Raw genomic sequence first — 57,671 nt, 5'->3', positions numbered from 1 at the left:
ACTCGTCGAGGATGACCAGCCCCTCGCCGACGAGCTCGTCCAGTTGCGGGAGGAAGGCGCGGATCCGGTCCTCGGTGTCGACGATCACGACGGCCACCGGGAGGTCCTCGCTCAGCGACAGCAGGCGGGTGGTGTGGATCAGGGACGAAGCCCCGAAGCCTTCGATGCCGCGGAAGACGGACGCGCCGGCCAGGCCGGCCTGATGGGCGCGGTGGACGATCTCGGTGAAGAGCGGCTTGTGGTGCCAGGTGTCGTTCTCCCCGATGAAGACGGTGACGCGCAGGGCGGGGCCGGTGAGTCTCACTGCTGCCTCCACTCGACGATGCGGCGGGTCAAGGTGGCCGTGATCCAGACGGCGGCCAGCGCGGCGGCGAGGGTGAGCGCCAGATACGCCAGCCCGGCGCCGGCCCTGCCCCTGGCCAGCAGGCGCTGGAGGTCCACGGCGTAGGTGGAGAACGTCGTGAAGCCGCCGAGGACACCGGTGCCGAAGAACGGGCGCACGAGCCTGTGGGCTGCCCACACGTCGGTGATCACGACCATGAAGATACCCATGATCGCGCAGCCGACGACGTTGACGGCCAGCGTCGTCCAGGGGAAACCGTCGGGTGCCGTGGGCCACAGGAGAGCGGCTCCATAGCGCGCGGCCGCTCCCACGCCCCCGCCGATCGCCACGGCCGCCACCACGGGGCCCTGCCGCGCCGGGAGACCCTTGCGGCGGACGGGCCCGCGGAGGTCGACGTCAGGATCGACGGGTTCGTTCACCATCGAGGGGCGGGGCTTCGGCACGTACGTCTCCTACTCGCCAGGCATGGGCGGGATTGCCCACATGCGGGTCGCAAGTAGGGACCGTTGGCGGCGTCGTCGCCGCGGTTGGGGGCCGGCGGGCCCCACCGCCGTAACGGTGAGCACGAGGTCACCGTCGCAGGCCAGCTTACCTTCCGGCCTGTGCGGGGAGACCCGTGCCGTCCGGCCGGCCGACCCCCGCTACCGCGGGAACAACTCGTAGGGGGGCGTGTAATACGCATCGTCCTCGGTGAACTTCATCTCCCCGACGTCGGAGTAGATTCAACGGGCACTGAACGGAGGCGTTGAGCGCGGGCGGGTCAGGCGATGGCGCTCATGCGGGCGAAGACGACGACGTTGCCGAGGTATTCGTGGTGGGTTCGGTCGTAGCCGCCGCCGCAGGTCAGGACGCGGAGTTCGGGGTGTGCCGAGGCGCCGTAGACCTTTTCGTCGGGGAAGTGGGTGCCGCTGAAGACCTCGACGGCATACACCGTGAAGACCGCCGTGCGACCGTCCTTGCGGACCACGCGGATGGTGTCGCCCTTCTTCAGCGCACCGAGCGAGTAGAAGACCGCCGGGCCGGTCTTGGTGTCCACGTGTCCGGTGATCAGGGCGGTTCCCGTGTCACCGGGTGTCACGCCGTCCTGGTACCAGCCGGCCAGATTGCGGTCGTCGGGAGGCGGGACGTCGAGGCGCCGGTCGCGGTCCAGTCCGAGCCTCATCAACGGTGCGTCCACGCCGGTGCGCGGGATTCGCACGCGTACCGGTTCCGACTCCGGAAGCGGCGCGGGACCTTGGCGGTTCCCGGCTTCGGTGTCCGGTTGCCGGGTCAGGGTTTCGGCACGCGAGGGCTGGGGCGGTGGGGTGGAGCGATGGCTGTGCCATCCCCACACCAGGCAGGCGATGCCGGCGGCGGCCAGGAAGAGGGCCACGATGCGGGCGGTGCCAGGGGGGAGGGACGCAGGCGCGAGGCGTTTCACGAGGTGTCTTTCACGAGAGGTTTTTCGAGGGAAGTTTTTCGAGAGCTGTGTTTCGAGAGATGTGTTTCGGCAGATAACCGGCGCGGTGGGGGGCTACGGGGCGGAGCCCTGCCCCCGGCTGCCGGTGGCAGGTGCCCACGGCCAGGCGGTGGGGGCAGAGCTCCTGTGACCGGAGAAGCCGGTTCAGCCGAGCTCTTCGTCGTCCCGGCGGCGCAGCAGCCAGATCCCGGCCGCACCCGCGACCAGCGCTGCGGACGTGGTCAGGGCCAGGTCCGACGGACCCGACGCGACACTCATGGCCCCGGAGCCGGCCTTCACCTTGCCGTGCGGCATGACCTTGGGGCGGGGCTTGGCGGGCATGGACTTCTTGGGCATGGACTTCTTGGGCTTCCCGCAGGTCCGGTTCGCCATGGAGGATGCGTCGTCGGACTTCATCCTGAGCATGCCCAGGTGGTCGCGCTGCGACCGGTCCGGGTGTCCGCCCTGGTTGGTGAGGTCCCTGAGCTCCCTGTCGTAGGAGTCGTACATGGACTTGGCCTTCTTGGCCGTGCTCATCGCACCGGAGCACGAGCCCTTGGCCGTCTCGGCATGTACGGCCGGGCTGCTCAGGGCGAGCGCACCGCCGACGACCACGACACCGCAGAGAGCGGATATGGAACGCATGAGTTCCTCCAAGAGGGATGAGACTGCGGGAGGGCGTCTCCCACCTTCAGGACATGCGTTCTCCCTTCCGTCCGCCAGTTGGCCGAAGCGCGAACCGGGCCCGCGCCGAAGGCCCCGCCGAGGACCCTGCGCGGCGGCGCGTACGGTGCCCCGGACCGGGGATGAGCAGGGGATTTCCGGTGGTTGAGAGGAGCGCGGAGAGCCCGCGCGGGATCGTCCCTACCGGTGGGTTGCCGCCCGGCCGCGTGTCACCCGCATGGCCCCGCGAGACCCAAGGCCGGCCGGTCAGATCGCCATCGCCTCCTGGATCCAGCGGTTCACCCGGTACGGCAGCCACCACAGGAGGGGACCGGTGCGGCTGACCAGGCGTTCGGCCAGGAAGTCGGCGGCGATGGCTTCCGGGACCGCGGACGACGGCGCGCCGTAGGACAGCCGGGCGATCGCCTCGTGGTAGGCGGGCTCGTCGGCGGTGAAACGGCGCAGGTCGCCCCACCGGCGGTCGCGGATCTGCACGAAACCGGGGCCCTGCCGCCACAGGCACTTGCAGAGGTAGTGCTCGTCGCGCCATTGCGTCAGTGCGGCGTCGGCACCGTCCGGCCCGGTCAGGGCCGTGGGCGGCTGGAGGTGGCTGAGGTCACGCCAGGCGTCGTCGTCGGGGCCGGCGGGCAGCCGTAGGCGCCAGTGGACGAGTACGGCGTGCGCCGTGAGGTCGCGGATCAGGCACAGCCGGCGGACGGCGTGCGCGGCGGCGTCGGGGGATTCCACCGCCGTCAGGTCGACCTCGTCGGTGAACTGCACGCGGCGGGCGCCGAGTTCCCACAACTGTGCGGCCTGTGCCTCGGCGGGACCGGTCAGATCGAGCCGGCCCAGGCTCATTCCCGGCAGGGCGCAGGCCTGCTCGTCGTAGTCGCGCCAGGCGTGCAGCGTCAGCGGTCGGTGGGCGGGGGTGAGGACGGGGGGCATGCGGTCTCCTGGGAAGCGCGAAGTGCTCGGCGGGGAGCGGAGGGCGGCGGCTCAGGCTCAGGACTCAGGCTCAGGCGCGAACGATGGCAGGGGACTTCGCGCCGGGCTCCGGCCGTGCGGTGGCCGCCCCCTGGCTGTGCCGCATGAAGTCGAGCCGGAGCAGGTCCTCGTTGACCGCGGCGGGCGCGAGGTGGACGTACTGGCCGCCGTCGGTGAAGACCAGTCCGAGCGTCACCCAGTGCTGGAGCAGGGCGTGCACGGTGGCGGCGTCGACGGTGTGCTCGGGCAGGCGTGCGGCGAGCTTGCGGGCCAGCGCGGCGGGTGCGTGCGGCTGGTCGAGGAGGCGGAAGGCCTCGGTCTCGACCGGGTCGGTGAGTTCCCGCGTGCCCCAGTCGAAGGCGTGCCGGCGGCTGACGAGCACGATCCGGTCACCGAGGTCGGCATGGGTGAGCCTGCTGTCCGCGTGGCGTTTCTTCCAGGCGGCCAGTGCGTCGTTGAGGGCGGTGACGGTGGGCTCGCCGATGCCGCGTTCCGGGGCCTCGAAGACGTAGGCGAGATCGAGGAGTTCGCTCTCGGGCAGGTCGTACGTGAAGCGGTAGTGCTCCTCGGGGCGCAGCCCGGTGAAGCCGAGTTCGGGCCGGTTGAAGTACGGACTGAAGCGCTCGATGGCGATCCGCGCGGACAGGTCCACCGGCGGGTTGAGGTGTTCCAGCGCCGGGATCTGGGCGATGACCGGCTCGTAGTCGGCGGCGGTCTCGCCGGGGAAGCCGTGCAGGTAGTTCCAGGAGACGGAGAGGCCGGTCTCGGCCCCGTCGCGGAGCATGCGGACGTTCTGGCAGCCGCTGACGCCCTTGTCCATCAGGTCGAGCACCCGGCTGTTCAGGCTCTCGATGCCCGGCTGCACGTAGATCATGCCCGCGTCGGCGAGGGTGCGCAGCTGCGGGCGGCGCATATTGGCCTTGATCTCGATGTGCATCCGCAGGTCGTAGCCGCTGTCGATGATGCGCGGCAGGACGGTGCCGAGGTAGCCCATGTCGAGGATGTTGTCGACGACGTACATGTCGAGGACGCGGTGCCGGCGCGCCAGGTCCATGATCTCGGTGTAGAAGGTGTCCGGGCTCTTGCTGCGGAACTGCATGAACGAGCCGTTGAGACCGCAGAAGGTGCAGTGGTGCTTCTCGCCCCACCAGCAGCCGCGTGCCCCTTCGACGACGAGTTTGGGCTCCACCCAGTTACGGGCGACCGAGGAGGCCAGGCGCTCGAAGTAGCCGCTGTAGTCGGGCGGCAGGATGTCCACGGGCGGCAACGGGCTGGTGCTCATCGGGTTGGCGGTGCTCGTGCCGTCGGCGCTCCGGTGGCACAGCCCGGGAACGGCCGCCGGGTCCGTGCCCTCGTCGAGTGCGGTCAGCAGCTGCGGGAAGGCGGCCTCGCCCTCGCCGCGGACCACGAAGTCGAGGAAGGGGAAGTTGCGGTGGGCGGCGGCGCCCTGCTCGGCGTCGCAGTTGGCACCGCCCATGACGGTCCGGATGTGCGGCGCGAGCCGTTTGACGTACTTGGCGGCGGCGAGCGCGGCGGTGTTCTGCTGGAAGGTGGAGGTGAAGCCGACGACATCGGGCCCGGCGGCCACGATCCGCTCGGCGATCTCCTGCACGAACTCCGGGACCACGCGGTGCAGTTCGTGCGACATGCGCAGCCGTTCGGCCTTCAGCTTGCCGCGCATCGCGGCGCTGAATTCCGCCGTGCGCCACTCGGGATCGTCGTAGAGCGCGGACGAGAACACCCAGTCGCCGCACCCCATGAAGTACGAGGAGAGCGCGTAGAACTGGTAGTCGTCGCCGGTGAAGCCGGTGCGCCGGGTGATCCAGTCGGTGAACTCCAGGTTGGCGTGCAGGACGTCGGCCCGGCCCGTGGTGCGTTCGTCGACGCTGCGCCGGAGGATGCCGAGCGCCAGGGACGGCAGGTCGATCGGGGACCAGGGCATGTTGACCAGCAGGACGCGCATGTCGGCTCCTCGTGGGCGGTGGCGGGGACGTGAGGGGGCCGGCGGGTGCGAGCGGGCCGGCGGGGCGAGATGGCCGGCCGGCCCGGTGGTGTACCGGGCCGGCCGGTGGGGTCACTCCTCCTCGGTGTCTTCCGCGGTGCGGAACGGAACGGTCACCGTGATGCCGATGCCCGGCTTGCGGTTCTCCTCGTCACCCGCGAGCGGGTCGTTGTGGATGATGTCCTTCTGCATGGCTGAATCTCCTTGTCAGTGAACGGAGTTCGGGTCGTGCGATCCGGGAGCACCGGACGGGCCGGTGTTTCCGGATACCCCGCTCTCGGGGAAGCGGGGAGCTTGGCGGGCCGCCGGGACCGGACGCAGGTGCCGGTCGAGGAAGCCCAGGGCGCGCCGCAGGACGGCCATGTGGTCGGCGCCGGTGTAACCGTCGTGTCCGGTCTCCAGCCACATCGACTCGTGCGCGATGCCGGCCGTCCGCAGGGCGGTGAGATAGCTGCGTACCTGGCCGGGCGGGCACTTGGCGTCGAGGGTCGCGGCGACCACCAGCAACGGGGCCCGGACATCGGCGGCGTAGTGCAGCGGCGAACTGCGCCGGTAGCGGTCGGGCACGGTCTCGGGGGTGCCGCCGAACAGCCGCTCGTCCAGGGCGCGTAACGCCGGGGTGCCGGCCCGGTACGCCGCCGCGCAGTCGGCGACCGGTTTGACGGCGACGCCCGCCTGCCACAGGCCGGGCCGGGTGCCGAGCGCCAGCAGGGTCAGATAGCCGCCCCAGGAACTGCCCCACACGCCGAGGGCGTCCTCGCGCGCCAGACCGCGGCGCAGCAGGTCGGCACGTACCGCGACCAGGTCGGCGACCTGGGTGAGCCCGACGCCCTCGGCGTACGCGGTGTGCCAGCGGGGGCCGTAGCCGGTGGAGCCGCGGTAGTTGACCCGGGCGACCGCGAAGCCGGAGGCGACCAGTGAGTGCACCTGGGGGTCGTAGGCGTCGCGGTCGTGGTCGGCGGGACCGCCGTGGACGAGGAAGACCAGCGGAGGCGGCGGACCGGGTGCCGGTTCCGGTTGGCTCAGCAGGGTGTGCACCGGGCCGTCCGGGCCGGGCGTCCACAGGTCGCGGTGCCGGCCGGGTACCGGCGCGGGCAGACCGCCGAGCGTGGGCAGCCGGGTGCCGGCGGTGGAGCGCAGCCGCGGGGGAGTGGTGGTGTCGGTCCAGAGGTAGTGCACGTCGTCGCCCGGGTGCGGGGCGGCGTCCAGCAGGGTGCCGGGTGGCGTGGGCACCGTGGTGAGGGTGCACCGGTCGAGGTCGGCGGTGGCGAGGGTGGAGCGGCCGTGCCGGTCCTGCCGGACGAGGGCCCGGCGTCCCGCGGGGTACCAGCGCGCTGTGATCTCGGTGTCGAAGCAGCACCATCGGTGGCTCCGCAGCCCGGTGCCGGGACGCCAAATGGCAAGCAGATAGCCCTCGTTGGCCTCCTGCACGAGCAGCAGTTCGCCGTCCGCCGCCGCCCCCGGGGCGAAGCCGAGCGCCCACAGCCGCCCGTGCCTGCCGGACAGCCGGGCGACCTCCGCCACCTGGCCACCGGAACAGCCCAGGAGGGTGACCGCCCGATCGGAACCGGCCGGCCCCGACACCGCCAGCAGCCGGCCCGTCGGCGAGATGCCGGTGAGCAGCGCGGGGCCGTCGACGGTCAGTACCGGACGGCCAGGGCCGCCCGCGGGGCCGAGGTGCACGGTCGTCCGGCGGCCGTCGCCCAGGCCGATCGCCGCCGTCCCGGTGTCGCTGACGGCGAGGCCGTGCGGCCGGCCCGGCCGGAGGCCGGCCAGGCCCGGGACGGCCGGCCCGCCGTCGAAGTCCTGGAAGTACCACCGGCCCCGGCCGCTCCGGTCCTCCGCGAACCACCACACCCGGGCGTCCGCGTCGACCGCGCAGTGCAGCGTCCCGTCGCGGCTGTCGGTGACCCGGCGGGTGGTGCCGGTACGGGCGTCCCAGGTGAAGATCTCGCACCGGCCGTCGGCGTCCGCAGCGAGCGCCATCCGCGCCGGGTCGCGCGGGCAGACCTCGGGGAGCGCCGGCCGGTAGACCTGGAAGCCCGTCCCGGGGGCCTGGAGCGGGCGGGCATGCGCCGCGGACGCGTTCATGCCCGCTCCGTAGGGGCGGCGGGGGATTCCTGCGGGCCGAGGCGCGACGCCGCGGCATCGCGACGGGACGCCGGGGCGCAGTGTGCATACAGCGCGAGCCCGGCCAGCACCACGGCGCAGCCGGTGGAAGTGGCGACGGCCCCGGCCTGTTCGGTGACCAGCCCGGCGACCGCCGGCGCCACGGCCGCGGCCGCGCCCGACGCGGTGGCCAGCACGGTCCCGGTACGGGCCTGCAGTTCGGGCGGGACCACGTGCAGGACGCGGGCCTGCAGTGCCACGGTGGCGAGCGGGGTCAGCGCACACAGCAGGCCGAAGAGCAGGCCGAACTGCCAGGCGTCGCGGGCCACCGCCAGGGCCGCGGCGGGCGGCACCAGCAGCCAGGACACTGTCCCCAGCACCTGCGTCGCGGAGCGCCGGGCGGCCAGGCGGGGCGCGGCGAGCGCACCGGCGAGACCCGCCGCGCCGGCCAGCGCGAGGACCAGACCCAGCGGAGCCGCGCCCCGGCCGTGGTCCTGCAGGGCGAAGAGCGCCGTGTAATACAGCGCGGCGAGCACGGCGTTGACGGTCGCGATCCATAACAGCGCCAGTCGGAGGAAGGGCTCCCGGCGCACCACGCCGAGTCCCGCTCCGGCTTCGGCGGCCGGCGCCCACCAGGGTCGGGACGGTCCGCCGGCCGCCGGGCGTCCGGTGTGCTGCGGTGACAGCCCGGCCCGCATGGCCGCGATGCAGGCCGCGGCGACGACGTACGACACCGCGTCCACGAGGAACGGCAGCCAGCGCCCGGCGTGGAAGAGCAGTCCGCCCAGCGCGGGCCCCAGGACGAGGGCGGCCCGTTCCCCCGCCTGTAATCGCGCCAGGACGCGGCGGTGGTCCGCGGGGGCGCACACCAGGGCGACGGTGCCGAGGGACGCCGTCTCGTAGCAGGCGGTCGCCGCCCGTTCGACGAGCACGAGGGCGAGGAGCACGGCCAGGGGGGCCGAGCCGGACCATGCCGCCGCGGTGACGACGGTCATCGAGGCAGCAGATACCACCGCGGAGGCCACCATCACGCGCTTGCGCGCCCCACGATCGGCGGGAACGGCGGCGATGGGGCCGAGCAGCAGGGTCGCTGCCGCGGAGAGCCCCGCGACGGTGCCGACCTCGGCGGGCGAGTGGCCCAGGCTCAGCAGCAGCAACGGCAGGACGAGCCCGGACGCCTGGCTGCCCAGCGCGTCGGCGGTGCCGGCCCACCAGAAGAGCCGGATGTCGCGACCGGCATACGGCGCAGCGCCGGTGCGGGCGCCCGGCCCGGAGCCTTGGGGTAAGTCGTACGGGGAGTCGCCTGTTGAGGGCCCCGCTGGTCTTCGTTCCATGCGAAGCCACCCCACATCTGTGTGCCGATCGTGAAGATCGACACACGTTTAGGTCAACTTGCGAAGGAAATGTGCTCGAAGCGTGCCGGAGCTTAGCCACACCGTGACGCAGGCCACAAGGCCCCGAAGGGGGAGTCTTGGCGGGGCCGATCCGCCGCGTCGCGAGGAGGTGGTCCGTCCGCAGCGGACCACAGGAGAAGGGCGCAGAAAACAGCTGCCACCAAGAAAGGCGCCACCAGGAAAGGCCCCGCCAGGAAAGGCGCCAACAAGAAAGGCGCCAACAAGAAAGGCAAGGGGCGCAACCGCTCCTTGCCATGACCAACATATAGCGCACGGGGGGCCTTGCGGCAAGGCCCCCGGCATGCCGCACAATCCTCGTCTCATAGCCATGACCTGCGGAAACAGACGGGGATTTCATGATCGACGTGATCGTTGCCGGTGCCGGACCGACCGGCTTGATGCTGGCCGCCGAGTTGCGGCTGCACGGTGTGCAGGTGGTCGTGCTGGAGAAGGAAGCGGAGCCGACCGGCTTCGTCCGCGCGCTCGGCATGCACGCGCGCACCATCGAGGTGCTGGACCAGCGGGGTCTGCTGGACCGGTTCCTCGCACACGGTCGGAAGCACGAGGTCGGCGGCTTCTTCGCCGGCCTCGGCACGACGTGGCCCGCCCACCTCGACACCACGCACGCGTACGTCCTCGGCATCCCGCAGACCACCACCGACCGCCTGCTGGAAGAGCGGGCCGCGGAGCTCGGCGCCGAGCTCCGGCGCGGCTGCGAACTGGTCGGGCTGAACCAGGACGAGGACGGGGTGACGGTCGAGCTGGCCGACCGGACGCAGCTGCGCGCCCGCTACCTCGTCGGCTGTGACGGCGGCCGCAGTGCGGTGCGCAGGCTGCTCGGCGTCGACTTCCCCGGCGAGCCCACCACGACCGAGACGCTGATCGGCGAGATGGAAGTGGGCGTGCCACCGGAGACGGTGGCCGCCGTGGTGGCCGAGGTCCGCAAGACCCAGAAGCGGTTCGGCCTGATGCCCTTCGGGGAGGGGGTGTACCGCGTCGTCGTGCCAGCCGAGGGGGTGACCGAGGACCGCACGGTCCCGCCGACCCTGGAGGAGTTCAAGAAGCAGCTGCAAACGGTGGCCGGCACCGACTTCGGCGTGCACTCACCGAGCCGGCTCTCCCGCTTCGGCGACGCCACCCGGCTGGCCGAGCGCTACCGGGTCGGCCGGGTGCTGCTGGCCGGCGACGCGGCGCACATCCATCCGCCGACCGGTGGGCAGGGGCTCAACCTCGGCATCCAGGACGCGTTCAACCTCGGGTGGAAACTGGCCGCCGAGGTGCAGGGTTGGGCACCAAAGGGGCTGTTGGACAGCTACCACACCGAACGGCACCCGGTGGCCGCCGAGGTCCTGGACAACACCCGTGCACAGATTCAGCTGATGTCCACCGAGCCGGGGCCGCAGGCGGTGCGCCGGCTGCTGTCGCAACTGATCGAGTTCGAGAACGTGAACCGGTACCTGATCGAGAAGATCATCGCGATCGGGGTCCGCTACGACTTCGGCGACGGTCACGAACTGCTCGGCCGGCGGCTGCGGGACGTGAAGCTGGAGCAGGGGCGCCTCTACGAGCTGATGCACGGCGGCCGCGGACTGCTGCTCGACGGGACCGGCAGGCTTTCGGTGGCGGGCTGGGCGGACCGGGTCGACCACGTCGTCGGCACCGGCGAGGAACTGGACGTGCCCGCGGTGCTGTTGCGGCCGGACGGCCATGTGGCGTGGGTCGGTGACGACCAGGAGGAGCTGGTCGGGCACCTGCCCAAGTGGTTCGGTGCTGCCGTCGGTTGAGCGCGGCGGTCCCGCGCCGAAAGGGCGGACGGTGGGCAGCCCCTCCCGGCCGACTCCGTCGGGGTCGGCCGGGAGGGGCGCAGGCATGATCCGCGCAGTGGGAGGTGCCGCGTCGATCAGAGGTGCTTCGCCTTGGCGGCGCAGGCGCCGGAGGCGCAGGCGGTGAGCCAGGAGTCGAAGTCGGCGTCGTAGCGGGTGCCGATGGTGTCGTGGTAGACGGCGTAGCCGCCCTTGTAGTCGCCGGTGCGGAAGTGGCCCAGCATGGTGGCGACGTCGTCGGGGTGCTTCTCGATCATGTAGCGCGCCGCGAGGTAGCCCCAGGGGTAGGTCCGGGTCACGTCGCTGTTGTCGTAGGTGCTCTCGAAGAGCGTGCTCAGCTTGTAGGTGTGCTTCCCGGCCTCACTGACCGCCTCGTCGTCGGTGATCTTGCGGTAGCCGTACGAGACGTACTCGGCGAAGCCCTCGACCCACCAGATGTCCGGAACCGACGTCTGCTGCCCGAAGTCGCCCTTCATGTCGTCGCGGGCGTCTATGTAGTGCGTGTACTCGTGGTTGAGGTTCCAGATCCGGGCCGGGAAACCGTTGTCGTCGCTCCGCTGGTACATGATGGACATGGGCTTGTTGTCCGGCTTGGTCGGGTCCCCGATCATGGTGATCCCGCCGTTGTTGGTGTCGACGCCGAAGATGGCCCCGGCGTAGGTCTGATAGTCGCCGCGACTGCCGAACACCACGAGCTGAACGGTCGATTCGTACTGGTTCGGGATCGGGCCGTCGTTCTTCACCAGGTCGTGGACGTACGCGTCCTGGCTCAGGACACTGGCGCAGGTGGCATCGAGCTCCTCGGCGGTCAGTGCCTGGGTCTTGATGGTGTGGGTGGCATCGCACTCGTGGGTGACCGGCAGCGCCGCCTTGGTCAGCTGGTCGGACAGCTCGCAGACACCGAAGTACGAGCAGTTGTCCTTGTCGTAGGAGTCCGCCTGGGAGGCGACGGTGACCCACAGCGGCGCCGTCTTGCCGGTGATCTTCGAGGCGTCCAGCAGCCCCTTCATGAGCGGCCGGACCTTGTCCCTGAGTGCCTGGTGCTCGACGTAGCGCGCGACGTTCATCCCGGCGTTGGAGTCGAGGTAGGAACGGTCGGTGCCCAGCAGGTCCACATGGGCGAGCGCGAACTTGTCGAGGGTGTCGATGATGCTCGGATCGGCCGTGACCGCCTTGACGTAGGCGGGGTTCCAGTTGCCGCGCCACAGCGGAGTGTAGACGTTGTTGACGGCGGCCAGCATGCTGGGGATTTTGTCGTAGGAGCTGTTGTAGCCGCTGAGCAGCCGCTTGTAGGTGTTCAGGTAGCGGCCTTGCTCGTTGGCGCTGTCGGTGAGGATGATGACCTCGCTCAGGACGTCGCCGTTGCCCGAAGTGACGTCCTTGGAACGGGGGTTGGCGAGGAACGCGTCCAGGCTGCCCTCGCTGGCCGCTGCCAGGTTCGGGCCGTATTCGCCGACGTCGTCCGGATGGTTGGACTGCACGTAGTAGCCGGCGCGCAGGAACATCACGAGCTGCAACACATTGTTCGAGTTGTCGCCGGGATAGGCCGTCGCCCCGCTCTTGAAGGCGTTGGCCACGGTGACCATCTGGTCCTCGGCGAAGACCTTGCGGGCGTCCTCGCCGGTGATGCTGAACAGCGTGTTGACGCACTCCGTGGTCGAGGCCTGGACGAACGTGACCAGTTCCGACCCGGTGCGGCTGCCGAAGTCGCCCGGGCTGCAGGAGGCCTTGGGGCCCGGCTTCCGGGTGTGGTGCCGTCCCGCGTCGGCCGAAGAGATGGGCGGCTTCTTCGCGCTGAGCGGGGGGAGTTGGGGGACGCGGAGGGGGTGGCGCTGCAGCGCGGGACGTTCGTTCGCCCCGATGGTCGGACCGTTCGGCGGTACGGGGTGGGGGGCGGCGCTCCGGGAGGCGGGCCCGGCCTGGTCCGGGGCGGCCGACGCGGGCGGTGCCGCCAGTGCCGGTGCGGTCAGGAGACCGGCCAGGGTGGCGCAGGCGGCCAGGGCGCCGGTCACGTATCTGGGCAGGGGGAAGCGGTAGCGCATCCGTGCTCCTTCGTGGGGGGTCAGATGCGCCTCGAACGGGGCTGAGGCGCGGCTCGCACCTTCTCAGCGGCACACCGGCCGCGACAATACGGTGTGACATAGCACATGGCACACCCTTGCCATAACGTTCGGACCCAGGGGCCCCAAGAACCCCAGCGGCTCAGGGGAGTTGGGACCGTCCGGCTACGGTCTGGTCGTCACGTTCCAGGTGCGCGAGGCCCAGGCGCGGAAGTGCGGTGACTGGGCGATGAGCGCGCGGTACGCCGCGGCCGCGGAGGTGAAGAGGGTGTCCGCGACCTCGTCGGCGGGGCTCCCGCGCCGCCAGGCCAGCACATAACGGCACCACAGGGGCGTGCCGGCCAGCGGTTTGACGAGGACGCCGGGGATCGGCCGGAACGTCGCCTGCACGATGGACGTGCCCAGTCCTTCGGCGATCATGTTCTGCAACTGCTGCTGGTCGCCGAGGAATTCATGCACCGCCGCCGGGGTGAAGCCGGCCGCGTCGCAGGCCGCGTAGAAGACTCCCGGCCAGCCCGCACCGTCGTCCGGGGTGAGGAACCACGGGTCGTCGGCCAGGTCGGCGAGTGTCACCTCCTGGCAGTGCCGGAGCCGGTGCCCGGACGGCAGGGCGACGAAGCTCGGCTCGGTGACGATCCCGCGGTGCGCCACGGCGGCGGAGTGCCGCAGCTCGCGTCCGGGGTAGTCCGCGGCGATCGCGGCGTCCACCTCGCCGCGCTCCAGGAGTTCGACGATCTCCGAGGACGGATAGACGCTGCTCACCGTGAGCGCGAGATCGGACAGCCGGCTGCGCAGCCGGACGAGCATCCCGGCGAGGACCGGCGAGTTGGTCGCCGCGAGGCGGAGCGGCCGGCCGGCGCGGGTGCTCCCGGTCGGCAGGCGTCCGATCGCGGCCGCACGGGCCAGGACGTCGCGGGCCTGCGCCAGGACCTCGGTGCCGTACCGCGTCAGCTCCACGCCCGAGGGGTGGCGCTCGAACAGCGGACTGCCGAAGTACCGCTCTATCCGCCGGAGTTGGGTGCTCATCGCGGGCTGCGAGTACCCCAGTTCCGCGGCCGCCCGGCCCACGCTCCCGGCATCGGCGATCGCGCACAACACCCTCAGGTGCCGAAGCTCCAACTCCATGCCCGCACTCCTCCCGTCCGTGTGGAAGCCACCTCATCGCGCTCCGGGCGCCGGCGCCAGAGCCGAGAACGACCTGCCGGCCGTCGGACGGGCGGAACGGCCGAGCGCCCCTGCGGGAGGGGCGCTCGGGCTCGATTTCGGGGAGGGCTACTGGCCCACCACTCCCGACTTGGCGATGGTGATGTCGGCGCTCGTGGCACCGCTGCGCGAGCCCAGGGCCTCGATCTTCCTCACGACGTCCATGCCCTCGACGACCTCGCCGAAGACGACGTGCTTGTTGTCGAGCCAGTCCGTGACGATGGTGGTGATGAAGAACTGCGAACCGTTGGTGTTCGGGCCCGCGTTCGCCATCGACAGCTGGCCGGGCTTGGTGTGCTTGAGCTGGAAGTTCTCGTCGGCGAACTTCTCGCCGTAGATGCTCTTGCCGCCGGTCCCGTTGCCGGCCGTGAAGTCACCGCCCTGGAGCATGAAGGCCGGGATGACCCGGTGGAAGCTGGACCCCTCGTAGCCGAAGCCGTGCTGGCCGGTGGCGAGCTCGCGGAAGTTCCGTGCGGTCTTGGGGACCACGTCGTCGAACAGGGTGAAGACGATCCGGCCGGCCGGCTCGCCGTCGATGGTGATGTCGAAGTACACGTCGTTGTTGCTCATGGTGGCATCTTCACATCCCGTCGCTCCCGGTCGCGCGCGGGGCCCACCCTCCGCGGCGGGCGACCCCTGGGAACGCCCTGCTGCGGCGAAGCGCTCCTCGCCGGGGCATTCCGGTAAATCCGGCCGCCCGACCACTACTCCGGCGCCCGCCCCCTGGCAATGCATGAAATTCGGCCATGAATAGGCCGTCGAAAGTCAGACATCGGGTGCAGCCTCTCTCTGGCCGGACGGGCACTGCAGAATCTGCCCCGTGAAGAACTGTGCTCGCGTACACTTCCGGCCCGCCGGGGAAGCCCGATCCGGCGGCCGGTCTGCGGCCTCGTTCGAACGGGCGGGCGATTCGCTCGTCCCATGTGCAACGGAGGTCTCCGGGGTTGGCGGGCGTTAAAGTAAATGAGGGTAAAAGTTACCCTCGGTTAGTCTTGGTGGGGGTTGCTAGCGCGTGACCGGGGGTGAGACTGTGGCCAAGTTGAACTGGCGCAAAAAGCTTCTGCAGCACGGATCGCGGAGAATGCCGAACGGTACTTGTCGGTAATACGTACGCTTCTCTCGTTCCTCCTTTCGGGTGCCGCAGGCTCGTCGGTAATGGGCTGCGACGTGCTGAGGGGAGTCTCGTGCGCGTCGGTTGTCAGCAGCTCTTATGTGGGGGGTCTGTGATAGCGAGCCGGGCCATGGTGCATACGCCGCCGGGCGTCCTCGCGGGGACGTGGAGCGGGGAAAAGGCCCCGCAGATGTCCGCATCGAATCGGATGTGTGCATCGAGGCGGAGGGGGTACACGGCGTGGCCTGGACGGTATCTCGTCGGTGGTCCGTGCCCGGACGCATATGCGGCCGTCGCGGATGGCCAATGGCACCGCCCGACCCGCACATCCGCATAAACCCGTCGGCCACCGGGCCGGGGCGCTGACGGGCGCGTACGGTGCGCCATTCGGCCGGTGGCGCCGGTGACATCGTGAATACCGCTACCGCCGTTCCGGCTGCGGTCATTTCGCCATGGGCGGCACGGCGCGGAGCGCATGCATAACCACAACTCGGCAGCAGCGACAGGATCTGGAGTTGGTGACAGTGAGTCCCTCGACTTCCTCATGCCGTGCGGAAAGGTGCTTATCCGGCGGCATACCCGGCTGCCGGCCGATAGGGGCGCCGCCCGCGCGCGGCAAACGCACCCTTTCCCGCCCCGCCCCCCGTTTCCGTGCGGCCTTCAGGGAGAAGCGGTGACCGGTGAGCAGGTGAGACAGGCACCCTTCGCCTTCGACGCGCTCGTCGACCGGTGGAGAGCGCGGCGGGCGGCCGGTCCGGTCCGGTACGACGAGGACCAGAAGCTGTGGCAGGTGGCGGATCACCGCGGGGTGACCGCCGTGCTCGCCGACCCGGCGACGTACTCCTCCGATTTCTCGGGCCTGGTCCCGACCCAGGAGGACTTCGAGACCTTCCGCCGGGGCAACTTCGTCGGGATGGACCCGCCGGCGCACCGCACCCTGCGCACCCTGGTCAGCCAGGCGTTCACCCCGCGCGTGGTGGCCGGGCTGGAGCCGAGGATCGAGGCCATCACCGGGGAACTGCTGGACGCCGTGGCGGACCGCGACCGGTTCGACCTGGCGGACGCGCTGGCCTACCCGCTGCCGATCATCGTGATCGCCGAGCTGCTGGGCGTACCGGTCAGCGACCGCGGGATGTTCCAGGACTGGGCGACCACCCTCTTCGCCGGGGACGGCATCGGCGAAGCGCTGGACATGGCCGACGTGGAGCAGGCGCTGGACGCCATCGCGCCGACCGTCCGCGAGATGAACGGCTACTTCCTGGAACACATCCGGCAGCAACGGAAGGACCCGGGCGACGGGTTGATCGGCCGGCTGCTGGCGGCCGAGGTGAACGGCACCCGGCTGGCGGACCAGGAGATCGTCGGGTTCGTGGCCCTGCTGCTGGTGGCCGGGCACATCACCACGACCGCCCTGCTGGGGAACGCCGTGGTGAGCTTCGACCGGTACCCCGAGGCCGCCGCACTGCTGCGGGCCGAGCCCGGTCGGCTGCCGGACGCCATCGAGGAGGTGCTGCGCTGGCTCCCGCCCTTCCCCGAACTGGGCCGCCGCACCACCCGTGAGGTCGAGCTCGCCGGCCATGCCATCCCCGCGAACTCCGTGGTGATGGCGAACCTGGCCACCGCCAACCGCGATCCCGACCGGTTCGCCGATCCCGACGTCTTCGACGTGACCCGCAGCCCCAACCCCCACCTGACGTTCGGGCACGGCATCCACTTCTGTTTCGGTGCCCCCCTGGCCAGGCTGGAGGCCCGGATCGCGCTGCGGCAGCTGATGGATCGTTTCTCCGCTCTGGCGATCCCTTGTCGCGACGAGGTCGAGCTGCAGAATCCGGCCGTCATCGTCAGCGTGCGCCGACTGCCGGTGGAGGTGCAGCGGCGATAGCCCGCCCGCGGGCCCGCGCGACACCCCCTCCTCCGTCCCCGATTACGGGAGTTCCCTTCTCATGCCCTACGCCACGCCTGCTCCGGTCACCACCAGGCAGCCGACGCAGATACGACGCCTCTTACAAGAGCGTCTGGAGACCCTCGCCCGCGCCCACCAGGTGCCGGGAGCCCAACTCGCGGTGCATACGGGCGGGTTGACGTACGCGGTGCACGCCGGTGTCGCGGACGTCACCACCGAGGAGCCGATGGGCAACGGCACCGCCGTGCCGCTGGGGTCCGTCACCAAGGTCTACACCGCGGCCGTGGTCATGCTGCTCGTCGCCGACGGCGACCTGTCGCTGACCGATCCCGTCGGCACGTACGTACCGGAGCTGGCGCGGTTGCCGCGGATGACCGTGCGGCAGCTGCTCAGCCACACCGCCGGGCTCCCGACCGGACCCGACTCCGACGACGCGGCGGCGCTGACCCCGGCCCGCTATCTGTCCGGCCACGCCACCGACACGGTGTGCCCGCCCGGCAGCGGCTTCTCCTACTCCAACGCCGGATACGTCGCCGCCGGGCGGCTGATCGAAGAGGTGACCGGCATGTCCTGGCAGGAGGCCGTGCGGGCCTTCCTGCTCGAACCCCTGGGCACCGCCCCGGCCTTCCTCTCCGGCCCCGCACCGGTCAGACCGGTGGCGCGCGGCCATTCCGCGAACGCCCTCACCGGTCGCGTACGCCCGGTGCAGCAGACCCTGGCACCGGTGGAGGCACCGGCCGGCGCGCTGCTGGCCAGTGCGTTCGATCTGGTCGCACTGGGGCGGGCGTTGACCGGTGACGGCCCCCGTACGGTGCTCACGGAAGAGGACGCCGAAGAGATGCGCCGGCCCGCCCCCGGCGCCCACCCCGGGGTGCTCGCGGATGCCTGGGGCCTGGGTCTGGCGCTGTTCCAGGACGGCGGGCCGCAGTGGTGCGGTCACGACGGCAACGCCCAGGGCACCTCCTGCTTCCTGCGGGCCGAACCGGACAGCGGCGATGTCGTCGCCTTCACCAGCAACGCCAACAGCGGCACCGCCCTGTGGCACGAACTGGCCGACGACCTCGACCGGATCGCCGGCGTGAGCGTCCCGCCCGCCCCCGGTCCGCGCGACGGCACCCCCGTCCGCGCACTTCCCCAGTGCGCCGGGACGTACCGCAACGGCACCGTCGACTACCGCGTCACGGCCGGCGAACGGGGCTCCCTGACCCTGTCCGTCAACGGCGACAGCCCCGCCCCGCTGGTCTGCCACCCGGACCTGAGCTGCGACCTGGTGGACCCCGCCACCGGCCGCCGGCTGCCCGGCGGACGCTTCCTGCGCGATCCGGACACCGGCGCGATCGACCGGCTCCAGATCTCCGGCCGGATGGCCCGCCGCACCGACCTCGGCTGACCGCTCCCAGCCCGGCGGCTCCGCGCGCCTCCCCCTTCGTGCGCCGGACCGCCCGTCGCACCCCCCACTCGTCCGGGACCGCTCACCCGGGCCGCTCGGCGCACCGCTGCACCCTTTCCGTCCCCGCCTCGAAGGACTGACCTCCATGACGGACCAGCCCCAGCACTCCGTACCCGTGTCCGCGCCGGCGCAGGACCGGACCGTTTTGCAGGTCCCCGGGGCCGACCCGGTCCGTCCGGTGCCGCGCTCCCCGCTCGGCGAGCTGTTCGCGGCGTGGGTGGCCCGCACCCCCGAGGCGCCCGCCGTGACGGACGGCCGGCGGAGCTGGTCCTACCGGGAGGCCGACGCCTGGGCCAACCGCCTCGCGCACGAGCTGATCGCGCAGGGGGTGGGCCCGGAGCGCACGGTGGCGCTGGTGCTGCCGCGCTCGGTCGAACTGATCGTGGCGGAACTCGCGGTGGCCAAGGCCGGCGGGGCTTTCCTGCCGGTCGACCCGGCGTACCCCACCGAACGCCGGGAACTGCTGCTGTCCGACGCCGCACCGGCGGTGGTCCTCGACGACCCGGCCCGGATCCGGCGTGCGAACGGCCCGGACCACGCCCCGCAGGACACCGACCGGCCCGCCCCGCTGCGCCCCGGTCACCCGGCCTACGTCATCTACACCTCCGGCTCGACCGGCGTGCCCAAGGGTGTGGTGGTGTCCCACACCGGGCTGGGTGCCTTCACCGCCGCGGCGCAGGAACGATACGCCGTCGAACCGGGCGACCGGGTGCTGCAGTTCTCCTCGCCCAGCTTCGACGCCTCCGTCCTGGAGCTGTGCATCTCCCTGCTGTCGGGCGCGACTCTGGTCATCCCGCCGGACGGTCCGTGGCTGGGTGACGAACTCGCCGAGGTGCTGCGGGACCACCGGATCAGCCATGCGCTGATCCCGCCCGCGGCGCTCGGCACGCTGCCCGGCCCGGCGGACGGCAATCCGCTGCCGGATCTGCGCACCCTGATCGTGGGGGCCGAGGCCTGCCCGGCCGACCTGGCCGACCGCTGGGCGGCGGGCCGCCGGCTGATCAACTCCTACGGCCCCACCGAGGCCACGGTGGTCGCCTCCTGGACCGGGCCGCTGGCCGTCGGCGCCGGCACCCCGCCGATCGGCCGGCCGCTCCCCCGCACCCAGGTCCACCTGCTCGATGAGGCGATGCGGCCGGTGCCCGGCGGGACCGCCGGCGAGCTGTACATCGGCGGCGAGGGAGTGGCCCGCGGCTACCTCGGCCGCCCGGGCCTGACCGCCGCGCGCTTCGTCGCCGATCCGTACGGGCCGGCCGGCAGCAGGCTCTACCGCACCGGCGACCTGGCGCGCCGGAACCCCGACGGTGAGCTGGAGTTCCTCGGGCGGACCGACCACCAGGTCAAGATCCGCGGCTTCCGCGTCGAACTCGGCGAGATCGAGGCGGCGTTGGCGCATCAGGACGGTGTCGGCGAGGCCGTCGTCGTGGTGCGCGAGGACGAGCCCGGACGGCAGCGGCTGGTCGGCTACGTCACGTCCGGCGACCCGGCGAGGCCCCCGCGGCCCGGGACGCTGCGGACCGCGGTCGCCCGCACCCTGCCGGCCCATATGGTTCCGTCCGCCGTCGTCGTCCTCGACGCCCTCCCGCTCACCGCGCACCACAAGGTCGACCGGCGCGCCCTGCCCGCGCCCGGCCCGCTCCACGGCACCGGCCACACCCCGCCCCGCACGCCCGCCGAGCGGACCGTCGCCGGCATCTGGTCCGACGTCCTGGGCGTCCAACCCGTAGGTGCCGACGACGACTTCTTCGCCCTCGGGGGCGACTCCGTGGTGGCCGTACGCGTGCTGTCCCGCATCCGGGACGAACGGGCCGTCCGGCTGACCGTCCGCGACCTGTTCACCGCCCGGACGGTGGCCGGGCTGGCCGCCCTCCTCGACGCGGCGGACGCCCACGACCCGTCGGGACCGGTCACCGCGGCCCCGCGCACCGGCCCGCTGCCGCTCTCCCGCGCCCAGCAGCGCCTGTGGTTCCTCGACGACCTCACCCCGGGCGGCACCGAATACCACACCGGCGTGGGGTTACGGCTGCACGGCCCGCTGGACACCGGTGCACTCGGCCGCACCCTGGACCGGCTCGCCGCCCGTCACGACGCGCTGCGCACCACCTTCACGACGGTCGACGGGCGCGTGGTGCAGCGGATCGACGGCCCCGCCTCCCTGCCGCTGCGCACCGCCGACCTGCGCACCCTGCCGGCCGCCCGGCGCCCCGAGGAGACCGAGCGCCTGCTCACCGAGGAACTGCAGCGCGCCTACGACCTGGAGCAGGGACCGCTGACCCGGGCCCTGCTCATCCGGCTGGACGAGGACGAGCACCTGCTGCTCCTGGCCCAGCACCACATCGTCACCGACGGCTGGTCGGTCGGCCTCCTGGTCCGCGAACTGGCCGCGCTCTACGCCGCGGAGACCGAGGGAACGCCCGATGGTCTGCCCCAACCGGCCCTGCAGTACCCGGACTTCGCGCTCTGGGAGCAGGGGCGGCCGGCCCCGGAGCGGCAGGCCGACGACCTCGCGTACTGGAAGCGGCAGCTGGCCGGTCTGCCGCAGCTCGACCTGCCCGCCGACCGGCCCCGGCCGCCGGTGCGCACCACGGCGGGTGCCGCCCACCGGCACGAGCTGCCCGCCGACCTCACCGACCGCCTGTCCCGGCTCGCCCGGGCCAAGGGCACCACCCTGTTCACCCTGTTTTCCGGAGCGGCCGCGGTGCTGTTCTCCCGCTACACCGGCCAGCGGGACATCGTCTTCGGCACCGTCACCAACGGCCGCGACCGCCGGGAACTGGAGGAGGTGGCCGGTTTCTTCGTCAACACCGTGGTGCTGCGCAGCGACGTCGACGGCACCACCACCGTCGACCGCTTCCTGGACACCATGCGTGCGACGCTGCTGGACGCCTTCGCCCACGACGGGGTGCCCTTCGACCGGGTCGTCGAGGAGCTCGCGCCGCCCCGCGACCCCAGCCGCACGCCGCTGGTACAGGTCCTCGTCGTCCAGCAGACCGCCATGGTGCCTCCCGGGCGGGCCGGCGGCGTCCGGATCGACGAGCACCCACTGCCGCGCCCGGCCGCCCGTTTCGACCTGGTGCTGGAGTTCCTGCCGCGCGGCGACGGGTCGTTCGGGCTGACCGTCGAGTACAACACCGACCTCTTCGACGCCCCGACCGTGGCCCGGCTGGCCCGCCATCTGCACCTCCTGCTGGAGGGCATGGCCGACGGCCCGCACCGGACCGTCGCCGAACTGCCGCTGCTCACCGACGACGAGCGGCGCACCATGCTCGACGCCTGGAACACCCCGCAGGCGCCCGGCCGCGAGACGACGCTGCCGGCGCTCTTCGAGGAGCAGACCGCCCGTACCCCCGACCGCACCGCCGTGGTCTGCGGGGAGACCACGCTCAGCTACGCCGAGGTGAACCGGCGCGCCAACCGGCTGGCCCGGCTGCTGGCCGCGCGTGGAGCCGGCCCCGAGTCCCTGGTGGCGCTGGCCCTGCCGCGCTCGGCCGACCTGGTCACCGTCCTGTGGGCGGTGCTCAAGGCGGGCGCCGGCTACCTCCCGGTCGACCCCGGCTACCCGGCCGACCGCATCCGCTTCATGCTCGCCGACGCCCGCCCGGCCGTGGTCCTCACCACCCGCGGGACGGCCGGCTGCCTGCCCGAGGGCACCGAGGCACTCGTACTGGACGAGCCCGGCACCGCCGACGCGCTCGCCGCCTGCCCCGCGCACGACCTGACCGACGCCGAACGGGTCCGGCCGCTGGACCCCGGCCACCCCGCCTACGTCATCTACACCTCCGGCTCGACCGGCCGGCCCAAGGGCGTGCTGGTCACCCACCGCAGCGTGGCGGACCTGGCGGCCTGGGCGGGGGAGCGGTTCGGCCCGCAGCGGCTGGCGCACGTGGTGGCCTCCACCTCGCTCAACTTCGACGTATCGGTCTTCGAACTGCTCTGCCCGCTGCTCTCCGGCGGCAGCATCGACGTGGTGCCCGACCTGCCGGCCCTCGCCGACGGGCCGTCCGAGGGCGCTCCGCGGCAGGCCGGGCTGATCAGCGGCGTGCCCTCGGTGCTGTCCCGGATGCTCACCCGGGACGCCGCCGTGCGGGCCGGCACCGTGGTCCTGGCCGGCGAGGCGCTGCCCGCGCAGACCGTACGGGAGATCCGCCGGACCATGCCGGCCTGCGAGATCGCCAACATCTACGGCCCGACCGAGGCCACGGTGTACGCCACGGCGTGGTTCGCCGGCGACGGCACCCCCGAGCAGGCCCCGCCGATCGGCCGGCCGGTCGCCCGGACCCGCGCCTACGTCCTCGACGCCCGGCTGCGACCCCAACCCCCGGGCGTGACAGGTGAGTTGTACCTCGGGGGCGGCGGGCTGGCCCGGGGCTACCTCCGGCGGCCCGGCCTCACCGCCGCCCGGTTCGTCGCCGACCCGTTCGCCGGGCCGGGCAGCCGGATGTACCGCACCGGCGACCTGGCGCGGTGGACCGCCGACGGCGAGCTGGAGTACCTGGGCCGGGCCGACCACCAGGTCAAGGTGCGGGGCTTCCGGATCGAGCTGGGCGAGGTCGAGGAGGCGCTGCTGGCCTGCGACAACGTCGCCGAGGCCGCGGCCACCACCCGGGAGGGCGACGGCCACAAGCGGCTGATCGGCTATGTCGTCGCGGCGCCCGGAACCCGGGCCGACCCGGACGCGATCCGCCGCGCGCTCGGCCGCCGGCTGCCCGACTACATGGTGCCCGCCGCGGTAGTCGTCCTGCCGGCGATGCCGCTCAACCCCAACGGCAAGCTGGACCGCGACCGGCTGCCCGCCCCGGACTGGTCCGCCGAGGCCACGACCGACTACGTGGCGCCGCGCACCGCCACCGAGCGGGCGCTGGCCGCGGTCTGGGCCGAGGTGCTGCGGGTGGAACGGGTGGGCGTCGACGACAACTTCTTCACGCTGGGCGGCGACTCGATCCTCAGCATCCAGGTGGTCGCCCAGGCCCGGCAGGCCGGCCTGGCCGTGACCTCGCGCGACGTCTACCGGCACCAGACGGTCGGCGCGCTCGCCCAGTGCCTGGACGCCGCCGACCGCCCCGTCCAGCCGGGCCGTGCCGACGAGGCCGCCACCGGCGACGCCCCGCTCACCCCGATCCAGCACTGGCTCTTCGAGGGCGACGCCGAGCGGGCCGGCCACTTCGGGCAGACGCTGTCCGTCGAACTCCCCGACGACCACGACCCGTTGGCGCTGCAGCAGGCGTTGCGGGACGTGGTCGGCCACCACGACGCGCTCCGCTCGCGCTTCGACCGCGACCACGAGGACCGGTGGCGGCAGCACATCGACGCCGAGCCGCCCCACCTCGTCCTGCACCGGCACACCGGGCCCGAGGACGACGCACCTCACCTGGGCCCGTTCGATCTCGCCCGCGGCCCGCTGCTGCGCGCCGTACTGCACGACCGCGGGGACCACCGTCCCGCCGTCCTCCACCTCACCGTGCACCACCTGGTCGTCGACGGCGTCTCCTGGCGGCTGCTGCTGGCGGACCTGGACCAGGCCTACCGGGCCCGCCGCAAGGGCGAGCCCACCGCCCTGCCGCCCAAGTCCACCCCGCTGCGCCACTGGGCGCGACGGCTGACCGACCACGCGCACTCCGGCGGATTCGACGACGAGGCCGGCTACTGGACGGACCTGGCCGCCGGCTGCGACCCCACGCTGCCGACCGACCTCGACGGCCCCAACACCTACGCCTCGGCCCGCTCGGTGACCGTCCGCCTCACCCCGAAGACCACCGCCGTCCTGCTGCACACCCTCCCCGCCGCCTACCGCACCCAGGTCAACGACGTGCTGCTGAGCGCGCTGGGACGGGCGCTGCGCGACTGGACCGGCCGCGACCGGACCCCGGTGGACCTGGAGGGCCACGGCCGCGAGGAGCTCTTCGAGGACGTCGACCTCAGCCGTACGGTCGGCTGGTTCACCACCCGCTACCCGGTCGCCCTGACCGTGGCGCCGGACGCGGACTGGGGCACCGTGCTCAAGTCCGTCAAGGAACAGCTGCGCGCGGTGCCCCGCCGCGGCCTCGGCCACGGCGTCCACCGCCATCTGCGCGGCACGGCCGGCCTGCCCGACACACCGGCCGCCGGCCTCAGCTTCAACTACCTGGGCCAGTTCGGCCTGCCCGGCGGCGAGGGCGGCCTCTACCGCGGCCTGCACCGCGGACTGTCGCTGGACGCCGACCCGGCCGCGGCCCGGCCGCACGCACTGGAAGTCGTCGGCCAACTCGACGGTGACGCCCTGGAGTTCACCTGGTTCTACTCGGCGAACCTGCACCACGAGGAGACCGTCGCCGACCTCGCCGGGCGGTTCGCCGGGGCGCTGGAGGAGATCGCCCGGCACGGCGCCCGGCCCGGGGCCGGCGGGCGCACCCCGTCCGACTTCCCACTGGCCGACCTCGACCAGCCCACCGTGGACCGGCTGGTGGGACCCGGCGGGACCGTCGAGGACATCCACCCGCTCACCCCCACCCAGGCCGGCATGCTCTTCCACCGGCTGTCCCAGGACGACCAGAGCGTCTACCACCAGCAGCTCACCTTCGTGCTCGACGGCGTGCCCGACCCGCAGGCGCTGGCCGCGGCCTGGCAGCGGGTGACCGACCGGACCACGGTGCTGCGCGGCCACGTCGTCTGGCACGACGTGTCCGAGCCGCTGTTCGTCGTCGCACACCGCGCCGAGGTGCCGGTCACCCACCTGGACTGGCGCGGCCTCACGGACGGCGAACGGCAGCAGCGGCTGCGGGACCTCACGGACCGGGACCGGCGGCGCGGCATCGACCTGGACACCGCCCCGCTGCAACGCCTCACCCTGGCCCGGCTGTCCGCCACCGAAGTGCAGGTCGTGTGGTCCTTCCACCACCTGATACTCGACGGCTGGAGCCTGTTCCAGGTGCTGTCCGACGTCTTCCGCTGCCACGCGCTGCTGCGCGACCCGGCCACCGGCGACGACGGCACCGCCACGGACACCGGTCTGCCGGCCCGCCGGCCGTTCCGCGACTACGTCGCCTGGCTGCGCGACCGCGACCGTACCGAGGCCGAACGGCACTGGCGGGACCGCCTCGCCGGGCTCGGCGAACCCACCGCGCTGCCCTACGACCGCGAACCCACCGAGACCCACCGCGCGGAGTCCTCCGCGGCGGTACGGGTCACCCTGCCCGCCGCCACCTCCCGCCGCCTGGACGACCTGGCCCGCAGCGCCGGCCTGACCGTCAACACCCTCGTCCAGGGCGCCTGGGCGCTGCTGCTGGCCCGCCAGACCGGCCGGCCGGACGTCGTCTTCGGCACCACCGTCTCCGGCCGGCCGCCCGAGCTGCCCGGCGTCGAGGCGATGAACGGCCTGTTCATCGCGACCGTACCGACCCGGCTGACGGTCCCCGCCGACGGCACCGTGCGGGACTGGCTGCGCCGGGTGCAGGAGATCCAGACCGACGACCGGCGCTTCGACCACGTACCGCTCGCCCGGCTCAAGGCCCTCACCGAACTCTCCGAGCGGACCAGGCTGTTCGACAGCATCGTGGTGTTCGAGAACTATCCCGTGGGCGACGACCTCGCCGCCGCGCACGGCCTGCGGCTGACCGGGCTCGACGGCATCGAGACCACCAACTACCCCCTCAGCCTCGTCGCCTACCCCGGCCCCGAAATGGCCCTGCGGCTCGGCTACGACCCCGAGCTCTTCGACGTCGCCACGGTCGAGCGGATGGCCGAGTACCTCACCGTGCTGCTGGCGGAGATGGCCGCCGACGCCGAGCGCCCGCCCGCGCGGCTGCCGGTCCTCGGCGCCGCCCGCCGCCGGCAGGTGCTGGAGGAGTGGAACGACACCGCCACCGCGCTCCCCGCGGACACCGTCGCCGGACTGTTCGCCGCCCAGGTCCGGCGCACCCCCGACGCCCCCGCCCTGGACACCGGCGACGAGCTCCTGAGTTACCGCCAACTAGACGATCGCGCCGAGCAGTTGGCCCAGCGGCTGACCGCCCACCGGGTCCGTCCCGAGCGCCCCGTCGCCGTCCTCATGGACCGCTCGGCCGCTCTGGTCGTCGCCCAGCTGGCGCTCGCCCGGACCGGCGGCGTGTACGTCCCGCTGGACGGCCGCGCGCCCGAGCAGCGGCTGCGGCAGGTGCTGGCGGAGAGCACCGCGGACCTGGTGCTCACCGACACCGCCTGGCAGGACACCGCCGGGGCGGTGGCACCCGGCGGGCGCACCCTGCTGGTGACCGGCGAGTCGGCCGACCCCGCCCCTGCCGGTGCGCCCGCACCAGCGGTCCACCCGGACCATGTGCTCCAGCTGATGTTCACCTCCGGGTCCACCGGGCGGCCCAAGGGCGTCGCGGTGCGCCACCGGGACGTCGTGGCGCTCGCCGCGGACCGTGCCTTCGCCGGACACGACCGGGTCCTGCTGCACTCCCCGCAGGCCTTCGACGCCGCCACCTACGAGCTGTGGGTGCCGCTGCTGCGCGGCGGCCGGGTCGTCCTTGCGCCGCCCGCGGACGTGGACGCCACCACGGTCCGCCGGGCGATCACCGAACAGGGCGTGACCTGCCTCTGGCTGACCGCCGGGCTGTTCCGGCTGCTGGCCCAGGAGGACCCCGGCTGCCTGCGCGGCGCGCGGGAGGTGTGGACCGGGGGAGAGGCCGTACCGGGCGGGGCCGTGCGCCGCGTCCTCACCGCCTGCCCCGACCTCACCGTGGTCGACGGCTACGGACCCACCGAGACGACGACCTTCGCCACCCGGCGGGTCTTCCGGACCGGCGACCCGCTGCCCGCCACCCTCCCCATCGGACGCCCGCTGGACAACACCCGGGTCTACGTCCTCGACGGCGCCCTGCAGCCCCAGCCGCCGGGCATCCCGGGCGAGCTGTACATCGCCGGGGCCGGACTCGCCCGCGGCTACCACGGCCGGCCCGGCGCCACCGCGGAGCGCTATCTTGCCGACCCCTTCGGCCCGCCCGGCAGCCGGATGTACCGCACCGGCGACCTGGTGCGCTGGAGCCCGGACGGCGAACTGCACTTCGTGGGACGGGCCGACGACCAGATCAAGATCCGCGGCTTCCGCGTCGAACCGGCCGAGATCGCCGACCGGCTCATCCGCCACGACGCCGTCGCCGAGGCCGTGGTGGCCGTCCCCGCGGACGGCGGCCGCAAGCGGCTGGTCGCCTACCTGGTGCCCGCCGCGGGCGCAAGCGTGCCACCGGCGGACGAACTGCGCGCCTCGCTCGCCGCCGAACTGCCCGACTACATGGTCCCGGCCGCGTTCGTCACCCTGGACGCACTGCCGCTCACCGCCAACGGCAAGGTCGACCACCGCCGGCTGCCGGCCCCCGACCGGTCCGCGGCCGGTGCCGGGGACCACGTGGCGCCCCGCACCGGGACCGAGCGGATCCTCGCCGGGATCTGGCGCACCCTGCTCGGCGTGGAACGGGTCGGTGTCCACGACAACTTCTTCACGCTGGGCGGCGACTCGATCCTCAGCATCCAGGTCGTCTCGCGCGCCCGGAAGGCGGGCCTGACCCTTACGCCCCGGGACGTGTTCCGGCACCCGACCGTCGCGGCCCTGGCGGCCGCCACCGGCTCCGCCGCGCCCGTCACCGGCACCGGCCCGGTCGACGGGGACGTCGACCTCACCCCCATCCAGCACTGGTTCCTCGACGCCGATCCGCAGCGCCCCGGGTACTTCAACCAGTCCGTCGTCATCGACCTGGCCGAGGACCCCGACCCCCAGGCGCTGGAGACGGCGCTGCACGCGCTGTGGCGTCACCACGACGCGCTGCGGGCCCGCTTCGACCGGCGTCCGGACGGCACCTGGCACCAGTACTGCCCCGGCCCGGACGCGCCGGACCCGCAGCTGCTGCGGATCCACCACCTGACCGGGCACACCGCCGAGGAATGCACCGCAGAGGCCGAAGCGGCCATGGCCGAGGCCGACGGCGGCTTCCGGCTCGCGGACGGCCCGCTGCTCGCCGCCCGGCTCTTCGTCGGCGAACAACTCGGCTCGACACGCCTGTTTCTGACGGCACATCACCTCGTGGTCGACGGCGTCTCCTGGCGGGTCCTGATGGAGGACCTGGAGACCGCATACCGCCAGGCACGCACCGGCGAGCCGGTCCGCCTGCCCGCCCGTACCACCTCCGTACAGGAGTGGGCCCGGCGGCTGCGGGCCCACACCGAAGCCGGCGGATTCAGCGGCGAGAGTGCCCACTGGGACGCGGTGGCCGAGCACTGCGCGGCCCCGCTGCCGGCCGATGCCGACGGCGGCAACACCGTCGCCGACCTGCGCTCGGTCACCGTCCGCCTGGACCCGCGGGACACCGCCGACCTGCTGCACAAGGTGCCCGGCGCCTACCGCACACAGATCAACGACGTCCTGCTCACCGCACTCGGCCGGGTGCTGGCCGACTGGACCGGCCGCCGCACCGTCGCCCTCGGCCTGGAGGGCCACGGCCGCGAGGACCACCTCTTCGACGGCGTCGACCTGTCCCGCACGGTCGGCTGGTTCACCAGCCTGTTCCCGGTCGCCCTCGACGTGCCGGCCGGCGGCTGGGCCGAGGCGCTCAAGGCGGTCAAGGAGCAGCTGCGCGCCGTCCCCGGCCGGGGCCTCGGCCACGGCGCGCTGCGCCACCTCGCGCCGACCGCCGCGGGCACCGCCGCGCCCCTGCCCCCGATCAGCTTCAACTACCTGGGCCGGTTCGACTGGTCCGCCGACGGCGGCGGGCTGATCCGCGCGGTACGCGGCGGACTCGGTGGCGCCGCCGCACCCGAGTCCGTACGGCCGCACCTGCTCGACGTCGTGGGCCGGGTCGAGGACGGCAGCCTGGAACTCACCTGGCACTACAGCCGCGGGGTGCACCACGAGGAGACGGTCACCGCCCTGGCCGAGGGCATGCGCACCGCGCTGACCGAGCTCATCGCGCACTGCGCCGAACCGGGCGCCGGCGGCCGCACCCCCTCCGACTTCCCGCTGGCCCGCCTCGACCAGGCGGCAGTGGACCGGGTCGTGGCGGACGGCCGCACCGTGGAGGACATCTACCCGCTGACCCCGATGCAGGCCGGCATGCTCTTCCACGGCCTGATGGACCCGTCCTCCGACGCCTACTTCAACCAGGTCCAGCTGCTGCTGACCGGCGTCACCGACCCCGCGGCGCTGGCCACCGCCTGGCAGCACACCGCCGACGCCAACCCCATGCTCCGCACCCGACTGGTGTGGCAGGAGACCCCCGAACCGCTGCAGATCGTCCAGGCCCGGGCCACCGTCCCCGTCACCCACCACGACTGGACCGGCCGGAGCAGCGAGCAGTGCGAGGAGGCCCTGACCACCCTGCTCGCCGAGGACCGGGCGGCCGGCCTCGACCTCACCACCGCACCCCTGATGCGGCTGACACTCATCAGGCTCTCCGCCGACCAGGTCCGCCTGGTGTGGACCTTCCACCACATCCTGCTCGACGGCTGGAGCGCGGCCCAGGTCGTCGACGAGGTCTTCGAGCGGTACGCCGCACTCACCGCCGGCCGCCGCCCCGAGGTCCCCTCACGGGCCCCGTTCGCCGGCTATCTGCGCTGGCTGGCGGAACAGGACGACACCCACGCCGAGCAGTACTGGCGCCGCACCCTGGCCGGCTTCACCGCGCCGACCGAACTGCCCCGCGACCGCACGCCGTTGGAGGCCCACCGCAGCGCCTCCTCGGACACCGTGCACCTCACGCTGGACGCGGCGGACTCCGCACGGCTGCGGGAGACCGCGCAGCGGGCCGGCCTCACCATGAACACCGTGCTCCAGGGCGCCTGGGGCCTGCTGCTCGGCCGCTACGGCAACACCGACGACGTGGTCTTCGGCAGCACCGTCTCCGGCCGGCCCGCCGACCTGCCCGGCGTGGAATCCATGGTCGGCGTGTTCATCAACACCCTGCCGACCCGGGTGCGGATCGACGCCGACCGCCCGCTGCTGGACTGGCTGCGCGAGGTGCAGACCGCCCAGTCGGAGTCCCGCCGGCACGACTTCGTCTCCCTGGCCCAACTGCAGAACTGGAGCGAACTCCCCGGCGGCGTCGGCCTGTTCGACAGCATCGTGGTCTTCGAGAACTATCCGTTCGACCGTGACGCCCTCGCCCGGCACGGCCTGCGCGTGGCCCAGCAACGCGAGCTGGAGCCGACCAGCTACCCGCTCAGCGTCGTCGTCGCCCCCGGCGAGCGCCTCACCATCGCCCTGGACTACGACCCGGCCGCCTTCGACGCCGCCACCGTCGAGCGGCTCGGCGGCTGCCTGCGGGTGCTGCTCACCGAGATGGCCGCCGACCCGGAGCGTCGGCTCGCGGACCTGCCGCTGCTCACCGCGGAGCAGAGCGCGCGCCTCCTCGACCGGTCCGGCACCACGGCCGCCGCGCCGCCGCAGCGGGTGCTGCCGGAGGTCTTCGCGGAACAGGCGGCCCGCACCCCCGACGCCCCGGCCGTACTGGCCGGCACCGCACGCCTCACCTACCGCGAACTCAACGCCCGGGCCAACCGGTTGGCGCGGCTGCTGATCGCCTCCGGCGCCGGCCCGGAGCGGTTCGTCGCCCTCGCCCTGCCGCGCACCGCCGACCTGCCCGTGGCCCTGCTGGCCGTCCTCAAGAGCGGCGCCGGCTACCTGCCGGTCGACCCGGCGTACCCGGCCGAGCGGATCTCCTTCCTCTTCGACGACGTCCGCCCGGACATCCTCCTGACCACCACCGACCTCGCCGCCCGCCTGCCCGACGGGCCCACCGTCCGCCTCGCCCTGGACGACCCGGCCCTGGCCGGCCGCCTCGCGGAGCAGCCCGCCACCGACCCCGCCGACGCCGAACGGGCCGGCACCCTGCTGCCCGCCCACCCCGCCTACGTCATCCACACCTCGGGCTCCACCGGCCGCCCCAAGGGCGTGGTCGTCACCCACGGCTCGGTGGTGGCCCTGGCCGACTGGGCGGCCACCGCGTTCGGCAGCCGGGGCCTCTCCCACGTCGTCGCCTCGACCTCGCTCAACTTCGACGTCTCGGTCTTCGAGCTGCTCTGCCCGCTGCTCTGCGGCGGCTGCATCGACCTCGTACCGGACCTGCTGGCGCTGGCCGAACGCACCGAGCCCTGGGCCGCGAGCCTGCTCAGCGCCGTGCCCTCCGCCCTCGGCCGGCTGCTCGCCGAGGACACCGTCCACGTCACCGCGGACACCGTGGTCCTCGCCGGCGAAGGGCTCGCCGCCCGCACCGTCCGCGACGTCCGCGCGGCCGTCCCCGGCTGCACGGTCGCCAACATCTACGGCCCCACCGAGGCCACCGTCTACGCCACCGCCTGGACCTGCGACCCCGCCGACCCGGACCGCACCCCGCCCATCGGCAGTCCCGTCGGCGGCGCCCGCGCCTACGTCCTCGACGCCCGGCTCCGGCCGGTACCCGTCGGCGTACCCGGCGAGCTCTACCTCGCCGGCACCGGCGTGGCCCGCGGCTACTTCGCCCGTCCCGGCCTCACCGCCCGCCGGTTCCTCCCGGACCCGTACGGCCCCGCGGGTGCCCGGATGTACCGCACCGGCGACCTCGTACGCCGGGACCCCGACGGCCAGTTGGTGTACCTCGGACGGACCGACGACCAGGTCAAGGTGCGCGGCTTCCGGATCGAACTCGGCGAGGTCGAGGCCGCGCTGACCCGCCACCCCGACGTGGCCGAGGCCGCCGCGCGGGTCGTCGAGACCGACGGCCACAAGCGCCTGATCGGCTACGCCGTCGGCCGGGGCGGGACCCGCCCCGACCCCGTCGCGGTCCGCGCCTTCCTCGCCGCGCGCCTGCCCGACCACCTCGTCCCCGCGGTCGTCGTCCCCCTGGAGCGGCTGCCGCTGGGCACCACCGGCAAGCTCGACCGGCGCGCCCTGCCCGCCCCCGACTGGACCGCCCCCACCGGCGGCCACGTGGCCCCGCGCACCGACACCGAACGGACCCTGGCCGCCATCTGGGCCCAGGTGCTGGGCGTGGCGACGGTCGGCGTGGAGGACAACTACTTCACCCTCGGCGGCGACTCGATCCTCAGCATCCAGATCGTCTCCGCGGCCCGCCGCGCCGGCCTCGACCTGGCACCCCGGCACCTGTTCGTCCACCAGACCGTCGCCGCCCTGGCCGCCGCCGTCGGGCAACTGCCGGCACCGGCGACCCCCACCGACCGCGGCCCGGTGGTGGGCGAGGTGCCGCTCACCCCCGTCCAGCACTGGCTGTTCGAGACCCTGCCCGGCACCGCGGCGCACTTCACCCAGTCGCTCTCCTACGAACTCGCCGCCGACACCGACGAGGCCGCGCTGCGCACCGCGCTGGCCGCGGTGCTGGAACACCACGACGCGCTGCGCTCCCGTTACGAACCGGCCGCCGACGGCCGGTGGCGGCAGCACACCGAAGCCCCCGGCGCGGCGCCCGCACTGGAGGTCCGCGACCTGCCCGGCCGGGACCCGAAGGACCGGGCCGCGGCACTGCGCGCCCTGTCCGGTGAGCTCTGCGCGGGCTTCGACCTGGCCCACGGGCCGCTGCTGAAGACCGTGCTGTGCCGCCCGGCCGACGACGAGGAGGCCCGCCCGGTGCTGTTGCTGGCCGCCCACCACCTGGTCGTGGACGCGGTGTCCTGGCGCATCCTGCTGGAGGACCTCGACACCGCCTACCGCGCGGTGCGCGCCGGGGCCCCGGCCGGGCTCGGGCCCCGGACGACCTCCTTCCGCGACTGGGCGCAGCGGCTCCGGGACCACACCGCGGCCGGCGGCTTCGACGACGAACTCCCGTACTGGACGAGGGCGCACGCGCCCGCCGCCCTGCCCACCGACCGCACCGGCCGCAACACCGCCGCCTCCGAGGACAGCGTGACCGTCCGCCTGGAGGCCGAGGAGACCCGCCGGCTGCTCCAGGACGTCCCCGACGCCTACCGGACCCGGATCAACGACGTCCTGCTGTGCGCCCTGGGCCGCGTACTGGCCCGCTGGACCGGGCACGACCGGGTGCTGGTCGGGCTGGAGGGCCACGGCCGTGAGGAGATCTTCGACGACGTCGACCTGTCCCGCACGGTCGGCTGGTTCACCACCATGTTCCCCGTCGCGCTGGACGTGCCGCCCGGGGCCGGGCTCGCCACCGCACTGAAGTCGGTGAAGGAGGGCCTGCGCGCACTGCCCCGGCACGGCCTCGGCCACGGCGCCCTGCGCCACCTGCGCGGCCCCTCGGCCCCGGACCTCCCGGACACCCCGCAGATCGGCTTCAACTACCTCGGCCAGCAGGACTGGCACGCTTCTGCCGGCGACGGCCTGCTGCACGCGCCGTACGGTCCGCTGGAGGGCGGCATGGACCCGGCGGCCGAACGGCCCCAGCTGATCGACGTGGTCGGCCGGGTCACCGACAAACGGCTGGAGTTCACCTGGTCGTACTCGACCGAGCGGCACCTGCGGTCCACCGTGGCCCGGCTGGCCGAGGAGATGGCCGCCGAGCTGCGGGACATCGTCCGGCACTGCGCCGAACCGGGCGCCGGCGGCCGCACGCCCTCCGACTTCCCGCTGGCCCGCCTCGACCAGGACGCCGTCGACCGGCTGGCCGGCAACGGCCGGGACATCACCGACCTCTACCCGCTGACCCCCACCCAGGCCGGCATGGTCTTCCACGGCCTCGACGCCCCCGAGGAGGGCCTCTACGTCGAACAGGCCACCTTCGTCGTGGACGGCGTGCGCGACCCGCGACGGCTGGCCGCGGCCTGGCAACACGTCGTCGACCGCACCCCCGTCCTGCGCACCGCGGTGCTGCTGCACGAGGCGCCCGCCCCGCTGCAGGCCGTGCACCGCGCCGTCACCCTGCCGGTGACCGAGCTGGACTGGAGCGAGTTGCCACCGGTCGAGCGGGCGGCCGCGCTGGAACGGTTGCTCGCCGAGGACCGGGCCCGCGGCATGGCCCTGGACCGGGCGCCGCTGCTGCGGCTCACCCTCATCCGGCTCGCCCCGGCCGAGGTACGGGTCGTATGGACCTTCCACCACGTCCTGCTCGACGGCTGGAGCGTCTTCCAGGTGCTCGCCGACGTCTTCGCCTGCCACGCCGCGCTCACCGCCGGCACCGAGCCCCGGCTGCCGGACCGCAGACCGTTCGCGGACCACGTCGCCTGGCTCGCCGCCCAGGACCCGGCCCCGGCCGAGGCGCACTGGCGCCGGGCGCTGGCCGGGCTCACCGCCCCCACCCCGCTGCCCTACGACCGGCGCCCGGCCCCCGGCGCCGCCACCCGCTCCGGCACCTGGCTGTCACTCCACCTCGACGAGGAACACACCGCCGCCCTCCAGGACTTCGCCCGGCGCCACCACCTCACCCTCAACACCGTCGTCCAGGGCGCCTGGGGCCTGCTGCTCTCCCGCTGGAGCGGGGAACGGGACATCTGCTTCGGCTCGACGGTCTCCGGCCGGCCCGCCGGCCTGCCCGGCGCCGACGCCATCCCGGGCCTGTTCATCACCACCCTGCCGGTACGCCTCGACGTCACCGGCGACACGCCCCCGGAAGAGTGGCTGCGCGGCGTCCAGGCCGCACAGGCCGATGCCCGCGGATATGAACACGTCGCACTGTCGGACCTTCACGACTGGAGCGAACTGGCCGCCGGGACCCCGTTGTTCGACAGCCTGGTGGTCTTCGAGAACTACCCGATCACCACCACGGCCGCCACCGCGCACGGCCTGCGGATACGCGATCTGCACGCACTGGAGGCCACCAATTACCCGCTGACCGTGGTGGTCTCGCCCGGTGACCGGCTGACCGTCGAACTTGGCTACGACCCGCGGTACTTCGACGAGACCACCGCCGGTTCCCTGGCCGGACAACTCGTGCACACCCTCGGCGCGCTCGCGGAGCCCGAGGCGGCGACGTCCCTGGACGGGATCGACGTGCTGCCGCCGGAGGAGCGGGCCCGGCTGACCGGACGGTCCGCCCGGCCGGACGGTGCCGCGGTTCCGCCGGCCACCCTGGCCGCGCTGGTCGAGGCCGCGGTGGACCGGTGGCCGGACCGGCCCGCCTTGGAAGAGCCCGAACTACGGCTCAGCTACGCCGAGTTGGAGAGCCGCGCCAACCGGCTCGCACACCACCTGATCGCCCGCGGAACCGGCCCCGACGACCTCGTCGCGCTGGTGCTGCCCCGCTCGGCCGACATGGTCGTCGCCCAACTGGCCACCGCCAAGGCGGGCGCCGCCTACCTGCCCGTCGACCCCGGCTACCCCGACGAGCGGATCGCCCTGATGCTGCGCGACGCGGCACCCACCGTCACCCTGCGGGCCGCGGACGTCCAAGGCCTCCTGGCCGCCGGCCCGGACGGCACCCCGTCCCACCGCCCCACCGACCACGACCGCACCCGCCTGCTCGACCTCGACGACCCGGCCTACGTCATCTACACCTCCGGCTCCACCGGCACCCCCAAGGGCGTCGTCGTCACCCACCGCGGACTGGCCGGCTTCGCCGCCGCCGAGGCCGAGCACTACCAGGTGCGGCCCGGGGACCGGGTACTGGCCTTCGCCACGCCCAGCTTCGACGCCTCCGTGCTGGAGCTGTGCATGGCACTGCCGGCCGGCGCCTGCCTGGTGGTACCGCCGCCCGGCCCGCTGCTCGGCGCGCAACTCGCCGACGTCCTGCGGACCGCCCGCATCACCCACACCCTGCTGCCGCCCGCCGCGCTCGCCACCGTGCCGCCGGACACCCCCGGCACCCTGCCGGACCTGCGCACCCTGATCGTCGGCGCGGACACCTGCGGCGCCGAACCGGCCGCCCGCTGGGCCCCGCACCACCGGCTGATCAACTCCTACGGGCCCACCGAGACCACCGTCGTCGCCACCTGGTCCGATCCGCTGCGGGCCGACGGCGGCACGCCCCCGATCGGCCGCCCGCTGCCCGCCACCGGCGTCTACGTCCTCGACGCCCGGCTCCGGCCGGTCGCCGACGGCGTCCCCGGCGAACTGTGGATCAGCGGCCCCTCCCTGGCCCGCGGTTACCTGGGCCGCCCCGGCCTGACCGCCGCACGCTTCCTCGCCGACCCCTACGGCCCGCCGGGCACCCGCATGTACCGCACCGGCGACCTGGTGCGGCGCGACGCCCACGGCGACCTGCACCACCTCGGCCGCACCGACCACCAGATCAAACTGCGCGGCCACCGCATCGAGGCGGGCGAGGTCGAGGCCGCGCTCGCCCGCCACCCCGCCGTCCGGGACGCCGTGGTGACCCTGCGGGAGGACGAGCCCGGACAGCCGCGGCTGGTGGCCCATCTGCTCGCCGCACCCGGGGCCGACACCCCCACCGGGCCGGAACTACGGTCCTTCGCCGCGCGTACACTGCCCGCCCACATGGTCCCCGCGGCCTTCGCCGTCCTGGAGCGCTTCCCGCTCACCGAGAACGGCAAGACCGACCGCGCCGCCCTGCCCGCGCCGGAACCGGAACCCGAAGGGCCCGCCGCGCACACCGCCCCGCGCACCCCCACCGAGGAGGTCCTCGCGGAGATCTGGGCCCAGACCCTGGAAACGGCCGTGGGCGTCGAGGACGACTTCTTCGTCCTCGGCGGCGACTCCCTGCGCAGCCTGAACATCGCCGCCCGCGCCAACGAGACCTTCGGCGTGGCCCTGACCCCCCGGGACGTCCTGGCCTCCCGCACCGTCGCCGCCCTCGCGGAGCTGGTGGAGGAGCACGTCCTGCGCGAACTCGAAGACGCCGCACGCGGCGACCACGACCCCGACGAACGGTGAGGACCGACGACATGACGTCTTCGAAGGAAGGCCGCGCCGCGGCCCTGCCGCAGGACCTCCAGGAAGCCCTGCGCCGTCGTCTCGCCGGCAAGGCCGGCGGCCCGGCCGCCGGCGCCCGGCCCACGATCCCCCGCGCGGACCGGTCCGCGCCGCTGCCGCTGTCCTTCGCCCAGCAGCGGCTGTGGTTCCTCGACCAGCTGCGGCCCGGCGACGCCCGCTACAACAGCGCGGTCGCGCTGCGGCTCACCGGCGGCCTGGACCGGGCCGCGCTCTCCCGGGCGCTGGACGCCGTGGTAGAGCGCCACGAAGCACTGCGCACCACGTTCGACGACCATGACGGCCGGCCCGTACAGACCGTGCAGCCTCCGGCCCCGGTGCCGCTGCCGCTGCGGGACCTCGCGGACGAGCCGGACCGCGCGACCGGGGCCGGCCCGGAGGCGGCGCTCGACGCGCTGCTGCTCGCCGAGTACTCCCGCCCGTTCGACCTGCGCACCGGGCCGCTCCTGCGGGCCCTGCTGATCCGCACCGCCCCCGACCAGCACGTCCTGCTGCTCACCGCGCACCACATCGTCACCGACGGCTGGTCGATGGGCGTGCTGCTGGAGGAACTCTGCACGCTCCACGACGCCTTCGCCGCGGGGGAGACGCCCGCCCTGGCGCCGGTGGCGACGCAGTACCCCGACTTCGCCGTGTGGCAGCGCGGCCGGCTGTCCGGCGCCCTGCTCCAGGAGCAGCTGTCCTACTGGACCAAGCAACTGGACGGAGTCGTCCCGCTGGAGCTGCCGCTCGACCACCCCCGTGACGGGGCGGAACCGGCCGGCGGCGCGGTGCACACCTTCCACGTCCCGCCGCGGACCACGGCCCGCCTCAGGAAGCTGGCGGCCGACCAGCACACCACCCTCTTCGCCGCGCTGATCGCCGGCTGCCAGGCGCTGTTCGCCCGCTGGTCCGGGCAGGACGACATCACCCTCGGGTCCCTGACCCCCGGGCGCGGCCGCACCGAACTGGAGCGCGCGGTCGGCTTCTTCGTCAACACGGTCGTGCTCCGCTGCCCGGTCGACACCGCCCGCCCCTACCGCGACCTGCTGGACACCGCGGCCGCCACCGTCCTCGACGCCTTCGCGCACGACGACACCCCCTTCGAACGGCTGGTGGAGGCGGTCGGCACGACCCGGGAAGCCGGCCGCAATCCGCTCTTCGACGTCATGGTCCTGCTCCACCCCGCCCCGCCCGCCGCCGCCGGCCTGCGCGGACTGACCGCCGAGAACGTCACGGTGCCCCGCCGCTCGGCCACCTTCGACCTCAGCGTGGAATTCGTGCCCGACGGCGACGGTCTGACCGGGTTGCTGGAGTACCGCACCGACCTCTTCGACGCCCCGACCGTGACGCGGATGGCCGAGCAACTCCTCCTGCTGCTCGACGGGGTGGCCGCCGAACCCGACCGGCCGCTGGGCGAGCTGCCGCTGCTCGCCGAGGACGACCGGCGGCGGCTGACCACCGAGTGGAACGACACCGCCCTGCCCGTCGCCCCCGCCACCTACCCCGGCGTCTTCGAGGCGCAGGCCGCCCGCACCCCGCACCACACGGCACTGGTCGCCGGCGCCACCACCCTGGACTACGCCGAACTCAACGCCCGCGCCAACCGGCTCGCCCACCACCTCATCCGCCGGGGCGCCGGCCCCGAACGGCTCGTCGCGCTGCGGCTGCCGCGCACCGCCGACATGATCGTGGCCCTCCTCGCCGTCCTCAAGACCGGCGCCGGCTACCTGCCCATCGACCCCGAACTGCCCGCCGAACGCGTGGAGTTCCTGCTCGCCGACGCCCGGCCGATGCTGGTGCTCGACGAGCCCGCGCTGCGCGCCGTACCCGGCGACCTGCCGGCGACGAACCCCACCGACGCCGACCGCCGCGCCCCGCTGCACGCCGGCCACACCGCCTACGTCATCTACACCTCCGGCTCGACCGGCCGCCCCAAGGGCGTCGCCGTCGAGCACCGGTCCCTGACCAACCTGCTGGCCGCCCACCGGCACGGCTTCGTCGCCGAGGCCGGTGGCGGACCGCTGCGGGTCGCCCTGACCGCGTCCTTCTCCTTCGACACCTCGCTGGAGGGCGTCCTGCTGATGGCCGACGGCCATCCCCTGCACCTGATCGACGAGACCACCCGGCTCGATCCCGCCGCGCTGGTCGAGTACGTCGTCACCCACCGCCTCGACTTCCTCGACCTCACCCCCTCCTACCTCCGGCAACTGCTGCCCGCCGGACTGCTCGGCGACCCCCGCCACCGGCCCCGGGTGCTGATGCTCGGCGGCGAGGCCGTCGGCCCCGCGCTGTGGCGCGAGCTGTCCGCGCTGCCCGACACCGCCGCGTACAACTTCTACGGCCCTACCGAGTGCACCGTCGACGCACTGGCCGGCCGCATCACCGGCAGCGGACGGCCCGTGGTGGGCCGGCCGCTCGCCAACGTGCGCGCCTACGTCCTCGACGACCGGCTGCAGCCGGTACCGCCCGGCGTCGGCGGCGAGTTGTACCTCGCGGGCGCCCAGGTCGCCCGCGGCTATCTGCACCGCCCGGGCCTGACCGCCGCCCGCTTCACCGCCGACCCGTACGGGCCGCCCGGCAGCCGGATGTACCGCACCGGCGACCTCGCCCGCTGGACGGCCGACGGACGGCTCGACTACCTCGGCCGCGCCGACGACCAGGTCAAGATCCGAGGCCACCGCATCGAACCCGGCGAGATCGAGGCGGCCCTGCTGGCCCTGCCGGACGTCGCCGAAGCGGCCGTCCTCGCCGTCGACACCGGCCAGGGCCACGCCCGACTGGCCGCCTACGTGGCGCCCTCGGCCACCGGACGGCCCACCCCGTCCGCCCTGCGCGACGCCCTCGCCCGCACCCTGCCCGGCCACCTGGTGCCCGCCGCCTTCGTCGTCCTCGACGCCCTGCCGCTCAACAGCAGCGGCAAACTGGACCGGCGCGCCCTGCCCGCGCCCGACCTCGACGCGGCTCCGCGCGAGCGGGAGTTCGTCGCGCCGCGCACCCGGGCCGAGCGCGAGCTGGCCGCCATCTGGTCCGAGGTCCTCGGCCTCGCCCGGGTGGGTGTGACGGACAACTTCTTCGAGCTGGGCGGCGACTCGATCCTCAGCATCCAGGCGGTCTCCCGGGCCCGCGCCGCCGGCTGGCAGCTGACCTCCCGGGACGTCTTCCGCCACCAGACGATTGCCGACCTCGCCGCCGCGGTCGCCGCGCGCACCGCCCCGCCGACCGCGCCCCGGCCGCAGCAGGATGCCGGCCCGGCCCCGCTCACGCCCATCCAGGAATGGTTCTTCGCCACCCACGGGCCGCAGCGGCACTTCACCATGTCGATGCTGCTCGACCTGCCGCACGACCTCGACCATGCCGCCCTGGAACAGGCCCTGCACGCCCTCGCCGCACACCACCCCGCGCTGCGCACCCGCTTCGTCCGCACCGGCGACACCTGGCGCCAGCACCCCGGAGCGCCCGTGGCACCCGGCCTGCTGACCCGCCACGACCTGTCCGGCACCAGCGGCACCGCCCGGGACACCGCCCGCACCGAGGCGGCCGACGCCGCCCGCGCCGCCCTGGACCCGGCCGCCGGCACCCTGCTGCGCGCCGCCCTGTTCCTGCCCGGCCCGGACGAGCGCCCCCAGCTGTTCCTGACGGCCCATCACCTGGCCGTCGACAGCGTCTCCTGGCGCATCCTCCTCGCCGACCTGGAAACCGCGTACCGCCAGGCCGCCGCCGGCCGGACGGTCCAACTGGAGCCCTCCGGCACGCCGTTCACCACCTGGGCGACCACCCTCGCCCACCATGTCCGGAACGGCGGCCTCGACGACGACCTCCCCTACTGGAGCGCGCAGACCGCCGTACCGCGCACCCCGCTGCCGGCGGACCGCGACGGCACCCCGGTCGCCGGGTCGGTCCGCACCGTACGCGCCCGCCTCGACCGCGACACCACCGAGGCCCTGCTCCGCCGGGTCCCCGGCGTGTACCGCACCCAGGTCAACGACGTCCTGCTGAGCGCACTGGGCCGGGTCCTCGCCGACTGGGCGGGCACCGACCGGGTGACGGTGGCACTGGAGGGCCACGGCCGCGAGGACCTCCACGCCGAGGGTGAGCCGGCCGCCGCCGACGCCCCCGACCTGTCCCGGACCGTCGGCTGGTTCACCACCCAGTACCCGGTCACCCTCACCCCGGCCGGACCGGCGGGCGACCCGGACTGGGGCGGCACGCTCAAGGCGGTCAAGGAACAGCTGCGGGCCGTCCCGCGCCGCGGCCTCGGCTACGAGGCGCTGGCCCGCCTCGGCTCACCCGACCCGGCCGCCCGCGCCCTGCGCGACCGGCCGCTGCCCGAGGTCTGCTTCACCTACCACGGCCAGTGGGAGACCCCGCGGGACGCCGACTTCGCGCCCGCCGGCCCGGCCCCCGGCCGCGACCTGGCCGCCGACGCACGGCTCGACCACCTGCTGGACGTCTCCGCCGTAGTGGCCGACGGGGTGCTGGAACTGACCTGGCACTACAGCGACCAGGTGCACCACGAGCACACGGTCCGCGACCTGGCCGACGGCACGGTCCGGGCGCTCGCCGGGATCGTCGCCCACTGCGCCCGGCCCGAAGCCGGCGGCCGCACCCCCTCCGACTTCCCCTGCACCGGACTGGACCAGGCCGGCCTCGACCCCCTCATCGGCGACGGGCGCGGCATCGAAGACCTCTACCCCCTGACGCCCCTCCAGGAGGGCATGCTCTTCCACCGCCTCGTCGGCGGGGACGACGGGGCGGGCGGGGGCGGCGATGTCTACCTCGACCAGGCCGCCCTGCTCCTCGACGGGGTGACCGAACCGGAGACCTTCGCCCGGGCCTGGCAACGGGTGGTCGACCGGACCCCCGTACTGCGCACCTCCGTCGTCTGGGACGGCGTACCGGCCCCGCTGCAGATCGTGCACCGCCGGGCCACCGTGCCGGTCGTCCACCTGGACTGGCGCGACCTCGACGAGGCCACCCGCACGGACCGGCTGGCCCGCCTCCGCGCCGAGGACCTGGCGCAGGGCCTCGATCTCGGCACCGCACCCCTGATGCGGCTCACCCTCGTCCGGCTGCCCGGCGGGCAGCTGCGGCTGCTGTGGACCTCGCACCATCTGATCCTGGACGGCTGGAGCCTGGCGCAGGTGCTGACCGAGGTGTGTGAGGAGTACGCCGCCCTCACCACCGGCCGGGACGCCACTCCACCGGTCCGCCGCCCCTTCGCCGACCACGTCCGCCGGCTCGCCACCCGCGACGGCCGCGCCGCCGAGGAGCACTGGCGCACCGTCCTCGCCGGCTTCGCGACCCCGACCCCGCTGCCCTGCGACCGCCCGCCGCGCGAGGCGCACCGCGCCCGCTCCGCCGACGTCCTGGCCGCCGGCCTGACCCCCGAGCGGTCCCGCGCCCTGGAGGACACCGCGCGGCGCAGCGGCCTGACCCTCAACACCGTGGTGCAGGGTGCCTGGGCCCTGCTGCTGGCGCGCTACAGCGGGGAGCCGGACGTGGTGTTCGGCACCACCGTCTCCGGCCGCCCCGACGAACTGCCCGGCGTCGAAGCCATGGTGGGCATGTTCATCAACACCCTGCCCACCCGGGTACGGGTCGAAGGCCACCGCACGGCCACCGACTGGCTGCGGGACCTCCAGGACGCCCAGTCCGAGTCCCGCCGCTTCGAGACCGTCTCGCTGGCCCAGCTGACCTCGCTCAGCGACGTACCGGCCGGCACCGCCCTCTTCGGCAGCATGGTCGCCTTCGAGAACTACCCCTTCGACGAGGCCCGGACCTCCGGTGCCGGTGTGCGCATCCTGGACGTCTCCTCCCTGGACGCGACCAACTTCCCGCTGGCGCTCCGCGCCCACCACGGCGACCGCCTCGGCTTCGACCTCGCCTACGACCCCGCCCTCTTCGACGAGGACACCGTCCGCTCCCTCGCCGACCGGCTGTGCCTGCTGCTCGACGAGATCGCCGCCGGCCCCGAGCGGCCGCTGCGCGAGCTGGCCTGGACGACCGCCGAGGAACGCCGGCGGATGCTGGTGGACTGGAACGGCTCCGCGCACGGCCGGCCCGACCGGACCCTGGTCGACCTGTTCGAGGCCCAGGCGGCACGCACCCCCGACGCCCCCGCCGTGACCTGCTCCGGCGACACCCTCAGCTACGCCCAACTCAACTACCGGGCACAGCAGTTGGCGCACCGGCTGGCCGCGTCCGGAGCCGGCCCCGAGCGCTTCGTGGCGCTCGCCCTGCCCCGCTCGACCGACCTGCTGGTCGCGCTCGTGGCGGTGCTCAAGACCGGCGCGGCCTACGTACCCGTCGACCCGGATCTTCCCGGCGACCGCATCACCCACCTGCTCGCCGACGCCGCCCCCGCCCTGCTCGTCACCACCACCGCGGTCGCCGGACGACTCGGCGGCAACGCCGTGCCGCGACTCCTCCTCGACGACCCCGAGGTCCGCGCCGACCTGGCCCGGCGCCCCGCCACCGGCCTCGCGCCGGAGCACCGCCCGCTGCCGGAGAGCCCCGCCTACGTCATCTACACCTCGGGCTCCACCGGCCGGCCCAAGGGTGTGGTCGTCCCGCACGCCAACGTGGTGCGGCTGTTCTCCACCACCCGCGACCGGTTCGGCTTCGACGCGCACGACGTGTGGACCCTGTTCCACTCCTACGCCTTCGACTTCTCCGTGTGGGAGATCTGGGGCGCCCTGCTGCACGGCGGCCGCCTGGTCGTGGTCCCGCACGACCTCGCCCGGTCCCCGGCGGACCTCCTCCGCCTGCTGGCGGACGAGCGGGTCACCGTGCTCAACCAGACGCCCTCCGCGTTCTACCCGCTGATGCGTGCCGACGCCGAACACCCGGAACTCAGCGGCAGGTTGACGCTCCGGTACGTCATCTTCGGCGGCGAAGCCCTCGACCTCGGCAAGCTCACCGACTGGTACGAGCGGCACTCGGACACCGCCCCGGCCCTGGTCAACATGTACGGCATCACCGAGACCACCGTGCACGTCACCCACGCGCCGCTCGACCGCGCCACGGTGACCGGCGCCACCGGCAGCGCCATCGGCTCAGGCCTGCCCGACCTGCGGCTCCATGTGCTCGACGGTGCTCTCGCCCCCGTGCCGCCCGGCGCCGTCGGCGAACTGTACGTGGCCGGCGAGGGCCTGGCCCGCGGCTATCTGAACCGCCCCGGCCTGACCGCCGCACGGTTCGTCGCCAACCCCTACGGGCCGCCCGGCACCCGGATGTACCGCACCGGCGACCGCGTCCGGTGGCGGCGCGACGGCACGCTGGTGTACCTGGGCCGGGCCGACCAGCAGGTCAAGATCCGTGGCTTCCGCATCGAACCCGGCGAGATCGAGGCCGCGCTGAACGCCCACCCCGCGATCGACGCGTCCGTGGTCTCCGTGCGTGAGGACACCCCCGGTGTGCGGCGGCTGGTCGCCCATGTCGTCGGCACCGGCCGGCAGACCCCGCCGTCCGCCGCCACACTCCGCGCCCACCTGGAACGGACCCTGCCCGCCCATATGGTCCCCGCGGCCTATGTGGCCCTGGACGCGCTGCCGCTGACCGTCAACGGCAAACTCGACCACCGGGCGCTGCCCGCCCCCGGCCCGGACGGTTTCGCCGCCGGCGAGCGGCACACCGCCCCGCGCACCGCGGCGGAACGGCTCGTCGCCGGCGTCTGGGCCGAGGTCCTGGACACCGAGGAGATCGGCGTCGAGGACAGCTTCTTCGCGCTGGGCGGCGACTCGATCCTCGCCATCCGCGTCACCTCCCGGCTGCGCGCCGCCTTCGGCGTGGACGTCTCACCGCGGCTGCTGTTCACCCGGCCGACGGTGGCCGCCCTGGCCGCCGCACTGCCCGACCCGGCCGCGGACCGCCGGCCACCGGCCGACCCGATCCCGCCGGCCGACCGCGACAGCGCCCTCCCGCTCTCGTTCGCCCAGCAACGCCTGTGGTTCCTCGACCACTTCGAGCCCGGCAGCACCGAATACCTGACCTTCTTCGTGCTGCGCCTGCGCGGCCGGCTCGACGAGGCCGCACTGCACACCGCCCTGGACGGCCTGGTGGCCCGGCACGAACCGCTGCGCACCACCTTCGCCGAGCAGGACGGCCGCGCCCGCCAGCAGGTCCACCCGCCCCGCGCGGTGGACCTGCCGACGCACGACCTGTCCGCCGTGCCGGCCGACGCGCGCCCGGGCGCCCTCGACGAGCTGCTCACCGCCGAGGCCGCCACCCCCTTCGACCTGGGCCGCGGACCGCTGCTGCGCACCCGGCTGATCCGCCTCGCCGCGGACGAGCACGTACTGACCCTGGCCCTGCACCACATCGTCACCGACGGCTGGTCCACCGCCGTCCTCGGCCGGGACCTGGGCGAGCTGTACGCCGCGGCCCTGCAGGACCGCCGGCCCGACCTGCCCCCGCTGCCCGTCCAGTACGCCGACTACGCCGCCTGGCAACGCGCCCGGTCCGCCGACGCCGAGCAGCAACTCACCTACTGGCGCGAGCAGTTGGCCGACCTCGCCCCGCTGGAGCTGCCCACCGACCGGCCCCGGCCCGCGGTGCGCACCAAGAACGGCGCACTGCTGGAGTTCTCGCTGCCCGCCGCGCTGACCGAACGGCTGCGGGAGACCGGCCGGCGTGCCGACGCCACTCTCTACATGACCCTGCTCGCGGCCTGCCAGGTCCTCCTCGCCCGCTGGGCCGGCCAGGAGGACATCGCCGTCGGCACCGTGACCGCCGGCCGTGAACGCCCCGAACTGGAGCATCTGGTCGGCATGTTCGTGAACACCCTCGTGCTGCGCACCCAGGTGCGCGCCGAGGAGCCGTTCGACGCGCTGCTGTCACAGGTGCGCGGCACCGTGCTGGACGCCTTCGGCCACCAGGACGTGCCGTTCGAGCGGGTCGTCGACGCGCTCCAGCCGGAACGGGACACCAGCCGCACCCCGCTGTTCCAGGTCATGGTTGCCCTGCACAACCTGGGCGGCCGGGCGCCACAGCTGCCCGGTCTGGACGTCGAGACGGTCCAGCCGCCGGGCCGGAGCGCCACCTTCGACCTCGGCCTCGACTTCGTCGAGCAGGACGGCGGCGGCCTCACCGGCTTCGTCGAGTACCACACCGACCTGTTCGACCGGGACACCGTCGAGCGGCTGACCGGCCGGCTGCGCCTGCTGCTGGAAGCCGTCGCCGACGACCCCGGGCGCCCGGTGGGCGAGCTGCCGCTGCTGTCCGACGCGGAGCGCCACCAGGTGCTGGAGGAGTGGCAGGGCGCCCCGCTGCCGGTGCCCGCCGCCACGTTCCCGGAGCTGTTCGAGGCCCAGGTGGCCCGTACCCCGCACGCCACCGCACTGGTGGCGCGGGACGCCACCCTCGACTTCGCGGAGCTCAACACCCGCGCCAACCGGCTGGCCCACCACCTCATCTCGCTCGGGGTCGGCCCCGAGCGGGTGGTCGCCGTCCAACTCCCGCGTACCACGGAGATGTTCGTGGCACTGCTGGCCGTCCTCAAGGCCGGCGGCACCCAGCTGTCCGTCGACCCGGAGCTGCCCGCGGACCGGGTGGCGTACCTCCTCGCGGACGCCGCGCCGCAGACCGTTCTCACCCCTGACGCGCTGCGCGACGCCCCGCTGGACCGGCAGCCCACCCACAACCCCACCGACGCCGACCGCGTCGCCCCGCTGCACCCCGCCCACACCGCCTACCTCACCTACACCTCCGGCTCCACCGGCCGCCCCAAGGGCGTCGCCGTCGAACACCGCCAGCTCGTCAACCTCTGCCACGACCACCGCGAAGGGCTGGTCGCCCCGCACACCGCCGACGGCACCCCGCTGCGCGCCGCGCTGAGCGCCGCCTTCTCCTTCGACACCTCCTGGGAGGGCCCGCTGCTGCTGGCCCTCGGACAGCAGGTGCACCTGATCGACGAGGACGTACGGCTCGACCCGGCCGCGTTCGTCGCACAGATCGCCGCCCACCGCCTGGACTGCCTCAACGTGACGCCGTCCTTCCTGCACGAGCTGCTGGCCGCCGGACTGTTCACCACCGACGGCCACCGCCCCCGGATCGTCCTGATCGGCGGCGAGGCCGTCGGCACCGCCGCCTGGCAGCAGCTCCGCGCGCTGCCCGGCGTCACCGCGTACAACATCTACGGCCCCACCGAATGCACCGTCGACGCCGTCTACGGACGCTTCACCGACCACGCCGCGCACCCGGTCATCGGACGGCCCGGCCGCAACCTGCGCGCCTACGTCCTCGACGGCGCGCTGCGCCCCGTACCGGTCGGCGTGCCCGGTGAGCTGTACCTGGCCGGCGCGCAGGTCACCCGCGGCTACCGGGGTCGGCCCGGCCTGACCGCCGGGCGCTTCGTCGCCGACCCGTTCGGCCCGCCCGGCACCCGGATGTACCGCACCGGCGACCGTGCCCGCCGGCACCCCGACGGACTCCTGGAATTCCTCGGACGCACCGACGACCAGGTCAAGATCCGCGGCTTCCGCATCGAGCCCGGCGAGGTCGAAGCGGCCCTCCTCGACCACCCCGAGGTCGGCGACGCCGTCGTCGCGGCTCGCACCCAGACCGGCCGCACGATGCTGGTGGCCTACGTCGTGCCGAGCGGCACCCGGCAGCCCGCCGCCGAGGAACTCCGCGTCCACCTGCGCCGTACGCTGCCCGACTACATGGTCCCCGCGGCCTTCGTCCCGCTCGCGCGAGTGCCCCGGACCAGCAGCGGCAAGACCGACCGGCGCGCCCTGCCCGCACCCCCGCTCCAGCCGGACACCGACACCCCGTACGTGGCCCCGCGCACCGCCACCGAGACCCTGCTCGCCGGCATCTGGGCCGAGGTGCTCGGCACGCCCCGGATCGGTGTCGAGGACAACTTCTTCGCGCTCGGCGGCGACTCGATCCTCAGCATCCAGATCGTCTCCCGGGCCCGCCAGGCCGGCCTCGCCCTCACCTCCAAGGACGTCTTCCGCCACCAGACCGTCGCCGAACTCGCCCTGCGCACCGGATCGGTGGCCGCCCCGCCGGCCGACGCCGCCACCCCGGCCGGACCGGCGCCGCTCACGCCCGTCCAGCACTGGTACCTCGACGACCGCCGGCCCGGCGACCGGCTGCACTTCACGATGACCCAGCGGCTGGCACTGGCCCCGGGCACCGACCCGGAAGCCCTGCGCCGCGCCGTCGACGCCCTGATCGCCCACCACCCGGCCCTGCGCACCCGGTTCCGGCACGCCGACGGCACCTGGCACCAGGAGGTGCTGCCCGCCGCACCCGGGGACGTCTTCGCGCACCACGACCTGGCCGGCCTCGACGACCGCGCGCAGGAGGACGCCGTCCAGCGCGCGGCCACCGACGCACAGACCTCCCTGGACCCCACCGAGGGCCGCGTGGTGCGCGCCCTCCTCTTCGACCGCGGTCCCGTACACCCGCCCCAACTCCTGCTCACCGCCCACCACTTGGTCATCGACGGGGTGTCCTGGCGCATCCTGCTGGCCGACCTGGAGGCCGCCTACCGCAACACCTCCGCCGGCCGCCCGGCCGCCCTGCCCCCGGCGAGCACCGGCTACGCACAGTGGGCCCACCGCCTGCAACGGCACACCCGCTCCGGCGCCTTCGCGGACGACCTGCCGTACTGGACCCGGATCTGCCGCACGCCCGCCGCCCTCCCCGTCGACCGGCCCGGCGCCCGCCCGCAGGGCGCCGCCGCCACCGTGACCGTCCGCCTGGACCGGGACACGACCGACGCCCTGCTGCGCCAGGTCCCGGACGTCTACCGCACCCAGGTCAACGATGTGCTGCTCAGCGCCCTCGGCCGCACCCTGAGCCGCTGGAGCCGCCGGGACACCGTCCTCCTCGGCATCGAGGGGCACGGCCGCGAGGACCTCTTCGACGACCTGGACCTGTCCCGCACCGTCGGCTGGTTCACCGCGGAATTCCCGCTCGCCCTGACCGTCGACCCGGACGCCGACTGGCGCGACACCGTCCGGTCCGTCAAGGAACAGCTGCGGGCCGTCCCGCGGCGCGGACTGAGCTACGGCGCACTGCGCCACCTCGCCCCGGACGCCCCGCTGCCCGACGCGCCACGGCCGCGCATCGGCTTCAACTACCACGGCCGGTGGGACGTCGCCGCCGCGGACCGGCCGGCGGACGACGGCCTCTACCGCGCCGCCCTGCCGCCCGCCGGCCAGGACACCGACCCCGCCGAGGAACGCAGCTACCTGCTGGACGTGACCGGCGTGGTCCAGGACGGCCGGCTCGAACTGGGCTGGACCTACCCGCCCGCCGTCTACGACGAGTCCACCGTGCGCCGACTCGCCGAGGACACCCTCGCGGCGCTGGACGAGATCGTCGCGCACTGCGCCCGCCCGGACACCGGCGGCCGCACCCCTTCCGACTTCCCGCTCGCCGGACTCGACCAGCACCAGGTGGACCTGCTCGCCGGCGACGGCAGCGACGTGGCGGACATCCATCCGCTGACCCCGCTCCAGGCCGGCATGCTCTTCCATCAGCTGGTCGACGACGACGGCGCCTACTTCGACCAGATGGCGGTCCGGATCGCCGGCATCGCCGACCCACACGCCTTCGCCGCGGCCTGGCAGCGGGTCGCCGACCACACCCCGGCCCTGCGCAGCAGCGTTCACTGGCACGGCCTGCCGCACCCCGTCCAGGTCGTCCACCGGCACGCCGTCCTGCCCGTCACCCACCACGACTGGCGGGCACTGACGCCGGGCGAACGCGACCGGGCGCTGGAGAAGCTGCTCGCCGAGGAACGCGCCACCGGCGTGGACCTCACCCGCGCCCCGCTCAGCCGGATCGCGGTGGCCGCGCTCCCCGGCGACGAGGTCGTCCTGGTGTGGTCCTCGCACCACCTGATGCTCGACGGGTGGAGCACCGGCCAGATCTTCACCGACGTGTGCGCGCAGTACGCCGCCGCGGCCCGCGGCGCCACCGTCCGCCCGCCGGCCCGCCGCCCGTTCCGGGACTTCCTCCAGTGGCTGGCGGACCAGGACGAGGAGCAGGCCGAGCGGCACTGGGCCGAAGTGCTGGCCGGATGCACCGCCCGCACCCCCCTGCCGTACGACCGGCGGCCCACCGAGGCGCACCGCGCCCGGGCGACCGACAGCGTCGCCGTCGAACTGCCCCCCGAGGCCTCCGACCGGCTGCGCACCATGGCCCAACGCCACGGACTCACCGTCAACACCGTCGTCCAGGGTGCCTGGGCGCTGCTGCTGGCCCGCTCCGGCGGCCGCCGCGACGTCGTGTTCGGCACCACCGTCTCCGGCCGTCCGGCCGAGCTCGCCGGTGTGGCCTCCATGGTCGGCATGTTCATCAACACCGTCCCGACCCGGGCCCGGATCGACGGCGCCCGGACCGTACCGCACTGGCTGCGCGACCTCCAGGAGCAGCAGAGCGACTCCCGCCGCTACGACTTCGTCTCACTCGCCCGCATCCAGGCACTGAGCGAACTCCCCGCGGGGGAGCCACTGTTCGACAGCATGGTGGTCTTCGAGAACTACCCCTTCGACGAGACCGCCGCGGCCGACGCCGGCATCCGCATCACCGACGTGCGCGCCGACGACGCCCCCACCTTCCCGCTGTGCCTGCGCGCCTACCTCGCCGACCGCCTCGGCTTCGGCCTCGCCTACGACCCGGCGCTGTTCGACCGCACCACCGTGGAGCGCACCGCGGACCGGCTGCGGGCCCTGCTCACCGCCGTCGCCGACGGCACCGCCCGCACCGTGGACGACCTCGACCCGCTCACCGACGCCGACCGCGCCCTGCTGCACCGGTGGAACACCCCGGCACGCCGGACGCCGCCCGGTTCACCGGTGTCCCACTTCGCCGAGCAGGTGCGCCGCACCCCGGACGCCCTCGCCGTCACCGACCACGAACAAGAGCTGACCTACCGTCAACTCGACGACTGGGCAAACAAGTTGGCCCACCGCCTGTGCGCCGCGGGGCTGCCCGCCGAGGGCCGGGTGGCGCTGCTCATGGAGCGTTCGGTGGCGCTCGTCGTGGCCCAGCTCGCGGTCCTCAAGGCCGGTGGCGCCTACGTCCCGGTGGACGTCCGCGCCCCCGAGGAGCGCCGCCGCACCCTGCTCCAGCAGGCGGGGGTCACGGTGCGGCTGACCGACCGGGACGTGACCGACGCCCGCACCGACGGCCCGGCCGGCCCACCGCCGGCAGCGGCCACCGACCCCGACCGCCTCGCCTACGTGATGTTCACCTCCGGCTCGACCGGCGAGCCCAAGGCCGTCGGCGTGCGCCACCGCGACGTGGCCGCGCTCGCCACCGACAGCCGCTTCCAGGGAACCGGCTGCCAACGGGTTCTGCTGCACTCTCCCGTGGCGTTCGACGCCGCCACCTTCGAGGTCTGGGCGCCGCTGCTGAACGGCGGCCGCATCGTGGTCGCCCCGCCGGGCGCCGTCGACGCGGCCCTGCTGCGGCGGCTGGCCGGCGGGGGAGAGGTGACCGCGCTGTGGCTGACGGCCGGGCTGTTCCGGCTGCTGGCGCAGGACGCGCCGGACTGCTTCGCGGGGCTGCGCCAGGTGTGGACCGGCGGCGACGTGGTCCCGGCCGCGGCCGTGCGCCGGGTACTCGACGCCTGCCCCGGCCTGACCGTCGTGGACGGCTACGGTCCGACCGAGACCACCACCTTCGCCACCGCCCACGCCATGACCGACGCGGCCGCGGTGCCCGACCCGGTGCCCATCGGACGGCCCCTCGACGACATGCGGGTGCACGTCCTCGACACCCGGCTGCGGCCCGTACCGCCCGGCACGGCCGGCGAGCTCTACCTGACCGGCGAGGGCGTCGCCCGCGGCTATCTCGGCCGGCCCGGCGCGACCGCCGAACGCTTCCTCGCCGACCCGTCCGGCCCGCCCGGAACCCGCATGTACCGCACCGGCGACCTCGCCCGCCGGCACCCCGACGGCACCGTCGAGTTCCTCGGCCGCGCCGACGACCAGGTCAAGATCCGCGGCTTCCGGGTCGAACCCGCCGAGGTCGAGGGCGCCCTCGCCGCCCATCCGGCCGTCGCGGACGTGGCCGTGGTGGCCCGCGAAGGACGGTCCGGCGCCAAACAGCTCGTCGCCTACGTCGTCGGACACGACGGACTCGACCCCGACGCGCTGCGCGCCCACGCCCGCCGCACCCTGCCCGACTACCTCGTGCCCACCGCCGTCGTCCCGCTGGACGCGCTGCCGCTGAGCGCCAACGGCAAGGTCGACCGGGCCGCCCTGCCGGCACCCGACGCCGCCACCGGCCGTGCCGAGGCCGTCGCACCACGCACCGACGCCGAACGCCGCACCGCCGCCATCTGGGCCGACGTGCTCGGCGTGCCCGAGGTCGGCATGACGGACGACTTCTTCGCCCTCGGCGGCGACTCCATCCTCAGCATCCGGCTCACCTCCCGGCTGGCGGAGGCGTTCGGCACCGAGCTGACCCCGCGGGCCGTGTTCACCCACCCGACTCCAGCCGCCCTCGCCGCCCTGCTCACCGCGCCCGAACAGCCCGCCGGCCGGCCGGGCACCGCCCTGGTCCCGGTCGGCCGTGACACCCCGCTGCCACAGTCCTTCGCCCAGCAACGCCTGTGGTTCCTGGACTCCTTCGCGCCGGAGAGCACCGAGTACCTCACCCCGCTCGCCCTGCGGCTGCGCGGCCGGCTGGACACCACCGCGCTCACCGCCGCCCTGACCGCACTGGCGGCCCGGCACGAATCGCTGCGCACCACTTTCGACTCCGTCGACGGCCAGGGCGTCCAGATCGTCCACCCGCCGCAGGACGTCCCACTGCCGCTGCACGACCTGACGGAACTGCCGCCCGCCGACCGCCCGGCGCGACTGGCGCGGCTGCTCGCCGACGAGCGCACCCGCCCCTTCGACCTGCGCCGCGGGCCCCTGCTGCGGGCCGGACTGATCCGGCTCGCCGACGACCACCACGTGCTGACCCTGACCCTGCACCACATCGTCACCGACGGCTGGTCGACCGGGATCCTCACCGGCGACCTGGCCCACCTCTACCGCGCCGCGCTGACCGGCAGCCCGGCCACCCTGCCGCCGCTGCCCGTGCAGTACGCCGACGTCGCCCAGTGGCAGCGCACCGCGCTCACCGGCCCGGCCGCCGAGGACCAACTGCGCTGGTGGAAGGAGCGGCTGACCGGCATCGAACCGCTCCAACTGCCCACCGACCGGCCCCGGCCGCCGGTCCGCACCCGGCACGGCGCCACGACCGGGCTCGTGCTGCCGCCGGAAACCGCCCGCCGGCTCGCCGAGTTCGGCCGGACCCGGCAGACCACCCTGTTCATGACCCTGGTCGCCGCGGTCCAGACGCTCCTCGCCCGGCTCTCCGGACAGCGGGACATCGCCGTCGGCACGGTCACCTCGGGCCGCGAACGTCCGGAGACCCAGCGGCTGATCGGCTTCTTCGTCAACACCCTGGTACTGCGCTCCACCGTCGAACCGGAGCGGTCCTTCCCGGACTTCCTCGCCGACGTCCGCGACACCGTGCTGGACGCCTTCGCGCACCAGGACGTGCCGTTCGAGCGGGTGGTGGACGAGGTCCAGCCGGACCGCGACACCAGCCGCACCCCGCTCTTCCAAGCCATGGTGGTGCTGCAGAACGCCCCCGGCGCGCCGATGGACCTGCCCGGCCTCCAGGTCAGCGACATCGAGCCCGAGCGTGAAGAGGCGCCCTTCGACCTCACCCTGGAGTTCGCCGAGGCGGACTCCGGCGCCCTGCACGGGCTGCTCACCTACCACACCGACCTGTTCGACGCCGACACCGCACACCGGATCGCCGACCAGCTCACCACCCTGCTCACCGCCCTCGCCGACGACCCCGAACGCCCCCTCGGCGCGCTCCCGCTGGCGCCCGCCGAGGAACTGCGGCGCCTGCTCACCGACCGGCACGGCGACGCTCCCCAGGTCCCGCCGGCCCCCCTGCCCGAGCTGTTCGCACGGCAGGTCACCCGGTGCCCCGACGCCCCCGCCGTCGCCGACGGCGACCGCGTGCTGACCTACGCCGAGCTGGACACCGCCGCCAACCGCCTGGCCCACCGGCTGATCTCCCGCGGGATCGGCCCCGAGCGCCTGGTCGCGCTGGCGCTGCCCCGCGGAACCGACATGGTCGTGGCGCAACTGGCGGTCGCGAAGGCCGGCGGCGCGTTCCTGCCCGTCGACCCCGCCTACCCGGCCGAACGACGGGAGTTCATGGTCCGCGACTCCGCGGCGGCCCTGGTCCTCGACGACCCGGCGGACGTGTGGTGCCCCGACGGCCCCACGACCGCCCCCACCGACGCGGACCGCCTCGACCCCCTCACCACCGACCACCCCGCCTACGTCATCTACACCTCCGGCTCCACCGGCACCCCCAAGGCCGTGGTCGTCACGCACACCGGACTCGCCGGCTTCGCCGCGGCCGCCGCCGACCGCTACGACGTACACCCCGGCGACCGGGTCCTCCAGTTCGCCTCGCCCAGCTTCGACGCCTCCGTCCTGGAGCTGTGCATCTCCCTGCTCGCCGGCGCCACCCTGATCGCGGGGGAGGAGGGACCGCTGGTCGGCGACCGGCTCGCCCAGGTGCTCGCCGACCGGCGGATCACCCACACCCTGATCCCGCCCGCCGCACTCGCCACCGTCCCGCCCGAAACCGCCCGCACCCTCCCGGAGCTGCGCACCCTCATCGTCGGCGCCGAGGCCTGCCCGGCCGACCTCGTCGACCACTGGGCCCCGGGCCGCCGCATGATCAACTCGTACGGCCCCACCGAAGCCACCGTGGTGGCCACCTGGACCGGACCACTCACCCCCGGAGCGGGCGCCCCGCCCATCGGCCACCCCGTCGCCGGCACCCGCGCCTACGTCCTGGACGGCGCCCTGCGCCCCGTACCGGTCGGCGTCACCGGCGAGCTGTACGTGGCCGGCGCCGGACTCGCCCGCGGCTACCTGGCCCGCCCCGGACTGACCGCCGCCCGCTTCCCGGCCGACCCCTACGGCCCGCCCGGCAGCCGGATGTACCGCACCGGAGACCTGGTGCGGTGGGACGCCGACGGCCAACTGCGCTACGCCGGACGCACCGACGACCAGGTCAAGGTCCGCGGCTACCGCATCGAACCCGGCGAGATCGAGACCGCACTGCGGCGCGCCCCGCAGGTCCGGGACGCCGCCGTCGTGGTCCGCACCACCGGCACCTCAGGCGCCGAGCCCGCCGCCCCCGGCCGGCTGGTCGCCTACGTCGTCCCCGCCGACGGGCCACCGGAGGCCCTGGACGTCCAGGAACTGCGCACCGACCTCGCCCACACCCTCCCGCCCCACATGGTGCCGTCGGTGTTCGTCCCGCTGACGGAGCTGCCCCTCACCCCCAACGGCAAGACCGACCGCCGGGCCCTGCCCGCACCCGCCCCGTCCACCGTCCCCACCGCCCACCACGTCGCCCCGCGCACGGACACCGAACGCCGCATCGCCCAGATCTGGGCCGAGGTCCTCGGCCTCGACACCGTGGGCGCCGACGACAACTTCTTCGCCCTCGGCGGCGATTCGATCCTCAGCATGCAGGTCGTCTCACGACTGCGCCGCACCGGACTGCACCTCGCGACCAAGGACCTGTTCACCCATCAAACGGTCGCCGAACTGGCCACCGTGGTGACCACCGGACCCGACCGGACCGACGACGGCCCGGTCACCGGCGACCTGCCCCTCACCCCCATCCAGCACTGGTTCCTGACCACCCCCCGCGCCAACCACCACCACTTCAACCAGTCCGCACTGCTCGAACTCGACGGCGCACCCGACCCCACCGCACTGGAAGCGGCACTCACCGCCCTCCTCACCCACCACGACGCCCTCCGGCTGCGCTTCACCGAACAGGACGGCCGCTGGCGCCAGCACAACCCGGCCCCGCCGGCCACCCCGGACCGTCTCCTCTCCCACCACGACCTGACCGGCCTCACCCCCGACCAGACCGACACCGCCCTCCGCGCGACCGCCGACACCCTGCACACCGGCTTCGACATCGGCCGGGGCCCGCTGCTCCGCGCCGCGCTCTTCACCGGCGGCCAGGACCGGCCCGGCTACCTGCTCCTGGTGGCCCACCACCTCGTCATCGACGCGGTGTCCTGGCGGATCCTCCTGGACGACCTGGACACCGCCTACCACCAGGCCGCCCAGGGCCACCCGGTCACGCTCGGCGCCCGCACCACCTCCTTCCGCGACTGGGCACGCGGCCTCGCCGCACACGTCGCCGCGGGCGCCCTGGACCACGAACTCCCTTACTGGGAAGAGGCGTTGGCCTCCGCCCCGCTCCCCGTGGACCACACCCCGGAGCCCGCCACCGCCGCCGAAACCAGGACCCTGACCCTCAGCCTGGACGAACCCGACACCACCGCACTCCTCCGGGCCGCCCCCACCGCCTACCGCACCCGCATCAACGACGTCCTGCTCGCCGCCCTCGCCCTCGCCCTGGCTCGCTGGACCGACCGGGACCGGGTCTCCGTGGACCTCGAAGGGCACGGCCGCGAGGACGTCCTGGACGGCGTCGACCTCTCGCGCACCGTCGGCTGGTTCACCACCGTCCACCCGGTCGGCCTGCACATCCCCGACCGCACCGACCTCGGCCCCACCCGGGACTGGCGGGCCCTGGTCAAGTCCGTCCGACGGCAACTCCGCACCGTCCCCGGCAACGGCCTCGGCTTCGGCGCCCTGCGCACCTACGGCAGCCCGGACGTCCGCCAACGCCTGGAGCGCACCGGTCACGGCCAACTCGTCTTCAACTACCTTGGCCAATGGGACTCCCGCCGCACGGGCACGGGTACCGGCACCGGCACCGACGGCGGCCTGATCCGCACCGAACACGGCAGCTTCGGCCAGGACCACGACCCCCGCGACCCCGGCTCCCACCTCCTGGAGGCGGTCGGTGCCGTCCAGAACGGCCGCCTCACCTTCACCTGGCACTACCGCCCCGACACCCACGAGGAGACCACCGTCCGCGCCGTCGCCGAGGACTTCACCGAGGCCCTCCACCAGATAGCCAGGCACGCCGCCCGTAACAGCCCCTGAACCACCCCCCGACCCACCACACACTCACTCAACCCACCCCAACCACCCCAACCGTCCAACCCACCCTCACGCAAGGAGAATCGACATGGACGAGAACGCCCGCTACCAGGTCCTGCGCAACGACGAGGACCAGTACTCGCTCTGGCTCGCCGACCTGGAGATCCCCGCCGGCTGGCACGCCGTCGGCAAGGAGGGCACCCAGGACGAGTGCTCCGCCTACGTCGACGAGGTCTGGACCGACATGCGCCCCCGCAGCCTCCGCGAGCGCATGGAGAGCGCCGACGCCTGACGGCTCGTCACCGGCACCGTGGGGCGCGGCGCCCGAGGAGATCGCCTCGGTCCCGGCCAGCCACACCGGCAAGTTCCAGCGGGAGATCCACGGCGACCGGGTCAGC

Annotated in this window: 17 protein-coding genes (1 of these 17 running past the window's edge); 6 read left to right on the top strand and 11 right to left on the bottom strand. The window is 73.9% G+C overall.

Features of this window, described 5'->3' with window-relative positions; all coding sequences use genetic code 11:
- The 8 genes from AB0E02_RS09505 to AB0E02_RS09470 all read right to left on the bottom strand — a co-directional run.
- Positions 1-304: the 5' portion of a DUF190 domain-containing protein gene (locus tag AB0E02_RS09505; protein ID WP_362137415.1), read on the bottom strand. The gene continues 50 nt to the left of window position 1, outside the view; 304 of the gene's 354 nt are visible here — the first part of the coding sequence; the start codon lies at positions 302-304; the stop codon falls past the left edge of the window.
- Positions 301-765 carry a fluoride efflux transporter CrcB gene (gene crcB / locus AB0E02_RS09500; protein WP_362137627.1) on the bottom strand — a complete coding sequence of 155 codons (465 nt, stop codon included), beginning with the start codon at positions 763-765 and terminating at the stop codon, positions 301-303. The genes AB0E02_RS09505 and crcB overlap by 4 nt, the downstream gene beginning before the upstream one ends.
- A gap of 338 nt (positions 766-1,103) precedes the next feature.
- On the bottom strand, positions 1,104-1,703 hold the full coding sequence (locus AB0E02_RS09495; protein WP_362137626.1) for a class F sortase: 600 nt from the start codon (positions 1,701-1,703) through the stop codon (positions 1,104-1,106).
- 243 nt (positions 1,704-1,946) lie between these two features.
- Positions 1,947-2,426, bottom strand: coding sequence for a hypothetical protein (locus AB0E02_RS09490; protein ID WP_362137414.1), 480 nt, complete (start codon positions 2,424-2,426; stop codon positions 1,947-1,949).
- Positions 2,427-2,711: 285 nt separating this feature from the next.
- Complete coding sequence (locus AB0E02_RS09485) at positions 2,712-3,389, bottom strand: DUF5825 family protein (RefSeq protein ID WP_362137413.1); 678 nt, start codon at positions 3,387-3,389, stop codon at positions 2,712-2,714.
- A gap of 70 nt (positions 3,390-3,459) precedes the next feature.
- Positions 3,460-5,391: a RiPP maturation radical SAM C-methyltransferase gene (locus AB0E02_RS09480; RefSeq protein WP_362137412.1), complete on the bottom strand. Its 1,932-nt coding sequence runs from the start codon at positions 5,389-5,391 to the stop codon at positions 3,460-3,462.
- Between the two features lie 246 nt (positions 5,392-5,637).
- Entirely contained in the window at positions 5,638-7,521 is a 1,884-nt protein-coding gene (locus AB0E02_RS09475) for a prolyl oligopeptidase family serine peptidase (RefSeq protein ID WP_362137411.1), read from the bottom strand.
- Positions 7,518-8,873, bottom strand: coding sequence for an MFS transporter (locus tag AB0E02_RS09470; protein ID WP_362137410.1), 1,356 nt, complete (start codon positions 8,871-8,873; stop codon positions 7,518-7,520). Before AB0E02_RS09470 ends, AB0E02_RS09475 begins: the two co-directional genes overlap by 4 nt.
- A gap of 416 nt (positions 8,874-9,289) precedes the next feature.
- On the opposite strand from AB0E02_RS09470, the gene rox reads away from it, so the two are divergent.
- Complete coding sequence (gene rox, locus AB0E02_RS09465; RefSeq protein WP_362137409.1) at positions 9,290-10,717, top strand: rifampin monooxygenase; 1,428 nt, start codon at positions 9,290-9,292, stop codon at positions 10,715-10,717.
- Positions 10,718-10,833: 116 nt separating this feature from the next.
- On the opposite strand, the gene AB0E02_RS09460 is transcribed toward rox, so the two are convergent.
- The 3 genes from AB0E02_RS09460 to AB0E02_RS09450 all read right to left on the bottom strand — a co-directional run bounded on the left by AB0E02_RS09460 (position 10,834) and on the right by AB0E02_RS09450 (position 14,589).
- Positions 10,834-12,798 (bottom strand): collagenase, encoded by a 1,965-nt coding sequence (locus AB0E02_RS09460; RefSeq protein WP_362137408.1) that lies wholly within the window; start codon positions 12,796-12,798, stop codon positions 10,834-10,836.
- Positions 12,799-12,981: 183 nt separating this feature from the next.
- Positions 12,982-13,941, bottom strand: a complete 960-nt coding sequence (locus AB0E02_RS09455) for a LysR substrate-binding domain-containing protein (RefSeq protein ID WP_362137407.1) — start codon at positions 13,939-13,941, stop codon at positions 12,982-12,984.
- A 147-nt stretch (positions 13,942-14,088) separates the two neighbouring features.
- On the bottom strand, positions 14,089-14,589 hold the full coding sequence (locus tag AB0E02_RS09450; protein WP_362137405.1) for a peptidylprolyl isomerase: 501 nt from the start codon (positions 14,587-14,589) through the stop codon (positions 14,089-14,091).
- A gap of 1,214 nt (positions 14,590-15,803) precedes the next feature.
- Here AB0E02_RS09450 and AB0E02_RS09445 point away from each other — a divergent pair.
- From AB0E02_RS09445 to AB0E02_RS09425, 5 genes are all read left to right on the top strand, one after another.
- Entirely contained in the window at positions 15,804-17,012 is a 1,209-nt protein-coding gene (locus tag AB0E02_RS09445; RefSeq protein ID WP_362137404.1) for a cytochrome P450, read from the top strand.
- A gap of 61 nt (positions 17,013-17,073) precedes the next feature.
- Positions 17,074-18,423, top strand: coding sequence for a serine hydrolase domain-containing protein (locus tag AB0E02_RS09440; RefSeq protein WP_362137403.1), 1,350 nt, complete (start codon positions 17,074-17,076; stop codon positions 18,421-18,423).
- A gap of 145 nt (positions 18,424-18,568) precedes the next feature.
- Positions 18,569-37,201: a non-ribosomal peptide synthase/polyketide synthase gene (locus tag AB0E02_RS09435; protein WP_362137402.1), complete on the top strand. Its 18,633-nt coding sequence runs from the start codon at positions 18,569-18,571 to the stop codon at positions 37,199-37,201.
- A gap of 11 nt (positions 37,202-37,212) precedes the next feature.
- Positions 37,213-57,276, top strand: a complete 20,064-nt coding sequence (locus AB0E02_RS09430) for a non-ribosomal peptide synthase/polyketide synthase (RefSeq protein ID WP_362137401.1) — start codon at positions 37,213-37,215, stop codon at positions 57,274-57,276.
- 85 nt (positions 57,277-57,361) lie between these two features.
- On the top strand, positions 57,362-57,565 hold the full coding sequence (locus tag AB0E02_RS09425) for an MbtH family NRPS accessory protein (protein WP_030411649.1): 204 nt from the start codon (positions 57,362-57,364) through the stop codon (positions 57,563-57,565).
- The last annotated feature ends 106 nt before the right edge of the window (positions 57,566-57,671 follow it).

It is taken from the genome of Streptomyces sp. NPDC048196 (genome assembly GCF_040652715.1).
GTDB classification, from domain to species: domain Bacteria; phylum Actinomycetota; class Actinomycetes; order Streptomycetales; family Streptomycetaceae; genus Streptomyces; species Streptomyces siderophoricus.
Note: the sequence above shows the minus strand (reverse complement) of the source record. Positions and strands in the feature narration are given on the sequence as shown.

What these genes read in the sequence shown, in the direction of transcription:
- crcB (WP_362137627.1), bottom strand. Translation starts at nt 765, where the DNA reads ATGGTGAACGAACCCGTCGATCCTGACGTCGACCTCCGCGGGCCCGTC.
- AB0E02_RS09490 (WP_362137414.1), bottom strand. Translation starts at nt 2,426, where the DNA reads ATGCGTTCCATATCCGCTCTCTGCGGTGTCGTGGTCGTCGGCGGTGCG.
- AB0E02_RS09485 (WP_362137413.1), bottom strand. Translation starts at nt 3,389, where the DNA reads ATGCCCCCCGTCCTCACCCCCGCCCACCGACCGCTGACGCTGCACGCC.
- AB0E02_RS09480 (WP_362137412.1), bottom strand. Translation starts at nt 5,391, where the DNA reads ATGCGCGTCCTGCTGGTCAACATGCCCTGGTCCCCGATCGACCTGCCG.
- AB0E02_RS09475 (WP_362137411.1), bottom strand. Translation starts at nt 7,521, where the DNA reads ATGAACGCGTCCGCGGCGCATGCCCGCCCGCTCCAGGCCCCCGGGACG.
- AB0E02_RS09470 (WP_362137410.1), bottom strand. Translation starts at nt 8,873, where the DNA reads ATGGAACGAAGACCAGCGGGGCCCTCAACAGGCGACTCCCCGTACGAC.
- rox (WP_362137409.1), top strand. Translation starts at nt 9,290, where the DNA reads ATGATCGACGTGATCGTTGCCGGTGCCGGACCGACCGGCTTGATGCTG.
- AB0E02_RS09460 (WP_362137408.1), bottom strand. Translation starts at nt 12,798, where the DNA reads ATGCGCTACCGCTTCCCCCTGCCCAGATACGTGACCGGCGCCCTGGCC.
- AB0E02_RS09455 (WP_362137407.1), bottom strand. Translation starts at nt 13,941, where the DNA reads ATGGAGTTGGAGCTTCGGCACCTGAGGGTGTTGTGCGCGATCGCCGAT.
- AB0E02_RS09450 (WP_362137405.1), bottom strand. Translation starts at nt 14,589, where the DNA reads ATGAGCAACAACGACGTGTACTTCGACATCACCATCGACGGCGAGCCG.
- AB0E02_RS09440 (WP_362137403.1), top strand. Translation starts at nt 17,074, where the DNA reads ATGCCCTACGCCACGCCTGCTCCGGTCACCACCAGGCAGCCGACGCAG.
- AB0E02_RS09435 (WP_362137402.1), top strand. Translation starts at nt 18,569, where the DNA reads ATGACGGACCAGCCCCAGCACTCCGTACCCGTGTCCGCGCCGGCGCAG.
- AB0E02_RS09430 (WP_362137401.1), top strand. Translation starts at nt 37,213, where the DNA reads ATGACGTCTTCGAAGGAAGGCCGCGCCGCGGCCCTGCCGCAGGACCTC.
- AB0E02_RS09425 (WP_030411649.1), top strand. Translation starts at nt 57,362, where the DNA reads ATGGACGAGAACGCCCGCTACCAGGTCCTGCGCAACGACGAGGACCAG.